The sequence below is a fragment of the Metabacillus sp. B2-18 genome (assembly GCF_021117275.1).
In the GTDB taxonomy this organism is placed as follows: Bacteria; Bacillota; Bacilli; order Bacillales; family Bacillaceae; genus Metabacillus.
The window spans coordinates 3,265,761-3,323,431 of sequence record NZ_CP088245.1; the positions used below are offsets into that span (position 1 = coordinate 3,265,761).

Consider the following 57,671-nt stretch of genomic DNA (forward strand, 5'->3'; position numbering starts at 1 on the left):
TCTTTTTCACTTCTTGCAATAGAATAGTTTATCAGGGACTTCTAATATGCTAATATAATAAAAGTATTTAGTTAGAAAAGTATTAGAAGGAGTTTGGTTTATGACAATAATTGAAAATATCATTAATGGCACAAATACATTGTTATGGTCATATGTATTAATCATTATGTTAATTGGCGCAGGAATTTACTTTACTGTCCGAACAAAATTCGTTCAATTTCGAATGATAGGTGAAATGGTTCGCTTATTAGGTGAAGGTGCAACCGCAAATAAAAAGGGTGTTTCATCTTTTCAGGCATTTTGTATTAGTACTGCCTCACGTGTTGGTACTGGTAACCTAGCTGGTGTTGCCATCGCAATTACAACAGGAGGACCAGGAGCTGTTTTTTGGATGTGGCTAATTGCCTTAATTGGCTCTGCATCTGCATTTGTTGAAAGCACACTTGCTCAAATTTATAAAATAAAAGATGGCGACACATTCCGTGGTGGTCCGGCCTATTACATGGAAAAAGCACTAAATGCTCGTTGGATGGGTGTTACCTTCGCTGTATTGATAACGCTAACTTTTGGCTTAGCTTTTAACTCTGTCCAGGCAAACACAATTACAAGTGCTTTTCACTCATCATTCGGTATTAACAAGGTTTTAATAGCTATCATTTTATCTATAATCACAGCGATTATTATCTTTGGTGGAATTAAAAGAATTGCAAAGGTATCTGAAATTATTGTACCAATTATGGCAGGAGCTTATATTCTCGTTGCACTATTTATTATGCTAACAAATATTACAGAAATCCCAAGCGTATTTATGTTAATATTCGAAAGTGCCTTTGGACTTAAAGAGGCTGCAGGTGGTGCTTTAGGTGCGGCAATGATGAATGGAATCAAACGAGGATTGTTTTCAAACGAAGCAGGGATGGGAAGCTCACCTAATGCTGCAGCTACTGCTGATGTCAGCCACCCTGTTAAACAAGGTTTAATTCAAGCACTTGGGGTGTTTGTTGATACGATTATTATTTGTAGTTCAACTGCATTTATCATCTTGTTATCAGGTCTTTATACCTCACAAGAATCTGATGGTATTATCCTAACACAACAAGCACTAGAAACATCTATAGGATCATGGGCCGGAATATTCCTTGCATTTATCGTTCTCATGTTCGCATTCAGCTCTATTGTTGGAAATTACTATTACGGAGAATCCAATATTGAATTTATTAATCAAAAAAAGGTCTATCTTATTATTTATCGTATAGCTGTTGTATTTATGGTTGCTTTTGGATCATTAGCTTCCTTAAACTTCGTGTGGAGTTTAGCCGATATGTTTATGGGTCTAATGGCAATTATTAATTTAATCGCCATTTCGATACTTGGCAAAATTGCATTCTCTGCACTTAACGACTATACAAAACAAAAAGCAAACGGAAAAGATCCAGTCTTTGATAAAACCTCCATTAAAGGTTTAAAAAATGTTGAAGCATGGGAAAAGCCTTTAGAAAAATCGTAAAGCAGTTATAAAAAAACCTTTTTACTATAGTCATTGATTTGACTTGTAAAGAGGTTTTTTAGTGGTAAAACAGTGTTCGACATGGGAACGTTTAAGCCCAGGTTATAAGGGTTGTACAATATAAAAACCAATCTAAAAAGATTGGCCTCTATTATTCTTGCCTAGCTAGCCTAAGACGTCTGAAATATTCTTCATGTTTTCTTCAATCCATTGAAGCGCTTCGTCTATCGTAGGAAATTCCTGTGCCTCAAAAGACATCTCGTCTTGCAGAAGCCAAACGTCCTTCGTGTCTTCATGAGATCCACCAATTGACCAGTGAAGAAGACTATATGGATGGTTTTCATTTAAAAAGGATACCCATGTTTTATTTAAAGCTACATTTTTTATGGAAGTTAATCGATCCTTCATCTATACTCCTCACTTTACAACTAAACTCATACGTGGATTTAATATTTGTGAGGGACTTTTTAACATGAAGCTTTTAGCTGACTCGTTATAAGAAATCGTTAGCTGATCATCTAAAAAGACCATCTTCGTTCTTTCTACTACTAAAGGCACATAATTTGTCTCTATCTTCACATCATCCTGATCTTGTTCTTCAACAAGCCACAATGCTGTTACACCGCTCATAACGCAGCCACAACCTTCAGTATCGTATTTTATCTTTAAAAACCGCTCATTATTTTCAGCTAATTTTGGTGCTAGTTGTTGTATTGCTTCATCTGTAAAAGTCACCTGCATGATAAATCTCCTTTTTAAAATCCATTTTATATAAGCTATATTTTATCACAGGCTATATATTCTTGCATAAATTTACTCCTAGAGGACCTTCGTAAAAAAAGATGAGTACTATAACTACTCATCCTCTTACTTTTGTTTCAAATCTACAATTGTTTGAATCGGCAGCTGCTGACGGTCACCTGTTTTCTCATTTATAATTCGCAAAGTATGCTGAATGGGATCAATATAATGTACATAACCTGTGCACATATGAAGAAAATGATCCTTATAATAGGTAAACACAAGTTCTGTGTGCTCTTCCATTGCCTGACAAATGGTTTCATTTAATTGTTCAAGTTGCTGTTCATCAAGTTCCGGTTTCTCCTGATAGGTATCTTCTTCCGACCAGTCTCGTAAAAGCTTAACATGTTCAGGGAGCATCATAGATGTCCATTTTATATTTCCTCTATCCCGTATTATGTCTCGTCACCACCTTCAAAACAATTTAACTAGTGAAAAGCTTTCGGATAGCCTAATTGAGCTAATGTATGAGCAATCTCTTGATATCCGAGATTATTTGGATGGATATGATCTCTAGATAAAAGATCGTCTTGTCGGTCTTTAAACACCGAGTAAATATCTGCAACTCGAATTGTTTTTCCATTATCAAAGCTGTTTAAATGACGATTAAAAAAACGAACCCATTTATCTGCAAGTGCAATTTCCGGCAATGGATTATAAAGATTAAGCAAATAAATGATAAAAGGAACACCACAATCCTTTTTTAATTCATGAATGGTTTCCATTATTTTCACCATATTGTCATGACACTCTTTTACAGATTGAGCTAGGTCTGTTGTATCACGGGATTCCACAAATTCTTTGCTTGCTTGAATTAAATCGTTTCCTCCAGCTGAGATGGTAATAATGTTGGCATGTTCGATTTTCCGATGCAACTCTGGACTCTCTACAATTTGTAAAACACCGCCTGTTTCTATACCAGATTTTGCGTAAATACCAGCACATACGTGGGTATTTAGCTTTTCCTCAGTTAATCTTACATAACGTCCAACAAATCCAGGTGCTAGAAATGATGCTCCTACTCCAACTGTCAAGGAATCTCCTAAAGCTATATATGTTAAACAGGACTGATTTGTTTCCACATGATATCCTCCTAAAAAAGCAAATAAAGTCCTTATACTTTATTCCTAATCAGAAGGATCGTAGCTTTTCCAAATTGAAATAGGCTTTTACGCTTTATGTCCACCAACAAGCGTGGCACGTTGCTTGGCTGTGCCAGCAGGCGTATAGGACACAGCCCGTAAAATGGCATCAGAACCATATTTATGACGGATCGAGTCCATCACATACCCTAAAGTGCGTTGTTTTGTACGATTTGGTCGAAATAAATCAAGCTGCATTTCACAGTCATCTTCAATATTCGAGAGGGCGATTGAAATTTTCCGTACGGTTTTATTCTCATAAAATTTTTCAAAAAGCTGAAGACATGTTTCATAAATATCCATTGTAATATTTGTTGGTTCCTCAATTGTTTTAGAGCGATAAAACCCGCCACCAAATTCATCACTGCTATACCCAATTCCAAGGCTAATTGTACGACCAACCTTTTGATGCTGACGGGCTCTTCGGGCCACTTCCTCACTTATCTCTAATATCACATGCTTGACTTCTTCCGGGTCAGGGTAATCGCGAAGCAGCATTTGGCTTTTCCCAAAACTAATTTGCCCTTGCATAATCGGCGCCCCAACTTCTGATAAATCAACACCCCATGCATGATAATAGAGCTGATTCCCCATTACCCCAAATTTCTTTTCCAAAAGCTCAAGAGGATAGTTAGCAAGCTGTCCAATATTAAAAATCCCCATTCGATTTAAGGTTTTTTGCACTCTTGACCCAATTCCCCACATGTCACTTAGCGGTTCGATTTTCCATAGTTTTTCCTTTACATCGTCATATGTCCATTCAGCAACACCTGTCTTTTTCGCTTCAGTATCTAAGCATACTTTTGCTAAAAGCATATTTGGTCCAATTCCAATGGCACTTGGGAGGGAAAATTCCCGTTCCATGTCATCACGAATTTTATGAGCAATCGTTAAAGCATCTCCCCAAATATGCTCCACCCCATCTACTTTAATAAAGCTTTCATCAACACTATAAGTGTGGATTGCATCTTTTGGTACATAACGATGAAAAAGCCTTGTCAGCTCTGTTGAAATACGGACATATGTCGCCATCTTCGGATTCACAATTGTAATCCGGGGATCCTTTGGTACTTCAAACAGTCTGGAACCTGTTTTAATTCCAAATTCCTTTTTTAGTCGGGGAGAAGCAGCCAAGACGATACTCCCTTGCCGCTCCGTATCACCTACAACAGCCAAATAACAGGTTAATGGGTCCAACCCAAGCAACACGGCGGCACAACTTGCATAAAAGCTTTTCATATCAATACAAAGAATCTTTTGTTTTGGCAGCTGATCGTAGTTTTCAATCATAGCCGTTTCCTCCAAATAGAATATATGTTCGTATAAAGTATATTCTATATATTAAGCGAATATACGTTCGATTTCAATGGTAGTTTTCACCATGAAACATGATCGACAAATACTTAAAAAGATGTATACTACCTTTAAAGAGGTGAAGTATGGAAGAAAAGATACTTTTAAAAATGCTTCGGAAAAGCTTTTTACAATACGGAAGAAATCTTAATGAAGATCCATTATCAAGTGAGGATTCAGCTTATTTACTCAAAAAGATAGCCGCAGATAAAAACGATGATACAGAATGGTATGAGGTTATAGAGGATGCTGTCTATAGCTATGTAACAAATCAAGAATAAAAGAGCCTTGTGAGTCAAGAAGACATCACAAGGCTACTATTCACAAACAAGAATTTGTCTCGTAAAACTTCCCTTTTTCGCAACACAACGATCAACAATGTTAAAGCCTGCTTTTTCTATTAAATAATCAATTGTTTCAATTGTCACAACAACAACTTTACTAGTAAAGTTACGAGCACTTCGGAGCATTTCAAGCTGCTTATCTGGATCTAGAACTGAGCAGAGATTATAAGGCATATCAATAATAGCTACATCATAACAACCGGTCACATCAAGAATGTCCCTTAAGCTAACTTCCCCTTTTAAACCAAAATAAGCAATATTTTCTCGGGCAATCGGACATACAAGTGGATTATTGTCACTCCCAACAATGTTAATCCCCATTGATAACGCTTCTACTAAAACTGTTCCGGATCCGCAACAAGGATCAATTGCTTTAATATTATCTACCTCAGGGACAGCAATATTAACAACAGCTCTGGCGACTCTAGTACTTAAAGCCGTTGAATAATTTTTAGGTTTATTTTGATGTAAAAACCAAATCGATTCACTTTTGATATATTGGCCAAATACCCAGCTATTTTGATACTTCATAATAGCAAACAATAAATCAGGGTTAACTAAATCCACTTTACCAATTATTTGTTGCCCAATTTCACGTTCGATTTTACGTCTTTCATTAAAACTTACTTTTTTATAACTAGCCAAATCAGCATGTTCAATGAAAAGAACTTTAAACGTGTCATCCTCAATACTCAATCCCTCTATTTGCTGAGCAATGTCGGTAAGAGAATCCGATCTAACCATAACATCTACTCTTTCGTTAATAAACGGACTTCGACTTGGATCAATCTTTACAGTTGTTTCTATTACACTAGAATCAGTATCAAACCCAAAAAGAGAGCGCATCTCCAGCTGGCACAATGAAAGCTCATCTTCATGACAAGTAAATGTATAAATAAATTTAGTTTGTTGTTGAGCCAAGCACGTTCCACCTTTACACAAAAATATTATTTTGAATCAGTTGGTGTTCCCCTGATGAATATACATTTGCCAATGACCTCTATTATATATCCAAATTAGGCAATAAAAAAAGACATAATGCCTTTTAACACTATGTCTAAACCTTATTTCTTAAAAAATGCTTTTCCTGCTAGTTTTTCAAAAAGTCTCGGCATCACCTGATAAAGGGTGCTTCCAGCATTCATCCAAGCTGGTAAATTAATTTCCCGTCTTGGAGTCAGCATAGAAGCCACAATGATACGAGCTACCTTATTAGGGTCGAGCATCCAACGTTCAACATTTTTCACATAGTCTCCCTGTTTATCAGCAATTGTGAAAAAATTTGTTTTAATCGGTCCAGGATTTACAGAGGTAACAAAAATCCCATGCTGTTTAACTTCCATTCGTAAACTGTTTGTAAATCCTAAAACGGCATGTTTACTAGCAGAGTACAAACTTGATTTTGGTGTTGCAATTTTCCCAGCCTGTGAAGCAATATTAATAATATGTCCCTTTCTTCTTTTCATCATAGCTGGCAGCACCATCTTTGTGCTGGCAACTAGACCGAAGACATTGACCTCAAACATACTTTTCATTTCATCTAATGAAGAATGAAGCACCTCATTAAAAATACCAAATCCAGCATTATTAACAAGAATGTCAATTGAACCCACATCACGTTCAATCGTTGAAAAAACAGTTTGAATTGATTGAAGGTCTTGAACATCCAATGAATAATAGTGACATGAAACACCATAATTCTGCTTAATACGCTCAGAAAGCTTTGCTAAAACTTCTTCTCTTCTAGCAAGCAAAACAAGATGAGCACCATTTTTCGCACATTCGATCGCAATTTTTTCACCAATTCCACTAGAAGCACCAGTAATGGCGACGTAGCACCCTTGTATACGAGAATTCAATCTTATCACCTCTATTTCTCTACAACATAAAAAAGAGCAGGAATGTTTGTTTCATCAATTTTAATTTGACCTTTGTCCTCAAGATAGTCAAGCTGTCCAACTGTCTCTGACATAGTCAGCATAAGCTGCTTATAGTATATAGTAGGAAAAAGTGCTTTACACACTTCAAATGCGGTTAAAGGCTTTTCCTGTAAGAACCCTTTAACTAGCTCTGCCCTTTCAGCTTGTTTTTTCAAACGATAGGCAATAAGTTCATGAGCATTCTCAATATTTCCCCCATGCCCTGGATAAACAACAGATAGCGACAATTCAAGCAATTTAGAAATTGAGTTGTTTAACTGCAGCTGAGGCCTTGGTCTGTTGATAACCCCTTCAATCATTGGTGGTTCTAGTAAAGGGTTTGGGGAGATGTCCTTTAATAATAAATCTCCCCCAACTAGTATACCTGTCTTTTCTTCATATAAAACGATGTGACTTTGAGCATGACCCGGCGTTTCCATAACAATCCATCCAGATAGTCCAGCAATCTCCATTCCTTCTATTAGATTATGATGTAACTCCCGATTACACGAATATTCTAAAGTATCATTCAATTTTTGTATAGAAGGTAAGAAATTTTTATCAAGTCCAAAGGTGAGAAAAAGTTGTTCAAAATACCGAGCTTGAGTTTGCAGGAATCTTTCATCTTTTTTTAACCACGGCTTGTTAAAAGGGTGTCCAAACACAGGAATGTTCTTATCCAAATAATCAAGCATACCAACATGATCAGGATGATGATGTGTTATGATGATTTGTTCAATATCATCTGGAGTGTAACCATATTCTTTTAATTGATGTTGAAAGGAAAGCCACGCTTCTTCTGTTTTAGGCCCAGCATCAACTAGTGTTAAACGCTCTCCCTTAATTAAATAAACATTTACATCCCCTACCGGAAACGGTGTGGGTAAAATAATTTTCAAAATTTGCTTTGCCTGTGTTATCTGGTTCATTCAATCATCCCCATTATTATTTTTATATAAGTTTACTTAATCCAAAAACAGGAAATAATTATAATCAAATTATGTATCTGTATTAGGTTTTCTTTATTCTAAACAAATTATCTATTTCTATTGTACCTTGCAAACACCACCTTGTCATTATATTCAAATAATTCAAATATTTAATGATATAAAGAAAACTTGACAACAGCTTGTCTAACGCTGCATAATGAATAAAAATTTATATCTTTGTATAGTTGTAGTGTCTTTAATATACATAGCGTTGATTAGGAATAGTAGATAAAAAGGCGTAAAAGAGAGTGGAGTCCATGGCTGAAAGGCTTCATTGCCAACCTTTTATTGAACCTGCCCTATGAGCTGTTAGGTAAACCTAACCGTATGTCTGCGATAAAGATTATAAGCTGGGAATGCATAGACATTCCAAAAAAGGTGGTACCGCGGAGTCATTCCGTCCTTATTATAGGGCAGAATGGCTTTTTTATTTATTGAATGCTAGGGCTCGGTTAAACTGGCGGTCATTTCTTCTCACTAGCAGGAATGGAACTTATTAAGATCACACAATAAAAAGGGAGAGAAATCATGGAGAAAATTGGATTTATTGGAGCTGGCTCAATGGCTGAGGCCATGGTTGCAGGACTTATAAAAGGCAATGTATTTCAAGCGGAGCAAATCATTGTGTCCAATCGCTCAAATTCAGATCGACTAGATGAATTATCGGTAAAGTACGGTGTAAAAACAACACATGATAAAAAACAATTAGTAAAAGATGCTTCCATAATCGTACTAGCAATGAAACCTAAAGATGTAAAAGCAGGGTTTGACGGTGTACAAAGTTTAATAAAAGATCATCTAATTGTTTCTGTCTTAGCAGGGATTTCCATTCAAACAATTACAGCTATTCTTGGAAAGAAAGCTTCTATCGTTAGAGCGATGCCAAATACATCCGCAGCTATTGGCAAATCCGCGACCGCTATTGCAGGAAGTGATTCTGTTACAATGAAGCAAATGAGAAGATGTGTGTCTCTTTTTGAAGCAATCGGGATTTGTAAAATTGTTGAAGAGAATCAGTTAGATGCTGTTACTGGGTTGTCTGGAAGTGGTCCTGCCTATATTTATTATTTAGTAGAATCAATGGAAAAGGCTGCTGTTGAAGTAGGTTTAGATCCTTTTGTTGCCAGGGATTTAATTGTTCAAACCTTATTAGGGGCATCTGAAATGATTGCTGTTTCAGAAAAACACCCATCACAGCTAAGGAAGGAAGTAACAAGTCCAAATGGCACGACAGAAGCAGGCATTTCCATTCTTAAGGAAAAACAGGTAGAGGAAGCGTTCATATCATGTATCAAACGGGCAACAGAACGTTCAGAGGAATTAAAAGCAATGTTCTCTGAAGAATTGGTCACTAATAAAAAATAAAACGAACAGGGATTTCATGTAATGTGAAATCCCTGTTTTTGATTATAAAGACAAAACCTTGACTAGAAATCTAATCTCCCTTCACCTCATCAATTTGAGTGAATTATAAATTTTTGCACAAAATAATGAAAACTAAATTTAAGAGGTGATACAGATGTCTAATTTCCTTGAAGGCACCATTGAATTTATCAAAACAAATCTAAATAATACAACTCAACGACCACTACATATCGGTGAAGCAATGACTTTGTGGACTTTCTCCATTTTACTTGATGAAGCAAATGCTTTTTGCTACATAGGAGAAAATACATCAGATGATCAAGATATACAGAAGATGTTAAAAGACAGTATTAAAAACTGTGCTGAACAATCAAACGAAGTTAAAAAGCTTATGATGAAGGAAGGCGTCCCTATCCCAAACGCAACTCCCCCAAAACCAAACTCTGACGCATTGGACGTTCCTTATGGAACAAAGATGACTGATGAAGAAATAGCAAATGGTTTAATTGCAAAAGAGCTTGCAGCAATTAATTTATGTAACGGGGCATTAACACAGGCTATCCGCAATGATGTGGGAGCTATGTTTTTAAAATTTTATAATGAAAAAGTGAATTCTTTATTTATTGTTAAAACAATAATGCTTGAAAGAGGTTGGTTAAAAGTTCCCCCATCTTTTGCAGTAGCCGGACACCCTAATTCGTCTGAAGGAAAAAAGTAATTATCCTATCATAAAAAACCTTTATCTCTTAGAAAAGCTCTATAAGGGTAAAGGTTTTTCATAATCATTCACGCATTTTTTACAAATACAGGAATCTTCAAAAGAAGTAGTAGCCAATAATTTTTGTGGAAATGATGCAGTCATGCACCAACATGTTTTTGGTTGCTGCCCTTTAGAAATTGCACATTGATTATCATTTTGACATAAGGGACACTTCTTCATATTACACCTTCCATAACGGTAACTTTCATACATGTTTCATTTTAACACTAAATCCACTTCTAGAATAATTTACTTTGCATCAAAAGTAAGTTGAAATTAATACTAATTAATGGAGGTGAGGAAGTGTTTAACCGTAATGTTATGAATTTATTACTTAAAAGTACAATACTGTCAACTTTATTTAGTTTTATTGTCATTACACTCACTGTTTATCATCATTTTCAAATAAAGAATTTACTACAGAAGCTTGAGAATAGATCAGCATAGTATTTGCTAACCAGCCACTAACAAGTTAAGTGGCTTTTTTACCTTTAAACTACATACAATGAACAGGCAGAAAACATGCCTATTTTCATTTAGATTGTTATAATCTTCCCGTAAACATAATCTACATAATGGAGGAGAAACAATGAAAACGAAGCTTTTTCAACCTTATCAAATAAAAGATGTTACGATAAAGAACCGTATTGTTATGTCACCTATGTGTATGTATTCTTCAACGGGTCAACAAGGATTTGTAGAAGACTTTCATATGACCCATTATATTAGTCGTGCAGTAGGTCAAGTAGGGTTAATTATGGTTGAAGCAACGGCTGTTACTCCACAAGGACGAATATCTTCTCAAGACCTAGGAATATGGAGTGATGATCATCTTCCTCAACTAAAGAAACTAGTATCAGGTATAAAAAATTACGGCTCTACAACTGCGATACAGCTTGCACATGCCGGTCGTAAAGCAACGGTTGATGGCGAGATATATGCTCCATCAGCTATTCCATTTGATGATCATTCTAAAACACCAACAGCTATGACAAAAGAAGATATTACATCTACCGTTCAAGCCTTTCAAGATGGAGCGAAACGTGCAAAAGAAGCTGGTTTTGACATTATCGAGATTCATGGGGCACATGGATATTTAATCAACGAGTTTCTATCACCTTTATCAAATAAACGTGAAGATGAATATGGTGGAACACCAGAAAATCGCTATCGTTTATTAAGTGAAGTGATTGAGTCTGTAAAAGAAGTTTGGGATGGTCCACTATTCGTCCGTATTTCTGCTACTGATTATCACGAGGAAGGATTAGATGTTTCAGATTACGTTGAATTTGCTAAGAAAATGAAGGAACAAGGTGTTGACTTAATCGATGTAAGCTCAGGAGCAGTTGTCACAGCCAAAATCAACGTGTTTCCAGGCTACCAAGTCCGTTTTGCTGAAAAAATTAAAGAAGAGGCAAAGATAGCAACTGGCGCTGTCGGGCTTATCACGACCGGATTGCAAGCGGAAGAAATTTTACAAAACAATCGAGCTGATCTTATCTTTATCGCGAGAGAGTTGCTAAGAGACCCTTATTTCCCAAGAACAGCAGCAGCTCAGCTTAAAGAAACAATTGATTCTCCAAAACAGTATGACCGGGGCTGGTAAGACAAAAAGGAGAGATGGTTTAAAATCCATCTCTCCTTTTTTTGGTATCAATTATTCTTTGGTATTTCAATTTGCATAAAATCTGTTGCTATTAACGATAAAGGAAAGGTATCTTTAGCCTCCTGAAGTAGTAAATCATGCTGCTCTGTCGTTTGGTAACGAGAGCTGATGTGCGTAAGTATCAGCTTTTTTGCATTAGATTTTTTTGCGATTTTAGCTGCATCAATAGTCGTTGAATGAAAATAATTATATGCAAGCTGCTGATCTTCCTTAGAAAACGTTGCTTCATGAATAAGCACATCGGATTCTTCCGCTAGTTTAATACTTTTTTCAGTGTAGCGCGTGTCACCTAAAATTGTCACAACTCTTCCCTTTTGTTTTGGTCCAACAAATTCGTCTCCATTAATAACTGAGCCATTTGGTAACCGAATGGCTCCCCCATTTTTAATTTTTTGGTAAATCGGTCCCGGGGGTAATCCAAGCTTTTTGAGCTTATCAACATGTAAAGGACCGGGTAAATCTTTTTCAATCACTCGATAACCGTATGAATCAATTCCATGATCTAATTTTTCAGTAATAACTTGAAATAATTCATCCTCAAAGATAATTCCATCTTCAATTTCTACAAATTTTATTTCATAAGTTAAATGTGTATGGCTAACAGAAAGTGAGAGTTTCACAAACTCCTCAATTCCTTTAGGTCCATATATTGTTAAAGGTGTTTCCCCACCTTGAAATGACCTTGAACTGATTAACCCTGGTAAGCCGTAAATATGATCGCCATGCATATGTGTAATAAAGATTTTTTCAATCTTTCTAGGCTTAATAGAAGTATGTAAAATTTGATGCTGCGTCGCTTCACCACAATCAAATAACCATACTGCATTTCTCTCCTCTAATAGCTGGAGGGCTATACTCGTAACATTACGAGCTTTAGCAGGAATTCCGGCTCCTGTACCGAGAAACATAATATTCAATAATGCCTCCTCCTTTACTTTATCAAGCATACATGAAAGAGAATGATTTATGAAACAATTTAAGTCTTTGACTATAATTTTTGTTAGATAAATTGGTACAATTTCGCATTGAATTTTTTCCCTTTATCGGTGTTTTTCACAACTTCATGAATAAAAATTCAATCAACCTCTTGACCAATCCATCAATTATTGTCTAAAATAGACTGAATTATACAAAGATTTCTACAAAATAGATGCATATCAGACGATAATTTTCTGCTAATCGTTTATAATAGTTTATGATGAAAGTCTTTTTAAAGCTATTATGTTTGATTTACTGTAAGATAACCTTTAAAATTAAGTATTCGTATAGGAGTATTTTACAATCAGTGTTCAAAAAATTCGATCTAGTCTTCTTTTTTTGAATGTATATGCTGATGAAATAAATAAATGTATTTAACAAAGTGAGGTACGAACGTGATTACACAAGAACATCCAAAATCAATTATTGTTATTTTCGGAGCAACAGGTGATTTAGCAAAACGAAAATTGTTCCCATCTATTTACCGCCTTGTTCAAAATGAAAAAATCGGTAAAAACTTTGCTGTTGTTGGGGTTGCAAGAAGACCTTGGACAACTGATGAATTTCGTAGTAATGTTTCAGATTCTATTCAAACTTCAATGAAAGAATCCAAAGACCTAGAAGAATTCACATCTCATTTTTATTATCACCCATTTGATGTAACGAATCCTTCATCCTATTTAGAATTGAATGGATTGCTAAACGAGCTTGATGGAAATTATCAAACAGAAGGCAATCGCATTTTCTATTTAGCAATGGCACCGGAGTTCTTTGGAACTATTGCTCAAAACCTAAAAAAGGAAGGGTTAACAGATACGAATGGCTGGAGCAGATTAGTAATTGAAAAGCCATTTGGACACGATCTTCCTTCTGCACGAAAACTGAACCAAGAAATTCGTGAAGCCTTTAATGAAAATCAGATTTATCGTATTGACCATTATTTAGGGAAAGAAATGGTTCAAAACATTGAAGTAATACGCTTTGCTAACGCCCTATTTGAGCCTTTATGGAATAATCGTTACATATCTAATATCCAAGTAACATCTAGTGAGATTTTAGGTGTGGAAGATCGAGGGCGTTATTATGAGAATTCAGGTGCACTCCGTGATATGGTTCAAAACCACATGCTGCAAATGGTTGCTTTATTAGCGATGGAGCCGCCTATTAAACTGACTACTGATGAAATCAGAAGTGAGAAAGTAAAAGTTCTAAGAGCACTAAGAGCTGTAGCCGAAGATGAAGTTAGTCAATATTTTGTTAGAGGTCAATATGGCGCAGGTCAGCTTGAAGATAAACAGCTAGTTGCTTATCGCGATGAAAATAATGTAGATGATGATTCCCAAACAGAAACGTATGTTGCAGGAAAATTATTAATTGATAACTTTAGATGGGCCGGTGTTCCTTTCTACATTAGAACCGGAAAACGTATGGCTGCAAAATCCACAAAAATCGTTGTCCAATTTAAAGATATTCCAATGAACTTATATTACAAAAAAGGTGAAACTGTTCCACCTAACCTGTTAATCATTCACATTCAACCAGAAGAAGGAATTACCCTTCAGTTAAATGCGAAAAAGGATGAAGATGAATCTGGCATCTCAAAACCAGTTAAGCTTGATTTATCAAATAATTTCCTTGATGGAATTAATACACCAGAAGCATATGAAAAATTAATTTACGACTGCATGCGTGGAGACGCCACTAACTTCACTCATTGGGACGAAGTAGCTTTATCATGGAGCTTTGTAGATCCAATTTCAGAAGCATGGACAAAAGGTAAGGCAGCTCTTGCAAGCTATCCTTCTGGATCGATGGGACCTAAAGAAGCAGATGATCTTTTGGAAGAAGATGGAAATCAATGGTGGCCTGTTAACTAAAACAGGATGAGATGATCTGGAATCGATCCCCAATTTTAATTATCTTAGCTATAGTAAAAGCCGATTAAGATAAATCTAATCGGCTTTTCTATTTACAAAACAAATTAGAAATGTAATTTATGTTACTTTCATACAACCTATGATTACAAAAATGTGCGAATGAGCTCGTCTATTTGCCTCATACGAATTAAGACTAGTTTGAATAAAATAGATTGTGTAAGAAGCAAACCTTAAATCTCCTTAATTTGAGCTGCTACTATAAGTAGCAGCTCCTTTTATAGTTAGATTCATTTTTTGGCAAATTTTGATGAGGTCGAAAATAACGATTTGATGTTTTCAGTAAACAGAATCTCCAACTGCTGTTCAGTAATTCCTAATGATCTTAGCTGTGGAACAATATTCTCAAAGATATGTGTAGGGTGCCAATTTGCGATTGAAGGTATAAACGTATCCGGAACAACCAACTCTCTCCCTAACCAAATGTTAACGGAGTCATGAGCTAAGAAGATTCTGTTTTCGTAGCCTTCCTTTAATAACTCAACAAGCACATCCAATCTTTCTTGATCTGTAGGACATCCCGCTAGCCCTTGAAGTCCAATTCGGTCAAAACCAATTCGCACACCCTTTTCTAGAGTTCGCCTATGATACTCCATGTCTGTATTTCCACACATATGTCCTATAACTACACAATCTGGATCAACACCGAGCTCTATTAAAAGATCAGCTTGTTCAGGACCCATAGTCCCTTCCTGAGTATGAGTTAAAATAATTGTTCCTGTTTCTTGATGTGCTCTAGCTGCTGCCCTAAAAAACATTTTTTCGTATTCTGTTATCATATTTTTACTTGATGCAAGTTTAATAAACCCAGGCTTAATTCCAGTATCCTCTACTCCATTTCGAAGCTCTGTTATAAACATTTCATATATTTCCTCTTCTGCAGGACCTAACGCTGCACGAGCTTTAAAATATGGAGTCGCACCTTCTCCTTCATAATAAAAACCTGTTCCACATACAATTTGAAGCCCTGTTTGAATGGATATATCTCTTAGTAAGCGAACATTTCTACCACACTCATTCGGTGTTGGATCAAGAACCGTTTTCACACCATGTTTCATGATCTTTTCTGCTACTTGTATACCAATTGTTAAAGCATGATTATAATCAAATCTACCTAACGTACTATCACCACTATAACCAGGATATCCAAAAACAAAATGCTCATGACTTAATGTTTTCCCTAGAAGCTCTAAGGCTATAGGGCCTGTTACCGTCTCAACGGTTTTTGTCATTTTTCTCCCTCCACCACTAGTTTCTTTCTCTCTTCTTCCTGCAGTTTTCTCCACAGTAACTTTCCACTACTGGTTGTAGGTAGTTTGTCTCTAAATTCTATAATTCTAGGATACTTGTAAGCTGCTAATTGTGTTTTAGACCAATCTATGATTTCTTGTTCAGAAACTTTGCCCTTATCCACATCGTTTAAAACAATAAATGCTTTAACTTGCTCACCCTTTCTTTCATCGGGAACACCAACAACACAAGCTTGTTGGACAGCAGGGTGTCTATAAAGTTTTGATTCTACTTCAGTTGGCCATACTTTAAAACCTGATGCATTAATCATTCTCTTAATACGATCTACGATAAAATAATAGCCCTCATCGTCATATTTTGCGATATCTCCCGTCCTAAAGAACGTCTTACCTTCAATGGATATAAACGCATTATCATTCTCATCTGGTCGATTATAATACCCTTTAAACACCTGAGGCCCCCGGACAACAATCTCTCCTTCTTGGTTTGGCCCTAATTCTTGTAAAGTGAGTGGATCAATGATTTTAGATTGAGTATTTGGAGATGGAATCCCGAGACATTGTAACTTTGGGCGATCTGGTGGGTTAAAATGAGTGTGTGCAATTGTCTCAGAAAGACCATAACCTTCTGCATATCTAATACCAGCGAGATTATATAACTTCTCTCCAACTGCCTCAGGTAAAGGTGCACCGCCTCCACCGATTACCTCCAATGTTTTAAGAGAATCTTTAATAAGATTTGGGTTTGCCAAAAAGTCTATTAACATAGTACTTATATTCGTCCAATGTGTAACGCCGTTTCGCTCGATTAATACCCTCGCAAGGTCTCTGTCCCATCTTGTCATAATGACGATTTCACAACCACCTGACAACGGACCATGACAACTATGAAGCATACCGGTTACATGAAATAACGGTAGTGTTAATAAATGAACAGATTCACATGTTACGCTTTGCCATACACCTACCGTAATAATATTGGCTTGCACCGTTTTATGAGTATGCATGCATCCTTTTGGAGTACCAGTTGTTCCAGACGTATAAGGCATGACAACTAAGTCTTCAGCACTTACATCAACTTCTTTAGGTGAGTATCTAGCAGCAAGTGCCTCGTGCCATGGAGTATATTCTGTTGGTAGTTCCTGACGAAGAGCACAAACCTCTTGTGGAAGATTCAAATCAGTTTCTGGATCGATGTAATCAGAGTATGTCCCTACAACAACATGCTCGATTGTGCTTTTGCCAATTAATGCTTGGACATTTTCAAAAAGCTCTTGTGAAACAATAGCTGTTTTTATTTCACAATCTTTTACATAAAAGGCTAATTCTTCACTTGTATTCATGGGGTTTATTGGAATTACGACTGCTCCTGCTCGAGCAACTGCATAAAATGAAATGATCCATTGAGGAGAGTTTTGCATATAAAGGAGAATACGATCTCCTTTTTTCACATCGTTTGCTTGAAGATATCCAGCTAAACTAAGAACCTCTGAATATAGTTCTCGATACGAAATTCTTTTTCCATAATAATTAAGAGCAGTTTTATTAGGATAACGTCTTGAAGATATTTCTAAGTTTTCTACGAGGGTTGTTTCTGGGAGTGTTAATACTTTCGGTACGCGTTTCGGATAAAATTCAAAATATTTTTCCACTTATACCATCAACTCCTATGTAAGTTTTAAATAAACGAAATTATCTTCTAAAAAGATAACTCGCTACCTGAATATACCATGGCAATTATACCATGTAAAGGCTTACATTGTTAATTTTATAGGATTTATAATAAGTAAAAAAGACAGAGCGGACTCTGTCTTTTTGTTTACACGATTATTTTTCCATCCACTCAGTATGGAAGATACCTTCTTTATCAACACGTTGATAAGTGTGAGCACCAAAGTAGTCACGTTGTGCTTGTAGAAGATTCGCTGGAAGTGTTTCCGTACGATAGCTATCATAATAAGCAAGCGCAGATGAGAAGCATGGTACCGGCACTCCGTTTTCGATTGCTACTGTTAAGATTTGACGAAGTGCACCTTGGTACCCTTCAACGATTTCTTTGAAATAGTCATCAAGTAATAGGTTTGCTAATTGTGGCTCTTTATCATATGCATCTTTAATTTTTTGTAGGAAAGCTGCACGGATAATACATCCACCACGGAAGATCATCGCAATATCACCATATTTTAAATCCCAGTTATATTCTTCAGAAGCTGCTCTCATTTGAGCAAAGCCTTGAGCATAAGAAACAATCTTACTCATATATAATGCTCTTCGAACCGCTTCAATAAGCTCTTCTTTATTACCCTCATATTTTTTAGCAGCAGGACCTGAAAGAATTTTGCTTGCTTTTTGACGTTCTTCTTTCATAGCCGAAATGAAACGAGCAAATACAGATTCAGTAATGATAGGAAGAGGTACACCTAGGTCAAGAGCACTCTTACTTGTCCATTTACCAGTTCCTTTTTGACCTGCAGTATCAAGAATAACGTCAACTAGAGGTTTTCCGGTTTCGTCATCTTTCTTTGTGAAAATATCTGCTGTAATTTCAATAAGGTAACTATCAAGCTCACCTTTGTTCCACTCAGCAAATACTTCATGAAGCTCGTCTGCTGTTAAACCTAATACATTTTTCAGTAAGAAATATGCTTCAGAAATTAACTGCATATCTCCATACTCAATTCCGTTATGGACCATTTTCACATAGTGTCCAGCTCCATCTGGACCAATATAAGTACAGCAAGGATCACCATTTACTTTTGCAGAAATAGCTTCAAGAATTGGTTGAACTAAATCAAACGCTTCTTTTTGGCCACCAGGCATGATAGAAGGTCCTTTTAATGCGCCTTCTTCTCCACCAGAAACACCTGTACCTATGAAATGGATTCCACTTTCAGCTAGTTCTTTGTTACGACGTTGTGTATCTGTATATAATGTGTTACCACCGTCGATTAAGATATCACCTTTATCAAGATGTGGTAGAAGCTGTTCAATTGTTGCATCTGTTGGTACACCAGCTTTAACCATTAAAAGAATTTTACGTGGAGTTTCTAATGATTGAACAAATTCTTCAATGCTGTATGTACCCACCACGTTTTTCCCTTTTGCTTCTGTTAAAAATTCCTCAGTTTTTTCTGCTGAACGGTTGAAAACAGATACTGAAAATCCACGACTTTCAATATTTAAAGCTAAGTTTTTACCCATTACAGCCAAACCAATAACACCAATTTGTTGTTTCGACATTCTCTTACGTCCCTTCTAATCCTTATAGTATGTAAAACTAAACATTATCCAATTACTATAATAACAAAAAAAGTTTAGTTTTCCGCCAATAAATGCTAAATTGACACATTATTCGAATTATTTCATTTAACTTCAACTTTGAAAATACCACATTTTTCAGTTACATTTCAAGTGACTCACCTTATGTAATCGTTTACTATCTCAAAAAATCTTTATTAAAGCTTATTCCTGGTGTTCCAGGCTCCTCTTGTTTTCCTTTTACACCTCGCTTTATAAGCTGACTTCCATATTTTTGATTGATCTGATCAATAACGGAAAGTATCGGCTCGTCTTTTGCATCATTTTCAAAAGAGAACAAATCCAGCTGCTTTACTGCATCTTCCCTTTCAACTAAATCCTGCCCAGTAATACCAAGTAACCGAATCGGCTCTTCATTCCAGTGAGTGAAAAAGAGATCTTTGGCTTCATGGTAAAGGTCATTCTCTTCCCCAATAGGGTTTTTCATTGTTTTACTTCTAGTAATTGTTTTTAAGTTACCGTAACGAATCGTGACAAAAATTTTGTTGGCCAAAACTTCTTTCCTCTTCATTCGAAGAGATACAGAATGAGCTAACTTTCTTAACACTTCATTGATTTGGGTTTCATTCGTCGTATTCTTAGACAGCGTAGTTGAATTACCAATGCTCTTAAAATCATAAATTGAGTTGGGATTAACTTCCCTTAAATCAACTCCGTTCGCTCGTTGGATAAGACGTTCCCCGTTAATACCAAGTAAGCTTTTTACTTCTCCTATATCAGCATGTGCTAAATCATAAATAGTATGAATTCCTATAGTTCTAAGTTTTTCGGCCGTTTTTTCACCAATACCATGCATTTCATATGCAGCTAGAGGCCATAATCTATTCGGTAAATCTCTTTTTCTTAAAATCGTAATTCCAAGTGGCTTTTTCATATTTGATGCCATTTTAGCTAGAAACTTATTTGGAGCAATTCCAATACTACAAGGTAGCAGCAATTCCTCCAACAGCCTATTTTGAATAGAACTTGCCATCTCGAGTGGCTTTGACCCAGGAAATTCACTTAAATCCATATAACCTTCATCAATTGAAACAGGTTCTACTAATTCTGTATATTCCCTTAATAGTTCAAACATTGCACGAGATGCTGTTCGATATCGATCAAAGTTTGGTTTTCTTACAATTAACTCAGGGCAAAGCTTACGAGCTTGCCAAAGAGGCATAGTAGCTTTTACACCTTTTGAACGCGCTTCGTAGCTGCATGTAACTATAATTCCTTTTCGTTCCTCAACATTCCCTGCAATTGCTAAAGGCTTTCCATTAAGAGAGGGATCAAATGCCATTTCTACTGAAGCATAAAAGCTGTTCATATCAACATGTAAAATAATTCTTCTTTGATTTACAGGTTGCTCCGCCATCTTCACACCACACATATTAAAAAATCATTATCATTAGTTTACCATTCTTATGTATGAGCATGCTCATTTGAAGTTTTCTTTTTCTCTTTTCCTTATATTAAAAAATAAAAAAGCCACCAATTATGAACTGAACCCAAAAAGTTAGACATAGAAGCTTAGGCTGCTACTTGGGCATGAATTCGGTACTGTACCGGACTCATGCCTTTTAATTTTGCCTTAATCCGTTTGTGGTTATAGTAATATATATAATTCTCTAATTCTAGTTTGAAATGCTCCATACTCTCAAATTCTTTTAAGTACAGTAATTCAGACTTTAATAAGCCAAAGAAATTCTCCATGACTGCGTTATCTAGGCAATTCCCTTTTCGGGACATACTCTGTATGATTCCTTTTTCTTTTAAGGCGTGTTGATAATGCTTCATGCGATAATGCCAGCCTTGGTCGGAATGCAAAATAGGAGTGTCTCCCTCATTTAGTCGGCTAAAAGCTTTATCCAACATCTCTGATACCAGGCGATAAACAGGACGTTTTTCTATGTTATAAGCGATGATTTCCCCGTTGTATAAATCTAAAATGGGGGATAAATATAACTTCTCTCCATGAAGGTGGAATTCTGTCACATCTGTTACCAACTTCTCATTTGGCTTTGATGCTTTAAAATCACGTTCTAAAATATTAGGAGCTACTTTCCCAATATTTCCGCGGTAAGATTGATATTTTTTCATACGCACGAGACATTTTAATCCCATTTTATTCATCAATCGTCTCACTGTCTTATGATTTATTTTTAATCCCCGATTACGTAATTCCAATGTAATGCGGCGGTATCCATATCGTCCTTGATGTTCATCAAAAATCCCCTGAATCAACTCTTTAGTTTCCTTATACTTATCTGGACGATCCATTTGTTTTACCCAATAGTAATACGTACTACGCGCAATTCCAGCGACCTTTACTAGATCAATTACTTTAAATTCATGCCTTAATTCATATATTATTTGCGCTTTGTTTTCTTCTGTAATTTTTCCTTTTCTTGAATTAAGGCTTGTAACTTTTTTAAATATGCATTTTCCATACGTAAACGCTCATTTTCAGCTCGTAACGCTTCAGACTCTTCGACTGACTTAGGTTTCTTTGTTTCTTTTTTCATGGATGGACGCCCCTTTTGTGTTGGTTTTAGGGCATCTATTCCAAGTGATTCGAAACTTTTTAGCCAATTTTGAATGGTACTATGTGTTGCGATGTTAAAAATTGCAGCCGTTTCCCTTATAGACGTCCCTGTCTCTTTTATATAATTTAGTACGTCTAGTTTAAACTCTGTTGTGTAGGATGTATAGGGTTTTTTAAAGGCACTTTCACCATGATATTCATATTGTTTAATCCAATTTAATAAGACAGTATGATCTACTCCTATGGATTTCGCAATTGTTTTTACCCCCTCGAATCCTTGTTGATAACGTATAATTGCTTCTATTTTTTCCTCTATATTAAATTTAGACATATAAAAACTGCACCTCCAATTGTTAGATGTGTGTCTAACAATTGGGGTGCAGTTCATTATGATTGGTGACTCAACATTCCTTCTTTGACTACAGCAAAGTTTTCTAGACTCGCGAAAAGAAGTGTTGGGTTAATAATCGTTATTAAGCGATCTTCCAAACTAGCCACTGCTTCAAAGTATTTTGTAGCTTGAAAGGCTCCGATGCTAATGGATTTTAACTGATCCTCTTGAATATCTAAGATTTCCTTGGCCTCTTTAACGATTAGAGCTGCAGATATTTCATCTGATTGAATAACAATTAATTTTACATCTTCATCCATTGTCATTTGTTGACGATGGAAGATTTGATGAGTATCTAAAACAGGAATCAACTCTCCTCTAACCTTTACAACACCCTTCATATAATAAGGCATATTCGGGATAACATTGATATCTTCAAGCTTTTCTATAGAAATCACGTGTTCAATTGGCATTCCGTATTCTTCATCCCTTGTTTTAAAAACAACAACTTTCGAAATATCCATCTTATAATCTCCTCCATAAATTCCCTGAGGTTTCTTACTAACTAAGACTATCATACTATGAAAACCAGGCTTTTGGAAGATGATCTTATGTAAAAGGATACAGAAGAAACTAGAAGCATCATAGCGTTCCCTCTAATCTATTACCATTTTCTCCATTCTATCATTTCTTTTTCATCTAAGTCTTTACGGAGTACAGTTTCACACATATTAAAAATCATTTCAATAGCAGGTGTACTATTTGCTAATACTCTTAATGCTAAGCCCGGAACATTAAGTAAGCTTATTCCAAATCTAGCATCTATTGAAGAAGATAAAGCTTCTCTTATTTTCTCTATTACCGTTTCACTTACATGAGGATGAATCATAAACAACGTACCTATATGAGTATATCCTTCAAGTTGCATGAATTGATGAAGATTTTGATTCGGAACTAACAATTGATGGTCAAATACCTGAAGCTTGTCATCAATAAAGATTTTCATTTTTGAAGCCACCTTTTCATATTGAAAAAGCTTTCCATCTTCAGACCACCCAGGTGTGATAATATCTGTAAAATAAAAGATTGAGTTTGAGTCCATATACACATTTGTTTGTTGTGAAAAATTAGCATCCTTATAGGGAATTAACGAATCTTGTTTCACATATAACTCACTATTATTTTTCAAAAAATAATCCATGTATTGGGTTACGCCTAATCGAGGCGACTTATAAATCTTTGTAGAAGCTTGTGTAGTTAAAGCTAGTTTTGCTCCTTCACTTACTACTACCTCTGTTTTATAGGAGTCACCGTCAACATACCCACCACCAACATGAATAAGTGTTAAAAGAGGCAGACCTTCAGGCAGATAGGTCGGACGTGTTATTTTCAACACTCCATCAAAAAAACTATTACTAATCACCGACCTATTTTGTTTTTTCTCTACCTCAAGCTGAAGGTACCCTGTATAAGTCATGCTTCAAGACCAACCAAAAATGCTTCCTTACGAATCCAATCCACCACGTCATTAACACCTGTTCCATCTTTAAGATTTGTGAAAATATAAGGACGGTCTCCTCTTGATGATAGTGTGTCTTTTCTCATAATTTCTAGATCAGCCCCAACATATGGTGCTAAATCTATTTTATTAATAATAAACAAGTCAGATTTGATCATCCCTTGACCACCTTTTCGAGGAATTTTTTCCCCTTGTGCAACATCAATAATATAGATAGAAAAATCTACTAGCTCCGGACTGAACGTTGCCGCAAGATTATCTCCACCACTTTCTACAAAAATAAGGTCAAGATTCGGGTGACGCTCATTTAATTCATCTATTGCCGCAAAATTCATTGAGGCATCTTCTCGAATGGCAGTATGAGGGCATCCACCTGTTTCAACACCAATAATTCGATCTTCTGGTAAAGCACCGTTTCTAATGAGAAACTGGGCATCTTCTTTTGTGTAGATATCATTTGTAATGACCGCAACCTCAAGCTCATCCATTAACGCCCTTGTTAATTTGTCTACTAATAAAGTTTTTCCTGCACCTACAGGTCCTCCGATACCGATTTTAATTGGTTCACTCATCTTATTTCATCCTTTCCTATCTTTGAACTATGACATAAACAAACGTACTGAAAGCTGCTCATGTAACATCTGAGCAATTTCCAAACCCGGTGCCCCTGCACCAAGCTGTTCTTCATCAAGACTCATTATTTGTTTGACAATCTGATTCAAGAACGGTTGTATTTCAACTAAAATTTTTTGTCCATCAGTTTGTCCAATGGGAATTCCTCTTACTGCGTTTTGAACGAGTGTTGTAGTTGTTGCAAAGAGATAAGTAGACAAAGTAGTCTCTACCTCTATATCTAGACCTTGACAAACAAATGCAAAAACGATCGAACTGTGGCCATGAGCTTCCTTTTCTTTTATTTTTATTTGATACGTTTTTAGCTGCTTATTTGGAAACAGCTCATTCATGACTTTGACCATTTGCCGACCAATTCGACGATTTCCTTCTCGCGTTTCTTTAGCCATGGCAAGGGCAAAAAGTTCATGATCTAGTTGCCAAATTGAATCCAATCGATTATCTTGTAAATATTCAAAGGCTAGTCGGCATGCTAAACCATCTGTAAAAACAAATTGAGTTTGAAGAAACTGTTTAAGAGCTACCAAAAATGTTTTTTTATCCACCACTTTACCCTCTTGAATATACGTTTCTAATCCAAAAGAGTGAGAAAATGCTCCAGATGGAAAATTCGAATCACAGATTTGCAGCAATTGGAACAAGTGATTAGTCATGTGAATGTCCGATATGTTTAAAGGCTTGATTCATTTTTCTATTTTCCCTAGCATATGGAACTGCTAATTCCTCTAGCAATCGCTCTACTAAATAGTCATACTGAACAATCATCTCATTACCTTCAAATTGAGCTGGTAAATGTCGATTTCCTAATTGATGGGCAATCTCGCCCATTTGTAGGATGCTAGTTGGTTTAATGACAATAACATCATCTTCAATGACACTTATAACTATTGAATTCTTCTCATCCTGAAATAAAATATCTCCATCCATTAATTCTTTTACATCTTTAAGACGGATTCCAAGTTCATTTCCATGATCTGTTTTCACACGTTGAATCTTCTTAACTAAATCATCACTCCTTAAGTAAACACGCTCAACATGATGTGGAGCTTTTTCTAAATCTTTTACATTTCCTACTACTTTTTCAATAATCATTTTCTCACCTCAAAATAAAAAATATCGTTGAGCTAAAGGTACCTTGTTATCTGGTTCACACGTAATCAGTTGACCATCAACCGTAACTTCATAGGTTTGTGGATCGACCTCAATTACAGGTGTTTCTCCATTTAATTTCATATCACTTTTCTTTAATTGACGAATATTCTTTACAATTCCAATTTTCTTTTGTAATCCTAATTTTTTATTTACTCCCTGCTCATACGCTGCCTTAGATAAAAACGTCATGCTTGTCGAATATTTCGCCTTTCCAAAGCTTGCAAACATTGGCCGATACAAGGCTGGCTGTGGAGTTGGAATTGACGCATTTGGGTCTCCCATTACACTCCACGCAATCATTCCTCCCTTTACTACCAACTCTGGCTTAGCCCCGAAGAAGGCTGGATCCCACAAAACAAAATCAGCTAGCTTCCCTACTTCAATGGATCCCACATAATCTGAGATACCATGGGTTATTGCTGGATTTATCGTGTATTTGGCAACATATCTTTTGGCTCTAGCATTATCGTTTTCTTCTCCAGTGATTAATTCACCACGTTGACGCTTCATCTTATCAGCTGTTTGCCATGTTCTTGAAATAACTTCACCGACTCTTCCCATCGCTTGTGAATCGGAACTGATCATGCTAAACACACCTAAATCATGAAGAATATCTTCTGCTGCAATTGTTTCCTTTCGAATACGAGAATCTGCAAAGGCCAAATCTTCTGGTACAGATGGATCTAAATGATGACACACCATCAGCATATCTAAATGCTCAGCAATCGTATTAACCGTGTATGGTCTCGTTGGATTCGTTGATGAAGGAAGTATATTTGGGTAAGAAGCAGCTTTGATAATATCAGGGGCGTGACCTCCACCTGCACCTTCCGTATGGTATGTATGAATAACACGCCCGTCAATCGCATTTAAGGTATCCTCCACAAAGCCACCTTCGTTTAACGTATCGCTGTGGATCGCAATCTGAATATCGTATTTATCAGCAACATCTAACGCTTTATCAATATTTGATGTTGTTGTACCCCAATCTTCATGGAGCTTTAATCCAATTGCCCCTGCTTCAATCTGCTCTGCTAAAGCTTCTTCATTAGAAGCGTTTCCTTTGCCGAGAAATCCTAAATTAACAGGAAATTCTTCAGCTGACTTGAGCATTTGATGAATATTCCATGCTCCAGGTGTACAAGTTGTAGCATTTGTTCCTGTAGCCGGACCTGTACCTCCTCCTATCATCGTTGTAACACCCGATTCAATAGCGGTGCGAACTTGCTGTGGACAAATAAAATGGATATGTGCATCTATTCCTCCAGCCGTAACAATCATCCCTTCAGCTGCAATTACCTCAGTTGAAGCCCCGATCACAATGTCCACAGAGTCCATAATTAGAGGATTACCCGCTTTTCCAATACATGTAATGATTCCTTCTTTTATACCAATGTCAGCTTTATAAATTCCTGTATAATCAAGAATTAGCGCATTTGTCACAACAAGATCTACAGCGTCTTTTCTTGTTGCCAAAGGATGCTGGCCCATGCCATCCCTAATAACTTTACCTCCACCGAATTTAACTTCATCACCATATGTGGTGTAATCTTTCTCAACTTCAATAAATAGTTCGGTATCTCCAAGCCTCACCTGATCACCAACTGTCGGACCAAACATATCTGCGTACTGATGTCTTGACATTCGAAAACTCATCGTTACACTCCTTTATCCAGTGCATCATTTGTTAAATTGTTAAGACCATATATTCTTCTTTCACCTGAAAATGGGATAAGCTCTATTACTTTTTGATCTCCTGGTTCAAAACGGACCGCTGTACCCGCTGGAATATTTAATCTTCTTCCAAAAGCTTTTTCTCTATCAAACTCAAGTGATCTATTAACCTCGTAAAAATGAAAGTGGGAGCCAATTTGTACAGGCCGATCCCCATTATTAACGACTTCAAGTTGTGTTGGCTGTTTGTTTACATTACAAATAATCGGCTCATTTTTTAACCTTAATTGTCCTGGTACCATTCTTCACCCTCTTTTCGTATCATGAAATCGGCTCATGAACCGTTACTAATTTTGTTCCATCAGGAAATGTTGCCTCTACTTGGATGTCATGAATCATCTCAGGTACTCCCTCCATAACATCTTCTCGGGATAATATGTGTTTTCCATATTGCATGAGTTCTGAAACAGACTTTCCATCTCTTGCACCTTCTAACACCTCGTAGGTTAAGATCGCAATAGCTTCAGGATAGTTCAGCTTTAGGCCTCTATTTTGTCTTCTTCTAGCTAAATCCGCTGCAACAACAATCATGAGCTTTTCCTGCTCACGAGAAGTAAGTTTCATTATCGTTTTCCTCCTAAACCTCTAAATGCTTTGTAATATCTTCAAACATTTACTTCATCAAAAACTTTAAATTCTAAAGCATTAGTGGGAGATAAGAATTAAGCAAGACCAGAGAAACAAACTCTATATTATTAGGGGGAAATATAGTACTTTTCTGGTCTTGCTTACAACTTACCTCCTCTTCTTCAGGTTCCTCTGATACATTTACTCACACTAAACATAAGAATAATAAATCACTAACAGTTACATCATAATTAATTACTATACATGTAAGAAAAGTTAACATGATTTATACTTCTCATTATACATAATTTCCATTGTTATACAATGATTTTTTCAAAAATTCAGTTATATATTTTTATAAAACATTATCTGAACTAAACAAATAAAATAAGATTTTTTTGTAACTTTTCTATTGGAAAAACGACAAATATAAAAAGCGATAAAAGGTAGGTGTAGATATTGAGAGCTATCATTAGTTTATTAATAACCATGTTAATACTATTTGGTTGTGGGAATGGTCATACAAGTGAGAATCAACAAGAAGGAGGTAATAATTCTGAAAGTGATCTGGATATTGTTGCAGGTGATATGGTATCAAGCATAATCGAAATTAGTCCACTTCAATACAAATATATAGTTAAAAATCAAACGCAGGAAACAATTACTTTGGAATTTACCAGCTCACAAAGAGTTGATTATTCTGTATCAACTAAGGAAGGTCAGGAGTTATTCCTTTATTCAAGTACAGCCTCCTTTCTTGCAGCATTAGGAGAAGAGACTATTGCACCTGGAGAAGAATTTCAATATAAAATCAACTTGACTGAGTTAAATCTTCAAAAAGGAGAATATATTTTAACTGCATGGATGACTCCTGAGGAAGGGGCATCTTTTAAAATCACTAAAGAGTTTACACTTGAATAACCAAGGAGATAAGTCAGTAGTAAAACAGACTCATCTCTTTGGTTAAAAAATAGAAATTTTATCTTCCTACAAACATTTGTGTCCAATGATGACCATTTGAATCATATCCAATCCCAATGTGCGTAAAATCTTTACTTAAAATATTCTTTCTATGTCCTTCACTATTCATCCAAGCTTGGACAACTTCTTGTGGCGTTCGTTGACCTTGTGCGATATTTTCACCAGCAGTCTTATATGTTACTCCAAAATCCCTCATCATATCAAATGGCGAACCATATGTTGGGCTAGTATGTGAGAAATAATTATTTTGTCTCATGTCTTCCGACTTCTTTTGAGCTACGCCATTCAGTTGTGTGTCTGCTTTTAAATCAGGTAACCCATTTTTACGTCGTTCTGCATTTGTTAAGTCAATAACCTGCTGAACAGCCTGATTAACACCTTGTGCTGGCTGTTGGTTTTCAGCAGGTGCTTTTGCTTGTTCTTGTTTAGCTGGTGTCTGTTGTTGCGCTGGCGCTTTTGCTTGCTCTTGTTGAGCTGGTGCCTGTTGTTGTGCTGGTTGTTGGTTTGTTGCTTGATTATTTTGTTGAGCATCTGCCTGTTGTTTTGTTTGTGCTTGTTGCTGATTTGCAGCTTGCTGCTGAGCTTGTTGCTGGTTTGCCTGTCCAGTATAACGTTGCGCTAATTGATTAGCTTTTTGCTGCGCTTGTTGCTTTTGTTGTTCAATAAACTGACGAGCTTGTTTTTCAGCATCTTCATTGGAATTCGCTTTAATAAATTTATATTTTGCTTCTTGAACAGCAATAGCCTTTGTATGTGGATATTTATCACTCGAAAGATCTGTTTTCGAACTTGATATTGTCATTCCATTCGGATCCTTATTTCCCATGAAACGATCAGTAACTAGTTCGTAATCATTATCTTTGATGTTATTATCAGGATTTGTTGTTCTAAAACGATTATTATCTACTCTGTCAAGTGTATTTATATCCCTCGTAAAAGGTCCATAACTTGTTCGTCCGTTATAATTTACATTCTCTGCAACATCCATTGTATTTGTTCTGTTATCTGTTTCGAAAGCACCTTCGTTATTGTTACATGCGACTAACCCAACAACTAAAGCACTCGTAGTAATCAATCCAAGCTTTTTCTTTATCAATGCAAACCCCTCCTTAAATATTTGATTAGGTACCTTCTTATTTTCTTTAATTTTTTGAAATCTATTGATGGTAATAATCAAGTTATTTGGAGAGAGATTCACTTTTGGGGAATAAACACCAAAAAGCGCTTGGAATAATCCAAGCGCTACGCATTACTGAGCCACTTCTTGAATAACAGCTAAAACAAGTTCAGCTGTTTTTTCAAGTTCCTCAATTGGCATTTTTTCGTTTGTTGTATGAATTTCTTCATAACCTACTGCTAAGTTGACTGTTGGAATTCCATTACCAGCGATTACGTTTGCATCACTACCACCGCCACTTGTTTGCAGTTCACTGTTACGACCGATTCTTGCTGCAGCACGTTTCGCAACTTCCACAACATGATCTCCGTCACCAAATTTAAACCCTGGATACATAACCTCAATATCAACTTCTGCACTTCCACCCATCTCTTTGGAAACACTTTCGAAAGCTTCTTTCATTTTCTTTACTTGTTCTTCCATCTTTTCCGGCACTAGAGAACGGGCTTCTGCTAGGATATGTACTAAATCACACACGATATTTGTTTGTGTACCCCCTTCAAAACGTCCTATATTGGCAGTTGTTTCATGATCAATTCTTCCTAAAGGCATTTTTGCAATTGCCTTTGCAGCAATTGTAATCGCCGAAACACCTTTTTCAGGAGCTACACCAGCATGTGCTGTTTTCCCATAAATTGTTGCCTTAACTTTAGCTTGTGTTGGAGCTGCTACAATAATTGTCCCAACTTTACCATCACTATCAAGCGCGTAACCAAACTTTGCTGTCATTAAACTCGGATCCAACGCTTTAGCTCCCACTAAACCTGATTCCTCTCCGGCTGTTATGATAAATTCTATTTTTCCATGCTGAATGTTTTGTTCTTTTAAGGTTCTAATCGCTTCAAGCATAGCTGCTAAACCTGCCTTATCATCTGCACCAAGTATAGTAGTTCCATCTGTCACCACATAACCACCTTTGATACTTGGCTTTATCCCCTTACCAGGTACTACAGTATCCATGTGGGAAGTAAAATAAATAGGATCAACATTTTCTTTAGTCGCTTCTAATGTACAAATAAGGTTTCCAGCTCCATGACCTGTTACAGCTGTTGTATCATCTTCAACAACGTATAAACCCAGATCGGAAAACTTCTTTTTTAGTACTTTTGCTATCTCTGCTTCATATTTTGTTTCTGAGTCAACTTGAACCAATTCAAGGAACTCGTCTAATAAACGTTGTTTATTAATCATAAAATTCATTTCCTCCTACGTATTAAAGGGGAATATTCCCATGTTTTTTTGCTGGTCTATTTTCTTTTTTTGTTCTTAGCATTTCCAAAGCCTGCGTAAGTTTAATCCTTGTATCCCTAGGATCAATCACATCATCCACCATGCCTTGGCTTGCGGCAACATATGGATTAGCGAACTTTTTTCGATATTCCTCAATTTTCTCGGCCCTTGTTTGCTCCGGATTAAGACTTTCCTGAATTTCTTTAGCAAAGATGATATTCGCAGCTCCTTGTGGTCCCATAACAGCAATTTCCGCATTTGGCCATGCATATACAAGATCAGCTCCAATTGATTTACTATTGAGTGCTACATAAGCACCTCCGTATGCTTTTCTTAAGATAACTGTTATTTTAGGAACAGTTGCCTCGGAATAAGCAAATAGTATTTTGGCACCATGACGAATAATTCCTCCGTGTTCTTGTTTAATTCCCGGGAAAAATCCAGTCACATCCTCAAATGTAATGAGCGGTATTTGAAAAGAATCACAAAAACGTATAAATCTTGCTGCTTTGTCAGAAGAATCGATATCTAAACCGCCGGCCATATATTTCGGTTGATTGCAAACTAAACCAACAACCTCTCCCTTAATCCTAGCTAATCCAATCACAATGTTTTTTGCAAATTCTTTCTGAACTTCTAAAAATGATTGTTCATCAACAACCTGATTAATTACCGTTCTCACATCATATGGTCTTACGGCATCAAAAGGAATACATTCTGTTAAATCAGGTCTGTAATCATCTGAATCAGGCACAGAGGTGACAGGTGGCTTTTCTTCATTATTTTGCGGTAAATAACTTAATAAGTTCCGTACTTGTAAAAGGACATCTTCTTCAGTAGAGCCTGAAAAATGAGCATTTCCGCTAATTGTATTATGTACTTTTGCACCACCTAAATCCTCTGAACTTATTTTCTCTCCTGTTACGGTTTCAATTACTTTTGGACCTGTAATAAACATTTGGCTTGTTTTTTCGACCATAAAAACAAAATCCGTGATAGCCGGTGAATAAACAGCACCTCCTGCACACGGTCCCAATATGACAGAAATTTGAGGAATAACACCGGAATAAATTGTGTTACGGTAAAAGATTTGGCCATAGCCATCTAATGATACCACACCCTCTTGAATTCTAGCACCGCCAGAGTCATTTAGTCCAACAAAAGGAGTACCATTTTTTGCAGCCAAATCCATAACAGCCGCAACCTTCATCGCATGCATTTCACCTAGAGCTCCACCAAAAACAGTAAAGTCTTGAGAAAACAGGTAAATTGGTTTTCCATTCACTTTACCATAACCTGTTACAACACCATCACCAGGACCATTTTTTTCTGATAAGCCGAAATCGTTACAACGATGTTGGATAAAAGGATTGATTTCAACAAAAGAACCAGGATCAAGTAATATATCTATTCTTTCTCGGGCGGTTAATTTTCCTTTTTCGTGTTGTTTAGCTACTTTCTCATCACCACCACCTAACTCTACCTCTCGTCTTCTTTCATATAATTCGTTAATTTTTTCATAAATATCATGATTCATTATGTTCACCCCTCTTTTTTTCACATAACTCAACCAACACGCGATTTCCTGCCGATGGGTGAATAAACGCAATATTTGAATTAGCTGCACCACTTCGCACATTTTCATCAATAAGTGGAATTCCATTTTCCTTTAATTCCTTTAAACGAGCATTTATATCATTTACCCCTAATGCAATATGGTGAATTCCCTCGCCCTTTTTCAAGAGAAATTTGGCAATTGTACATTCCTCAGACATCGGCTCTAACAATTCGATTTTTGTTTCTCCAGCTTTTAGGAAGGCTACTTTTACTTGTTGTTTCGGAACCTCCTCAACACCTATTAATCTAAGTTGCAAAACGTCTCTATAGAATGTTAATGCATCTTCTATTGAATGTACGGCAATTCCAATATGATCAACTTTGTTTATCAACACTCATCTCTCCCCACCTTATGATGAAAACGCTATCAAGATATAATATTTCTTCTCTTTTCAATAAAGGAATCCCTCTTTTTTTGACGAAATTCTTTCACATTTTAACTGTTGTCCAAATGAAACTTTCACGATAGAATATACGTACAAGGAGTGAAGAAATATGTCACGTAAAACACAAAAAGTTGTCGTTTATTTAATGATCGGCGTTATGCTTATCACAACTTTACTTGCTGGTTTATCAGCTTGGTTTTAATGCAAGAGAGTATTTGATACCTACAGGGTAATGTATCTGTTACTTTTTAAACATTACCTCGTTTCAATAATTGTAAAAGATATTTATGTTTTGATTCGATGATTCATGTTCTATGATCAAAATTGATGTTGAAAAAACAACAAAAGAGTCTGAAAGAAAGGTAAAACCTTATCTTTCAGACTCTTTTGTTATTGCACCGTGTTTTTCTGCTAGGTCCTGAAATGATTCTTCTGTATTAGTAATAAACACTTTTGTGCCTAAAGGAACTTTTTCATAAAAAGATTCAACTTCTTCGTTGCGCATTCTAACACAACCTTGAGTCACATAGTGTCCAATAGACTCTTTGTTATTTGTACCATGAATTCCAAATGTTCGTCCATCCGTATCCTCAGCATCAAAACCAATCCATCTTGTCCCAAGAGGATTTTTTGGATCTCCTCCGGGTATATCTTTTTTTCGAAAATAAGGGTCCACTGCCTTGACTGTTATTGTAAATTTACCTTCAGGTGTAAGTTCTTTCGATTTTCCTGTTGCCACATGATGAATTTCCTTTATTTCATTTTCATTGATAAAGGCCAATTCATTTGATTGTTTATTAATGATAATAAAAGGATCACCGGGTAATGGATTATCTCCTATAGGCCAGAATGGTGAATGAATAATAAATAGAAAAAGTAACAATGCTTTCAAAAAATCACCGTCCTTTTTCTTTTAATATGTTCAGGTTGCTTTTATTCCATGCAATCTTCGGTTAGGCTCCATCCCTTTAAATTGACTTTTTATAACTAAATACTGCTCCATTTCTTTAATAAAATGCAGTAAAGCTGCTCTTGCTTCAAACTCTTCCCTTGTTTTTGGCAAATCCATTTCCTCAAAAGACCTTTTCATTTCTTGTAGTTGGTTAAGAAATTTATTTGCCGTATTTCCTGGATGAATATTTAAACTTAATTCATGTAAAAAGTCGGCAATCATTCTACTTTGTTCAATAGCAATATGTATTGATGTAACAATCGGAATGACTCGCTCGATGATCTCAAATTGTTTTTCTCTCATTTTGAAATAATGATAATACGAATTCTCATGGCGTAAGAAATGATTTTCAACATCTCGAAATGCGATTGTTTTCGCCTCATCTATAAGCTTTGCTGTTTTAGTGATTTCCTTTCCATCCCATTTTTGATCTTTTTCTGTTAAATAGCATTCAATTTCTTGAAAGATAATGACCAAATTTTCTTCAATTTCAATTTGTAAATTTTTTAATTTTTTCTCTACACTAGGCATATATAAATTCATAATAAGAGCCATCCCAATTCCTATTACAACGATTGATAATTCATTTCCGATAATTTCAAGTGTTATTTGTTCTTCACTGAATAGGTGAAAAATAACAACAGTGCTTGTCACGATACCTTCAGTCGCCTTTACAACAACAGTTGTTGGAATAAAAAATAACAAAAGAACTCCTATCACTAACGGATGATATGCAATACCTTCAAAAAAGACAAAAGAAAATATCATTGCTATTAAACAGGCAAGAAAGCGTGCCCAAGAACTTTTTAAAGATTTCTTCTTTGTTACCTGTATACATAGAATTGTAATAATTCCTGCAGAGGTATAATTGTCTAAACCTAAAAATTGTGCGAGCATAATAGCAAGAGTTGTTCCAAGTGCCGTTTTAGCTGTACGATAGCCAATCTTAAACATAGATAATCTCCTTAAAACTCCATTATGAACAATAGTTTACACTATTTACTTTAAAAAAACGAAAAAAGATGATCAATTTAAGATCATCTTTTTATGATATCTATTAGAGCATCTTTTCAAGAAAATCTTGAGCACGCTTAGTTTTAGGAGCGGTAAAGAAATCGCTTGGCGCTGCATCTTCCACTAGCAGGCCTCCGTCTAAGAAAAGAACACGATCTGCAACTTCCTTCGCAAACCCCATTTCATGTGTCACAATTGCCATGGTCATACCCGTTTGAGCCAAATCTTTCATAACTTCTAATACTTCTTTGACCATTTCAGGGTCTAGAGCAGATGTAGGCTCATCAAAAAGCATAACATCTGGATTCATCGCTAGTGCCCTAGCAATGGCAACCCTTTGTTTTTGTCCACCTGATAAACGATTCGGGTATTCATTTGCCTTCTCAAGAAGACCTACTTTGTTTAACAAGGTTTTCGCTTGTTCTTCTGCCTCATTTTTCGAAAGACCTTTAACAGTAATCGGTGCATATGTTAAGTTATCAAGCACCGTCTTATGTGGAAATAAATGAAAATGCTGAAACACCATCCCAACATTTTGCCTCACCTTGGCAATGTCTGTTTTCGGATGTGTTAATTCACTATCATTTATCCATACACTACCTTCTGTCGGTTTTTCAAGTAAATTTAAACAACGTAAAAATGTTGATTTTCCTGACCCGGAAGGACCAATAATGGCAATTACTTCACCAGCTGTAATAGTAGTAGAAATACCCTTTAATACTTCTAGATTACCATATGATTTATGAAGATTTTCAATCTTAATCACTTCGTTTCATTCTCCCTTCTAGTCCTTTACCAAGAAGAGTTAAGAACATAACTAAAATATAATAAATCAATCCGGCAAAAAGTAACGGTGCAAAGTAATTATATGAATCCGCACCTACTTGGTAAGCTCGTCTCATAATATCTTGCACTCCAATAACTGTTACAATTGCCGACTCTTTCGTTAACGTGATAAATTCGTTCATTAATGCTGGTAAAATATTTTTAAATGCTTGAGGTAGAATAATATCCTTCATCATTTTTGAATAAGGAATACCTAAAGCCATTGAAGCCTCTTGCTGACCTTTATCAATCGCGTTAATTCCTGCACGAATTATTTCAGATATATAGGCACCTGAATTTAATGTAAAGGCAGCAACTGCAGCCGGATACGGATCAATCGGAAAACCTAGGATCTGCGGCAAACCAAAATAAATAATAAGCAATTGTAAGACTAGTGGTGTTCCTCTAAAGATTGATGTATATGCATCAGCAATCCACATTAAAGGTTTAATACGGCTTATCTTAAATAATGCAAGAACAATCCCCCAAGCAAAACCAAGCAATAAAGATAAAACAACAATTTTTAATGTGACTAATATTCCTTCTAATATAAAAGGTATAGATGGGACAATAGAAGCAAAAAAATCCAAGTCCATATCCATTCAACTCCTTTCAGTTAACAATGATCTACGAATGAAAAGAGGCTGACTCAAACCAAAGGAATTTCCTTCTGAGTTAGCCTCTTCTAGTAAGGTTTTCACCTTATTCTTTGCCACCGAACCACTTGATAATTAATTCATCAAGTTCACCGTTTTCTTTCATCTCATTTAGTGCCTTATTAAACTCTTCTGTATACTCGCTACCTTTTTGGAAGGCAATCGCTGAACCTGCTTCCTCACTTGAATCAAGTGTAAATCCAGCTAACTGATCATCTTTATCAAAATATCCAGCTGCAACTGTATCTTCAATAACGGCTGCGTCAATACGACCTGATTTTAATTCCTGAATTAGCTCAGAAATTTTATTGCGGTTTTCCACCTTGAGTGAAACTTGCTCCGCCATTTCCGCTGCCTTTTCTTCTTGAATTGAACCTAGTTGTACACCAACTGTTTTTCCATCTAGTTCTTCAACACTTTTTACTTCATTATCCTTTAATGAAACAATCATATGATTAGCTGTATAATAAATGTCTGTAAAATCAACGTTCTCCGCACGTTCAGGTGTAGGTGTCATTCCTGCTAAAACTAAATCAATTTGCTTTGCTTGTAGAGCTGGAATTAAACTATTAAAATCCATATCTTGAACTTCGACTTCATAACCTGTTTTTTCTGCTAAAGCATTAACCAAATCAATATCAAATCCAATAATGTCGCTACCTTTTGCTGTATCAATATATTCAAATGGCGGGTAATCAGCAGACGTTGCCATTTTTAAGACTTTTTTGCTATCTCCTTCAGATCCTGATGTTTCATTACCTTCTTCTGTTGCCGTACCGCAAGCTGCTAATAAACCAATCATTAAAATACTTATAATGAATAATGATAATTTCTTCATGATAGTTTCCTCCTATAATAAGTATCTCCTAGTTTTTATAAATATCATGTAATATTTATTCGATATTTTGTATTTTAACACAGGTTTATATTTATGCAATCATAATTTATAAAAATGTAATTATAAAATTTTTCTGTTAATTAATACTTTTCTGAAAAAATATATAAGTCGTATATTTAAGTTAAAGCAATAATATTTTTCTAACAAAAAAACTACACCTCTCGATGCTGAAATAGCATTGGTCGGTGTAGTTTTTCTCGTTATCTAATTTTATACTTCCTCACAATATTCATCAAAAGCAGATTGAAGTTTGCCAACAACACTCATTGGGTCATGTCCTTCAATTTCATGGCGTTCAACCATTGTTAATAGTTTACCATCTTTTAATAATGCAAACGAAGGTGAAGATGGGGGATAGCCTGTGAACATTTCACGCGCACGTGCTGTCGCTTCTTTATCTTGTCCAGCAAAAACAGTTACTAATTGATCTGGACGCTTGTCATAGTGAATAGCATGAGCAGCAGCAGGTCGTGCAATTCCTCCAGCACATCCACACACACTGTTTACCATAACAAGTGTTGTACCTTGTTTATTAAGAACATCTTCCACTTCTTCAGGTGTTTTTAGCTCAGTATAGCCTGCAGCAACAATCTCTTTACGTGCTTGTTGCACAATATCATTCATAAATAAATTAAAATCCATGTTCAAAGAAAATCTCTCCTTTACTCTCTATAGATGTATTTTACCAATGTTTTGATAAAATGAGCAAATGTATCGCTTAAATTTTCTTTCCCATGAATAAATTCAGTAAATCCAGGGCACTTAAAGCAACACTTTTTTCTCCGCTTATAACTGTACGTTCCGCTTTTATTAGCTGTTCCTTTATGTCAGCGTGATTGTAAAAATAACGATACAACTCCTGCTTAAGTAAGTCATGAAGCCAATTTCGCTGTTGTTCAGCTCTTCTTTCGTAGAACAAATGATTTTTCTTTGTATATTCTTGAAATGAGTGAATAATATTCCAAACTTCATTAATGCCGACTTCTTCTTTTGCCGAGGCTGTTACAGCTTTTGTTACCCAGCCTTCTGTATAGGATTTTAAGAAATGTAGAATTGTATTATATTCATGCTTAGCTTGATTAGCCTTTTCTTTATTATCTCCATCTGCTTTATTTACAACAACTAAATCTGGCAACTCCATAATGCCTTTTTTCATCGTTTGCAGCTCATCACCTGCACCTGTTAAAACAAGGAGAAGAAAGAAATCTACCATATCACGTACGACAAATTCTCCTTGTCCGACACCCATGGTTTCTACTAGAATAATGTTGTATCCTGCTGCCTCACACAAAATCATCGTCTCTCTCGTTTTTCTATTCACTCCTCCAAGATTTCCACCTGAAGGAGAAGGTCGAATATAAGCATTTGGATGCCTGGATAGACGTTCCATACGAGTCTTATCTCCCATTATACTACCTTTAGAAACTTGACTACTTGGATCTACCGCTAAAACAGCCACTCGGTTCCCTTGCTCACAAAGAAAAGTACCAAATGCATCAATAAACGTACTCTTTCCCGCTCCTGGAACTCCAGTAATTCCAATTCTTATTGATTTACTTTTCTTTTGAAGTAAAGCTTCGATAATTTGTTGAGCTTTTTCAAAATGGTGTTTCGCATTACTCTCAACTAAAGTTATAGCCTGTGCTAAGAGAACACGATCTCCATTTTTAATTCCATTTATATAACGCTCAACAGGGATATCTCGATTTTTTTTTAGAAACTTGCTCATTCTTGCAATTCCTCATATCCTAATACATCGAAAACCTTCTTAAGTACTTTTTCCGCTGCAACTGGAATAACTGTACCAGGACCAAAGATCTCTGCTGCTCCTTTTTCTTTTAGTTCCTCATAATCTTGGAATGGAATAACACCGCCAATGATGACCACAATATCCTCTCGACCAAGCTTCTTCAATTCGGATATTAATTGAGGGAGAAGCGTTTTATGTCCTGCCGCTAGAGAGCTCATGCCAACAACATGCACATCATTTTCAACTGCTTGTTTGGCTGTTTCCTCAGGGGTTTGAAAAAGCGGACCAATATCAACATCAAAGCCTAGATCAGCAAAAGCAGTTGCAATTACCTTTGCCCCGCGATCATGACCGTCCTGCCCCATCTTTGCTATTAAGATTCTTGGACGTCTTCCTTCTAGCTCGTAAAATTGATCTGTTCTTTCTCTCACTTTTTTTATTTCTTCATCATTTGAGTATTCTGAGCTATATACCCCACTAATTGACCGGATCATTGCTTGGTGGCGTTTTGATACCTTTTCGATCGCAAACGATATTTCACCTAAAGTGGCTCGCTTTCTTGCTGCTTCTACTGCCAACTCTAATAAATTCCCTTCACCACTAGCAGCAGCTTTAGTTAAAAGATGAAGAGCATGATTGACTTCGTCTTCATTTCGATTTTCTTTAAGTTGTCGAATTCTTTCAATTTGTTTTTTTCTTACTTCTGTATTATTAATTGATAATATATCAATCGGGTCTTCATGATCCAGCCTAAACTTATTAACACCAATAATAACTTCTCTTCCAGAATCTATTTTTGCTTGTCTTCTAGCAGCCGCTTCCTCTATCTTCATTTTTGGTAAACCTGTTTCTATTGCTTTTGTCATTCCACCAAGCTCCTCAATTTCATCAATATGCTTTTTAGCACGTTCAATTAATGAATGAGTAAGAGACTCAACATAATAAGATCCGCCCCACGGATCTATAACATCACAAATACCGGTTTCATTTTGAAGATAAAGTTGTGTGTTACGAGCAATTCTAGCAGAAAAATCTGTTGGTAAAGCTATTGCCTCATCTAATGCATTTGTATGAAGTGATTGTGTATGTCCCATCGCTGCAGCATGAGCTTCTATACAAGTACGTACAACATTATTAAAAGGATCTTGTTCTGTTAAACTCCATCCCGATGTTTGAGAATGTGTTCGCAAGGCCAATGACTTAGGGTTTTGTGGCTTAAAATCCTTAACAATCGATGACCATAAATAACGCGCAGCTCTCATTTTCGCAACTTCCATAAAATAATTCATGCCGATTGCCCAAAAAAAAGATAATCTAGGTGCAAATTGATCAATTGTAAGGCCCGCTTTTAAACCTGTTCTTATATATTCAAGTCCATCTGCTAACGTATACGCTAGCTCAAGATCAGCAGGTGCTCCTGCCTCCTGCATATGATAGCCTGATATACTAATGCTATTGAATTTAGGCATATTTTTTGCCGTATATTCAAAAATATCACCTATAATTTTCATCGACATTTCAGGAGGGTAGATATACGTGTTCCGAACCATATATTCTTTTAAAATATCATTTTGTATTGTTCCTGTTAGCTTTTCCTTTGAAACACCTTGCTCTTCAGCAGTTACAATGTAAAACGCCATAATTGGTAGTACAGCACCGTTCATCGTCATAGATACCGACATCTCATCCAATGGAATCTGATCAAACAGAATTTTCATATCCAAGATGGAATCAATTGCCACACCCGCTTTTCCTACATCTCCTACCACTCTTGGATGATCCGAATCATACCCACGGTGTGTTGCTAAATCAAATGCAACAGATAGTCCCTTTTGCCCCATTTGTAAATTCCTTCGATAAAATGCGTTACTTTCCTCTGCTGTTGAGAAGCCAGCATATTGACGAATTGTCCAAGGACGATTCACATACATCGTTGCATATGGACCACGTACAAATGGCTCAACTCCTGGAAAAGTTCCTAGATGTCTACAATTTTCTAAATCATCTTTACGATAAACATTTTTCACTTCAATTTGTTCATTTGTCATAAAAGGTGAAGAATTAGTGTCTTGTTGAATGTTTGTTTTTGTTTTTACTAATGGCGCATCAGAAATGGATAGTCTTTTCAATTCCCACTAACCCCCAATATGTTCTGAATGCTTTTTAAAAATTCATAAACATTCATATTTGAAGTAATCATTCCATCTAACTGTAATTCATTTACAATCTCTTCTTGTCTATTACCTGTAATAAACAGATGTAGATTTTCGTTATCAGCTTGTAACCCATTAATGAACGTTGAATTAATCACTTCGTAACTTTTGTCGTTTCCACACAGAATAACGCAACGCATTTGCTTGAACTTTGTTGTTTCTCCCATTGAAGCAATCTCTACATCTATTCCACCCGAGAAAAGGATTCCAGAAATGTAATCAAGTCTTGACTTGTAATCTTTTAATTCCCCAAACGTTACAACACCGACTTTTATGTCCTGCCCTTGTCTTTTTGCATGAAGAGCCCTAATTCGAAGCTTTTCAAAATGCTCTACTAATCTAGTAGTTTTTAAAGACTGTACTTGCAAAGAAGTTTCTATAGAGTCACTTTTTAAGCGTGGTGTTGTTTTTTCTTTACAAACAAATTGTAATGCCTCATAGAAAGAGGAGACATAATGTAATGTATGATCTTCATAGTGACAAACTTTTGGTTTAAGACTATCATCTTTTGAAACTTGATCAGCAGGATTAGCAAACGTGTTAGTTCCAATCACTAAGTTTTTGCGATAATCAAGATCACGTACTCTTTGATCAGCAATTTTATTTATGTTTTTTTGTACATTTCCCTCTATTAACTGTTGAATAAATCCACCTTTTTCTTCAATTTCTTTGAGTTCCTCCCATACCCTTTCTGACAATTCATTTGTTAACGCTTCAATATAGTAAGATCCTGCTGCAGGATCGTTTATTTTTGAAAGTAAACTTTCTTCTTGCAAAATAAAGTGAATGTTGCGAGAAATCCTTTCACCAAGCTGAGATTGCTGATCTATCACAGAATCAAAAGGTAGTATGGTTAATTCATCTACACCTCCACTTATAGCCGAAAAGCTTTCTGTCGTCGTACGTAATAAATTTACATGAACATCAAATATTGTTTTATTATATGTTGAGGTGACAGCATGCAGATAAAGTTTAGAAATTGCTGCATTTGCCACTCCTAAAGCATGCAAAAGTGATGTCCATATATGCTGAGCAGCTCGAAACTTTGCTATTTCCATAAAAAAATTTGAGCCTATTCCAAATGAAAACGTCATTCTATTTACGATTTGCTGCAAAGGTACTTGTTGATTTAATAATTCATTTATAATCTCAAGAGCATGTGAAAAAGTGTAAACAAGCTCTTGTTGAGCATTCGCTCCAGCTTCACTGTACACATTTCCTTTAATGACTATGCAGCGAGCATTACAGTCATTTCCACTCATCCATTTGATTGTATCTGCCAGGAAATCTAGCTTAGTTGAAAGTGATAAAGAATCCTCACCGTTTGTTAGTATGTCTTCATATGGATCAAAGCCAATTGTACCTTGTAAGTCTTTTAGTTGATGTAGCTCTTTTCTCAGATGTAAAAAATGTGGAATCACTCCAAGCTGATTTCTAACATCAAAAAAAATTGAATCATTCTTCCAATCAACGTGTTTAAAAGCAGTTTGCAACTCTTCTTTTTTCCTTAAATTTTGAAAATGTCGAAGAAAGAAAGAATTTTGTCCTCTCAATTTTGAATTCTTAATTTTCTCTTGTATTTCTTCTGCATACTCACAATTAACCGCTTGACTTATTTTCCAAGATCTATCAGGTTTTGCTTTTAAACTATTTTGTTTATTCTTCGTATCTTTTAAGTCCGTTTCATCATATAAAGGTTTAATTTTGATTCCCTCGTATGTAGCTTTGTTAAGAATTTCAAGCGTTTTACCCCTTAACGCTTTTTCTACTTCATGTTCCCATAATTCTCGTCTATTTTCTGCTCGTATTTGTCCGTCTCCCATCATGTGCTTCCTAAAAGGAAGCCCACCCCCTTATCGACTAACATGTTTGACTTATCCTATGTTATGCATTCTTAGGTGCCGTGAAGCACACTCCATTTTATCTACACAAAAAAGAATGCGCTTACAATTTTATTTTATTATAATTTTTTTCCAACAGCAATGATGTTCTACAAACCTTTGCTCCTTGTTATTTCAGTATGATTTAAAAAAAGATTTGTTTTTTTAAAAACTTTTTGTGAAATTGGAAAAAAATAAAAAAGAAGCAACCTTAACCATTGCTTCCTTTTTGAACAACTTAATAAATCGATGTAGTTTCTTTTGATGTAGTTTCTAGAATTTCTTTAACCCGCGATAAGAATCGACCGCAAATTAATCCATCAAGCACTCTATGATCTAAAGACATACATAAATTAACCATATCTCTTACAGCTATCATGCCATCAATAATGACAGGTCTCTTAACAATAGATTCAACTTGAACAATTGCTGCTTGTGGATAATTAATTATCCCCATTGATTGTACAGATCCGAAAGAACCAGTGTTATTTACCGTAAATGTTCCACCCTGCATATCAGCTGAGGTTAATTTTCCGCTTCGGACTTTATATGCAAGATCTGTAATCTCTCTTGCAATTCCCTTGATTGTTTTCTCATCTGCATTTTTAATAACCGGAACGTAAAGTGAATCCTCTGTTGCAACAGCTATGGAAATATTAATCTCCTTTTTCTGGATAATTTTATCTCCCGCCCACATTGAATTAATTTGAGGAAATTCTTTTAGTGCTTGAGCTACTGCTTTTACAAAAAAGGCAAAGAAAGTTAAGTTAAAGCCTTCATTTTTCTTAAATTCATCTTTTACAGAATTACGGTATTGAACTAAATTTGTAACATCCACTTCCATCATCATCCATGCATGAGGAGCTTCATGTTTGCTGCGAACCATGTTTGCAGCAATTGCTTTTCTAACTCCTGATACTGGAATTTCAATATCTCCCGGAGCACTCGGTGGTAGAGGCTGAGTTTGTTTGGATAGTGATTCTGAAATATTATTTACAGGGATTTCCTCAACCGGCTTTTTCTCTTCTAGCTGACCAGAAGGAATTGCTCCACTTTCTATTAGCTTTAATAGATCTTTTCTTGTAATTCTTCCACCCGCACCCGTTCCATTTACTAGCTCTAAGTTTATATCATGTTCTTGGGCAATTCTTAGAACTGCAGGTGAATAGCGTTTTTTATTCGATTGATCATTCATGCTAACGTTATGTTCTGAAACAGATTCCTTATTATTCTTAGTGACCTCTTTACTTTCACCTTTATGCTCTATCCCACTGACCTCTATTGTACAAATCACTTCACCAACTGCTAAAGTATCTCCTTCTTCTGCAATTAGCTCACTAATAACACCTGTAAAAGAAGATGGTACTTCTGCATTTACTTTATCTGTCATTACTTCAGCAAGGGGATCATACTTATTCACTGTATCACCAACAGCCACAAGCCACTTGCTAATGGTACCCTCTGTGACGCTTTCACCTAGTTGAGGCATTTTAATTTGTTCAATTGCCACTTATAATCCTCCTCATTAAAAAGGCTTTACTATTAAAATTCAGCAAGCTCACGTATCGCTGCCTCAACTTTATCAGGATTAATCATAAAGTATTTTTCCATCGTTGGGGCATAAGGCATTGACGGAACATCTGGTCCAGCTAATCGTTTAATTGGTGCATCTAAATCAAATAAGCAATTCTCTGCAATAATGGCCGACACTTCACCGATAATACTTCCTTCTTTATTATCCTCTGTCACAAGAAGAACTTTTCCTGTTTTTGAAGCAGCCTCAATGATTGCTTCTTTGTCTAAAGGATAAATTGTTCTTAAATCAAGAACGTGTACGGAAATACCATCATTAGCTAAACGTTCGGCAGCTTGCAAGGCGAAATGAACACATAGACCATAAGTGATAACCGTTACGTCTTCTCCTTCACGCTTTACATCAGCTTTTCCAATTGGTAACACATAATCATCTGCTGGAACTTCACCTTTGATTAAACGATAAGCACGCTTATGTTCAAAAAATAACACTGGATCTTCATCACGAATGGCAGCCTTTAACAAGCCTTTCGCATCATAAGGAGTTGATGGGATGACAATTTTCAACCCTGGCTGGTTAGCAAAAACCGCCTCCACTGATTGCGAGTGATACAATGCACCATGCACTCCTCCACCAAAGGGTGCTCTTATCGTTATAGGACAAGTCCAATCATTGTTAGAGCGATAACGAATTTTTGCTGCTTCTGAAATAATTTGATTTACTGCAGGCATAATAAAATCAGCAAACTGCATCTCAGCGATCGGTCTCATTCCATACATCGCTGCACCAATTCCTACACCAGCAATCGCTGACTCAGCCAGAGGAGTGTCAATGACTCTTTCTTCACCGAATTTTTCGTATAATCCAGCTGTTGCTTTAAAAACTCCACCTTTTAAGCCAACATCTTCTCCTAAAACAAAAACTTTTTCATCGCGCTCCATTTCTTCACGCATCGCCATTGTAATGGCATCTATATAAGAAATAATCGCCATTTTTCTTCCCCCTTACTCTGCGTATACATACTTTAACGCATGTTCTGGATCCGCATATGGAGCCGCTTCAGCGTATTCAGTTGCTTCGTTTACAAGATTCATAATGTTTTCAACGATTTGTTTTTCTTTTTCATCGGTTAAAATATTTAATTCTTTTAAGTATTGAGCAAATTTTAAGATAGGATCGTTTTTCTTCGCTTCAGCCACTTCTTCCTGCTCACGATAGCTACGATCATCATCATCACTAGAGTGTGGTGTTAAGCGATAGGAGATTGTTTCAATTAAGGTAGGACCTTCTCCGCGACGACCGCGGTCTGCAGCTTCTTTTACAGCTCGATATACTTCAAGTGGATCATTTCCATCAACCGTTTCACCAGGCATACCATACCCTATGGCTCGATCTGAAATTTTCTCACATGCAACTTGTTTGTCATAAGGAACTGAAATAGCATATTTGTTATTTTCACACATGAATATAACAGGAAGTTTATGAACAGCAGCAAAATTGGCTCCTTCATGAAAATCTCCCTGATTGGAAGAGCCTTCCCCAAATGTAACGAATGTTACAAGATTTTCCTTTTGCATTCTACCAGCTAGAGCAACCCCTACTGCATGAGGCACTTGTGTTGTAACAGGTGAAGAGCCCGTTACAATCCTGTTTTTCTTTTGACCAAAATGTCCGGGCATTTGTCGACCACCTGAATTTGGATCTTCCGCTTTAGCAAAAGCAGAAAGCATAAGTTCTTTTGCTGTCATACCAAATGCTAGAACAACACCCATATCACGGTAGTAAGGAAGTACATAGTCATTGTTACGATCTAACGCATATGCAGCACCTACTTGAGCTGCTTCCTGTCCTTGGCAAGAAATGACAAATGGTATTTTACCTGAACGGTTTAATAACCACATACGTTCATCAATTTTCCTTGCTAATAACATTGTTTCATACATATTTAATACATCTTCATCCGTAAGGTTTAATGAGAGATGACGGTTTTCTGTCATATCAATTCCTCCTATTTAAAAGGATGAGCACTGGTAGCAACGTAACTGTTATAGATTAAGACTATTTGTTCTACCAGACTCTTTATTTCAGGCAAGATAAATGTAATTTATGAATGGATCGCTTTTCCATAAACCGCAAGAGCGGCTTCACCAATTGCTTCGGATAAAGTTGGATGTGGGTGAATCGTATGTGAAATCTCCCACGGAGTTGCATCCAACACTTTTGCAAGTCCAGCTTCAGAAATCATGTCTGTGACATGAGGTCCAATCATATGAACACCCAATAAGTCATCTGACTCTGAATCAGCAATCAGCTTAACAAATCCATCTGTTTCTCCGTAGACAAGAGCTTTTCCTATCGCTTTAAAAGGAAATTTTCCTACCTTTACTTTAAAGCCTTTCTCTTTTGCCTCGTCCTCTGTATAGCCAACACTAGCAATTTCAGGAGAACTGTAGATACACTTTGAAATGAGGGTTTCATCCATTGGCATAGGCTCTTTTCCTACTATATGTTCAACCGCAATGATTCCCTCATATGAGGCAACATGAGCAAGCTGCAATCCCCCGATCACATCCCCAATTGCATAAATATGAGACTCTTTCGTTTGGTAAAAATCATTGGTATTGATATAACCCTTTTCAAGCTGAATATCTGTATTTTCTACTCCAATTCCTTCGACATTTGGTAATCGTCCAACAGATACTAGCATTTTTTCGGCTGTAAATTCTTTCATTTCCCCGTTATGATCAGCTTTCACGGAAATGCCATTTTTGTCTTTACTTACTGTTGCAGGTAAAACCTTGGCACTAGTGACAAGTGTAATACCTTTGTTTGTCATTAGCTTATTCATTTCTTTCGCTATCTCTTTATCTTCTGTCGGAAGAATTCGATCTGAATATTCCAGTACAGTTACCTCAACACCAAAATCTGAGAGCATGGATGCCCATTCTATTCCAATTACTCCACCACCAACAATGAGGATTGATTTTGGTAGTTCCGTTAATTCAAGTGCTTCATCAGAACTTAATACAATGTTCCCATCAATTTCTAAGCCTTGCAGAGTACGTGGTCTAGACCCAGTTGCGATAATAACATTTTTAGGTATTAGCATTTCATTTTCTTCTCCATTGTTCATTTCAACAGAGATGGTACCGGGCATCGGCGAAAAGATGGAAGGACCTAATATACGGCCAATCCCTTCATAAACATCTATCTTTCCTTTTTTCATTAACTGCTGGACACCAGTATATAATTGATTTACTATTGATTGCTTACGTTCTTGAACTCTTAAAAAGTTCAAATTCACTCCAGATGTTTCAACACCGTATTCTTCTGATTTTTTAGTCGTTGCATATACTTCAGCACTTCTCAATAAAGCTTTGCTAGGGATACAGCCTTTATGAAGACAGGTTCCTCCTAGCTTGCTTTTTTCAACAACCGCTGTTTTAAGACCAAGCTGAGAAGCACGAATAGCTGCTACATAGCCTCCTGTACCTCCCCCGAGAATAACCAAATCATATTCCGTCGCCATTAAAACACCCTCTCTTTATCTAGCTTCAAACATTCGCATATGACTAAAAGATCTTTGAAACCATCTTTTCATTAGGATAATGTTTTGCATCTTCTTCATTTCTCAGTACTCGTAAAGCACCTTCTGCTAAAGCCTGAAGTTCATTTTCACCTGGAAAAACTAAAACATCTGCAATCCAATCAATGTAGGAAGAAATTTCTTTCACAAATTTTTTGCCATATGCAAGTCCGCCTGTTAACACAATCGCATCGACTTTCCCTTTTAATACAGCACTTGCTGAACCTATTTCTTTCGCAATTTGATAGGCCATAGCTGAATAAATCAGGGCAGCTTTTTGATCTCCTGCCTCCACCATTTTTTCAACTTTAATTGCATCATTCGTCCCTAGATATCCAACGAGTCCACCTTGACCTACTAGTTTTTTCATCATTTCTTCACGGAAGTATTCTCCAGAATAACACATACTTACAAGGTCTCCTGCTGGAACTGTCCCTGCACGTTCAGGACTAAAAGGCCCGTCACCATGCAATCCATTGTTTACATCGATTACACGTCCGTTACGATGAACACCAACTGTAATTCCACCACCCATATGGGTAACGATTAAATTCAAATCTTCATATCGTTTATTTAAATCCGATGCCACTCTTCTTGCGACAGCTTTTTGATTTAAGGCATGAAAGATACTTCTTCGTTGAATGGATGGAACACCTGAGATTTTCGCAATCTCTTCCATTTCATCTACAACAACAGGGTCAACAATAAACGCAGGGATATTTAAGGCATCCGCAATTTCAAATGCAATAATACCGCCTAAATTAGACGCATGTTGACCAGCAAATCCTTTCCGCAAGTCCTCAATCATTTGATCATTAACTGTATAGGTGCCGCCTTCAATCGGACGAAGTAAACCTCCACGTCCACAAACGGCACTTAATTTCGAAATGTTCATTCCTTCTTCATCTAGTGTTTCTAAGATCGTTTGTTTTCGAAACTCATACTGATCGATAATATGAGGAAAGGTATTCAGCTTCTCAGAATCATGTCTTAATGTTTTTTCAAAGATCGATCTTTCGTTATCAAAAACACCAATCTTTGTTGAAGTGGATCCCGGATTAATGACAAGGATTCGATATTCTTTTAATTCCAACGTCTAAACCTCCGCTGTTTCTCAGACATCTTTTCCAAAAGATAGGATTATGTACGAGGGAGTTAGAAGCACACTCCTGACTCCCTGGATTTAATTATCTACGACTTAAAATATGATGTCCATTTTGTAGAAATTGACTACGTGAATTTCTCATTCGTTCAATTCTTTCCTCTGCTAAGCGGTCTGCTGCAAGATAAGTAGGGATTCCGTCACGTTTTGCTATTTCAATTACACGTGAAATATTGTTATAAATCGTTTCAACTTTTTTCAGCGCTCTTTCGCTGTTGTATCCATATAGTTCATCAGCCACATTAATTACGCCACCTGCGTTTATAACATAATCCGGTGCATAAACAATACCCATTTCATGAATAATGTCACCATGTTGCGTATCTTTCAGCTGATTATTTGCTGCTCCAGCAATAACCTTAGCTTTTAACTGTGGAATTGTTACATCGTTAATAGTTGCACCCAGTGCACAAGGAGCATAGATATCACAGTCTACTCCGTATATTTCATTTGGCTCTACTGCTCTTGCATTAAAATCTTCAACCGCACGACGTACTGCATCTTTGTTAATATCTGTTACGATTAGTTGTGCACCCTCTTCATGTAAATGCTTGCAAAGATTATACGCAACATTTCCAACTCCTTGAACCGCAACGACCTTACCTTCGAGTGAGTCAGTACCAAACGCCTCTTTTGCTGCTGCTTTCATGCCACGATAAACTCCATAAGCTGTAACAGGTGACGGATTGCCTGATGACCCAAAAGCAGGTGAAATTCCTGTCACATAATCTGTTTCTTCATGAATTAAGTCCATATCAGCAACCGTTGTACCAACATCCTCAGCTGTAATGTATCGACCGTTCAACCCTTGGATGTAACGACCAAATGCTCGAAACATTTCTTCATTTTTATCTTTTCGTGGATCTCCAATGATAACTGTTTTTCCTCCACCAAGATTTAATCCGGCAGCAGCATTTTTATAAGTCATTCCTCGTGCTAAACGAAGAGCATCTTCTATCGCTTCTTCTTCAGAATTATATGTCCACATGCGCGTCCCACCTAAGGCAGGTCCTAACGTTGTGTCATGGATGGCAATAATCGCCTTTAATCCTGATTGTTTATCCTGACAAAATACCAATTGCTCATAATCGTACTGCTCCATATATTTAAAAATTTCCATATTGTGTTTCCTCCTAATGATTACTTTCCGGTTGAACATAAAGCTAACGCCAATGAATAAAGTTTGCTTTCTGAAGAATCAGATCGACTCGTTAAAACAATTGGTGCTTTTGCTCCTGCAATCACTGCCCCAACCTTAGCCTTCGCAAAATAAATTAAAGACTTATAAAGTACATTTCCTACTTCAATAGTCGGGACAAGTAAGATATCAGCCTGACCGGCTACCTCACTTGTAATTCCTTTATGTTCAGCCGCCGATATAGAAATTGCATTATCAAGCGCTAACGGTCCATCAATGATACAATCTTTTATTTGTCCTCTTTTATTCATTATCGTTAGTGAAGCTGCATCTAACGTTGCTTGCATAGAAGGATTTATCCCCTCAATAGCAGCAATTGCTGCTACTTTAGGTAGTTTTATACCAATGGATTGAGCAATTTGGACAGAATTAACAATAATTTGCTCTTTCTGAAGTAAATCAGGAACAATATTCATCGCAGCATCAGTCACAATAATTGAATTGGTAAAACCCGGAACATCAAACAAAGCTACATGAGATAAAATCCTTCCCGTTCTTAACCCATATTCCTTATTTAAGACAGCCTTTAAAAGGATGGAACTTGAGATATTACCTTTCATAAGTACGGTTGCTTCATTTTGGTGAACCGCTCTAACAGCTAGTTCTGCTGCTTGTTCCTTAGTTCTAGCATGAAAAATGTGTACATGTTCTTTTGCTACATTTTTTTGATTCAGTAAATAGTCAATTTCATCTCGATTACCGAATAATAAAAATTGTGCAAGACCTCGATGAGTAGCTTGCACTACAGCTTCTATTACTTCCTCATCCTCTGCTTGAGCAACTGCAACAGTTTGCCCTTTCTTGTTCACTGCTTCATTTAGAAGGCTTTCCAAATTCATTTGCTACTCATTTCCTTCCAAGATGTTTTTCATCAGCCTCTACTATCTTTTAAGCAAGAAGCGTGCCAAAAATATTTATATTTTTTATATTGAACTTGTCCATTATTCATTTATCCGCATTTAACTTTTTTTACATATGTATAATTAGGGAGATAAATTTTTTAATACAAGAAATTTATCCTCCCTTATCATATAACGATTATGCATCATTTTGCAAACTATGAATCATGTTGCATGCTATTATTTGCAAGGTTGTATTTCTCCATCTTATAATACAAACTTCGGAGTGATATTCCTAAAGCCTTTGCTGTTTGGGTTCGATTATATTCATGTTGTTCTAAAGACTTCTTAATCACTTCCGCTTCCACTCTTTCTACAGCTTCCGCAAGTGTTTCACTATTATTATGAACAATTGAGATATTATCTTGTATCTTCGCCTCTTTGGCTGGTTGCTGAAGCAATGGTATATGTTGCCCATCAATCGCTGTCTCATGATGCTCCATAAAAATAATTGCCCTGCCTAGAACATTTTCAAGCTCCCTTACATTTCCCGGCCAATTATACTCCATCAGCTTCTTAATTGCCTGTGACGTGAGACTCTCAATATTCCTTCCATAGTCTTGGTTTAACTTACGAAGTAGTCTCTCACAAAGGGCAGGAATATCTTCTTTACGATCTCTTAATGGTGGAATGGAAATAGGATAACGATTTAATCTATAGTACAGATCTTCACGAAAAAGACCCTCAGCCATTGCTTTTTCGATATTTACATTCGTCGCTGCAATACAACGAACATTAACAGAAGTAGGCTTTGTTCCTCCGACTCTTACAATTTCATTTTCCTGTAAAACACGAAGTAATTTCGCTTGCATATTGGCGGAAAGTTCACCTATTTCATCCAAGAAAATACTTCCATTATTTGCTTCCTCAAAAAACCCTCGTTTTCCACCACGTTTTGCACCAGAAAAAGCCCCTTCTTCATAGCCAAACAATTCACTTTCAAGAAGGTTTTCAGCAATAGCCGCACAATTTACCCGAATGAATTTATTGAATTTTCGATCACTAGCATTATGTATCGCGTGGGCAAAAAGTTCTTTACCTGTACCTGATTCTCCTCTTAACAGAACGGTGGCAGGGGTTTTCGCTCCAAGCTTCGCCTGCTCAATAGCCATTTTCATCTCATCACTAACTCCAATAATATCTTCAAAAGAATATTTAGCTTCAAGTGTCCTAATGATCTGTCTTGCTCTGTTTAATTCAGTTGTGAGTGTTTTAATTTCTGACACGTCATGGATTACGCCAACACTTCCTTTGAGCTTTCCGCTCACGATAACAGGTGCAACATTTACGATAACATCTTTTTTCGCAGGGCCGACCTTCATTCTTACACCTCGAACAGCGCGCCTTGTTTGCAACACCTTCATATGCATACTTTCTCCCTCAGATATGTCAGCTGTAGCAGGCTTACCTATCACTTGTTCTTCTGTTAATCCGGTTAGTTTTGTGTAAGCCCGATTGATTAGAATTCCACGTCCTTCCTCATCAACAACTGAAATTGCCTCTTCAGAAGACTGAATGATTGCCTCAAGCATCATTTGTATATCTTTTAAATTTGTTACTTCTTCTGCTAAGTTCACCACTTCTGTGATATCTTTAAATAACGACAAGGCTCCTAATAAATTTCCTGATTCATCGATTAAAGGAATTCTTGTCGTAATAATTTTTAACCCATTTTCAAGAACCTGCTCTTGATTGGTCTCAACTTCTCGAGTTTTTAAAGTTCTTCCCAGCTTTGTCGACGGAATTACTTCCTTTATTTTTAAACCAATTGCCTTTTTTCGAGGAAATCCGGTGATTTTTTCTGCAGTTTTATTAAAAAGTATGATTCGCTCGTTGATATCAATAACGATCATGCCGTCATTTGTGGAATTAAAGATCGTTTGCTGCTTATAAGTTTCTTCCTTTAATCTGGCAATCAACACCTCTTTTTCTTCGACTAACTCAGAGATAAGTAGTGCAACAGATCCCGGTATAATGGTTGTATCAGGATGTTTCTCCTTTTGAAGCTCGTGCATTAGTTCATTTGATCCCGTTGCATCTATAATAATATTTACATTTTGATTGGTAATCTCTCTCCAATTAGTAGCTGTTTGAATTCCTTGAGCTTTTGCATATTTTAATCCAGGAGCATGCTCATTCTTATCAATAACCAACATTACGTCCATCATCTTTGTTTCAACCATTCTTTTTATTAGTGCCTTACCACCTTTACCAGCACCTATGATCACAACTTGTTGCATACAATCTATCCCCTTTATTTCACATTAAAGTCCATCCGTAACATATGTTGACATATTGCAATTTTTTGCATAGTTCTATTTTATCCTAAAAGAATACCACTTGACAAACCAGGCTTCGAAACAGACAATTATTTTGAGAATACGAAAGGACGAAGAATAATGTCGAGGATAATTGCATTAATCATTATGGTCATCCCAGGTATGTTAGCTGCCTATGGAATTAAGCTTATGAGAGATATGACATTTGGTATCCTACAACCTCCTATTCCTTTCTTGGCTCTACAATTTATCATCGGCTTAATTCTATTTTTAGGTGGACTAGCCTTTGTAGCAGGATTTATTTTTTATCGAGATCGTAAACGAAATAAAGTACAAAAACGGTTCAGTAAAAGAGAATAGGCATGATTTGAAAGGAATAAATAAAAAGAGTGAGCTGGTATAATAGCTCACTCTTCTTTGTTTATGTTTACTGCTTTCTCAGGAAAATCAGTTATAAACGCCGCACATCCATCATTAACTAAGTTTTTCATTACTTCTTCATCATTAACAGTAAATGGTCTTACATCGAGAAAGTTTAATCTTGCCTCATTAAGTATAAAAGAGTTGACTGCATAATAATGTGGATGAAGACCTTTAGCTCCGACTGTTTTTGCATAATCCCAAGGTTTATATAACCCTTCCATATAAAGAATAGCCGTTTCAATTTCAGCATCAATCTGCTTACAAGTAACTAAACTATAATGATTAAAAGAAGAGATGATCACACTCTTCTGCATATTATATTTATGTATTAATTCGATTGTTTTCTGTTCTAAATGTGGATACTGAATGATTCCATTTTTAAATTCAATATCAACTACAAAAGAATCTTGTAGCTGAGAAGCCCAATTTAACACCTCTTCAAGGGTTGGAATAGGTGTTTTTTTACTATATTGTTTGAATGTATAGCATGCATCAAGGTGAGAAAGTTGCTTTAAGGTTAAATCCTTTACGTAACCCGAACCATTTGTTGTTCGATCTACTGTTTCATCATGAATGACGACTAGCTCTCCATCTTTTGTCAATTGAACATCCAGCTCAATTCCGTTTGCCCCCGCTTGATGTGCTCCTTTAAATGAAAGCATCGTATTTTCCGGGTACGTTCCAGCTGCTCCTCTGTGACCAATAATTAATGTCATCTTGTTTACACCTTCATTTCATGTAAAATAATAGTTAACTATAAATAGGAGGGATGATTCTTATGAGACCATTACAAATCTCTGCAGACACTGCACAAAAGTTAGCCGCTTCGCTTAATGTCCCATTGGAACAAGTAATGCATATGCCACAGCATATTTTACTTGCTAAACTAGCAGAACTTAATAAAGAAGAAGAAGATCAGAATTAATTTAATACTCTCTTCTGCTATGCCCTTAAAACTTATCACAGACGATAAGTATTTAAGGGTTTTTTTCTACCCACGCTCATTGTACCATCCTCAACAGTAAAATTTATCAATTTTTTTATTCTACCTTTTTACCCACTTTCCTTTATTCTTTAATTTTTTAGTACCAAGTAATAATAATAGGTGTTATGATAAACTTATAAAATTTGATGAGGTGATATGAATGCGATCAAACGCCAGAATCACTGCTATTGGCACCTATGTCCCCACCAAAATCATGACAAATAATGATTTTGTTCAATTTATTGATACAAACGATGAATGGATTTCAAAACGAACAGGAATTAAGGAAAGACGCCTTGCTGCGGAAAATGAATTCACAAGCGACCTTTGTGTAAAAGCTGTTGAAGATTTAGTTATTCGGTATAACAAAGAAATCAGTGATGTTGACTTTATTATTGTTAGTACACTTTCACCAGATTTTTTAACACCAAGTGTTGCTTCATATGTTCAAGGTAGATTAGGTATTAGACAGGCAGGAGCTCTCGATTTAAATGCCGCATGTGCTGGTTTTACATACGCACTGCATATTGCTAACAGTTTACTATCAAGTGGGCTTCATAAAAAAATACTAGTAATTGGAGGGGAGACCTTATCAAAAATAACAGACTTTACAGATCGAACATCTTGCATTTTATTTGGTGACGGTGCAGGGGCTGTTTTGATGGAAGCCGACAGCGAAGGCCAATTTCTGGCATCAACTGTGAATTCTGAAGGAGAAAAAGGGCTCCATTTGTACGGTACACACCTCTCAACTACGATGTTCGATCAAGATCTTCAAGATAAAAAACAATTAGTACAAAACGGTAGAGAGGTTTATCGATGGGCTGTTACAACGGTCCCAAGCGGTATTAATACCTTGTTAGCTGATTCTAACTTAACTAAAGATGATATTGACTGGTTTATCCCACACAGTGCCAATTTGCGCATGATTGAATCAATATGTGAAAAAAGCGGATTCACAATTGATCAAACTTTATATAGTTTAGTTCATTACGGCAATACTTCTGCTGCCTCCATTCCATTAGCTCTCGATTTAGGCATAAAGGAAGGTAAAGTGAAAACAGGAGACACTTTATTACTTTACGGATTTGGCGGAGGATTATCACATTCCGGCCATATACTGACTTGGGGATAGACCATTTCCCTGCCCCGTTACATAAGATTTTAATCTTTAGTGAATAGTAAAATTAAATATAAACGATGCTAAAGGAGAATCACAACATGAAGCCGCGTATGATTTGCACCGTTTTATTTCTTTTTATAATGGTCTTTTCTCCTACCCATACAATTGGTAATGAATCTGTAAAATACGGAGCTCGAGAAGCTTTAGAAGACTCAAACATATCTCTGGCCGAGGCACTTTCTTATGCTCTTGAAGATAAATATTTAAAGCAAGCAAACTTTGATTATTCTATTGAAAAATACGGTAGTATCCGTCCTTTTGTTCAGATGAAAATCGAAGATCAACACCTGATTAGCACTTTACTACCGTTATTTAAAAAATATAATATTGACCTTCCAAAAGATAGAGCAAGACATTATATAAAAAAGGATACAGAAAGTCTCTATCAAGCGTTTCAAATACAAATAGTACGAGAAAAAAACGCTATAAAAATGTATAAAAAGTTCTTATCAATTCGAGAATTCCCGAAAGACATATTAGATACATTTCAAGAACAACTAATAGTTTCCCAAAAGCACTTAGAGGCCTTAGAACAAAATCTGATAAAATATAAGTGATTTTTTCTGTACACAAACATAAAAAAACTCCTTAGACACTTTGGTTTAAGGAGTTTTATCATTATATTTATTAGCTCGCTTTATGCTCCAAGCGAAGCTTATCAGCTACCATTGCAATAAATTCACTGTTTGTTGGTTTAGCTTTTGTCATGCTAACTGTATAGCCAAATAGAGATGAAATTGACTCTATGTTTCCACGGCTCCATGCCACTTCAATTGCGTGACGAATAGCACGTTCAACACGTGATGCAGTTGTGTTATATTTTTTTGCAATATCAGGATATAACACTTTTGTAATTGATCCTAATAATTCGATATCGTTATAAACCATAGAAATTGCTTCACGTAAGTATAAATAGCCTTTTATATGTGCAGGAACTCCAATTTCATGGATGATACTTGTAATGCTAGCATCTAAATTTTTACCTTTGGACTGTGGCTCAACAGCAGATCTCATTGAAGAATTAGCTCGTTTAATGATTGGTGCAGCATTTCCA

The 57,671-nt window shown here is 36.3% G+C and carries 59 protein-coding genes and 1 other annotated feature (1 of these 60 only partly in view); of the genes, 13 read left to right on the top strand and 46 right to left on the bottom strand.

The genetic code is table 11. The features are described 5' to 3' along the window. Nucleotides 1-100 precede the first annotated feature (100 nt). Entirely contained in the window at nucleotides 101-1,507 is a 1,407-nt protein-coding gene (locus LPC09_RS16615) for an alanine/glycine:cation symporter family protein (protein ID WP_231307844.1), read from the top strand. A gap of 165 nt (nucleotides 1,508-1,672) precedes the next feature. On the opposite strand, the gene LPC09_RS16620 is transcribed toward LPC09_RS16615, so the two are convergent. The 5 genes from LPC09_RS16620 to LPC09_RS16640 form a co-directional block, all read right to left on the bottom strand. Then, a complete protein-coding gene (locus LPC09_RS16620; protein ID WP_231307845.1) occupies nucleotides 1,673-1,915 on the bottom strand; it encodes a DUF2552 family protein in 243 nt (80 codons plus the stop codon). Between the two features lie 9 nt (nucleotides 1,916-1,924). Further along, on the bottom strand, nucleotides 1,925-2,248 hold the full coding sequence (locus LPC09_RS16625; RefSeq protein WP_231307846.1) for an iron-sulfur cluster biosynthesis family protein: 324 nt from the start codon (nucleotides 2,246-2,248) through the stop codon (nucleotides 1,925-1,927). Between the two features lie 126 nt (nucleotides 2,249-2,374). Further along, nucleotides 2,375-2,668, bottom strand: a complete 294-nt coding sequence (locus tag LPC09_RS16630; RefSeq protein WP_442919992.1) for a YolD-like family protein — start codon at nucleotides 2,666-2,668, stop codon at nucleotides 2,375-2,377. A gap of 68 nt (nucleotides 2,669-2,736) precedes the next feature. Then, a complete protein-coding gene (locus LPC09_RS16635) occupies nucleotides 2,737-3,390 on the bottom strand; it encodes a GDSL-type esterase/lipase family protein (RefSeq protein ID WP_231307847.1) in 654 nt (217 codons plus the stop codon). Nucleotides 3,391-3,477: 87 nt separating this feature from the next. After that, the gene (locus tag LPC09_RS16640; protein WP_176551063.1) at nucleotides 3,478-4,740 is read right to left on the bottom strand and encodes a Y-family DNA polymerase; all 1,263 of its coding nucleotides are present in this window, start codon (nucleotides 4,738-4,740) and stop codon (nucleotides 3,478-3,480) included. 149 nt (nucleotides 4,741-4,889) lie between these two features. Here LPC09_RS16640 and LPC09_RS16645 point away from each other — a divergent pair, with 149 nt between their 5' ends. Beyond that, nucleotides 4,890-5,084, top strand: coding sequence for a YqzH family protein (locus tag LPC09_RS16645; protein ID WP_098797176.1), 195 nt, complete (start codon nucleotides 4,890-4,892; stop codon nucleotides 5,082-5,084). A gap of 36 nt (nucleotides 5,085-5,120) precedes the next feature. Here LPC09_RS16645 and LPC09_RS16650 read toward each other — a convergent pair whose 3' ends face one another. The 3 genes from LPC09_RS16650 to LPC09_RS16660 all read right to left on the bottom strand — a co-directional run bounded on the left by LPC09_RS16650 (nucleotide 5,121) and on the right by LPC09_RS16660 (nucleotide 7,995). Beyond that, the gene (locus tag LPC09_RS16650) at nucleotides 5,121-6,068 is read right to left on the bottom strand and encodes a TRM11 family SAM-dependent methyltransferase (RefSeq protein ID WP_231307848.1); all 948 of its coding nucleotides are present in this window, start codon (nucleotides 6,066-6,068) and stop codon (nucleotides 5,121-5,123) included. A 143-nt stretch (nucleotides 6,069-6,211) separates the two neighbouring features. Beyond that, a complete protein-coding gene (locus tag LPC09_RS16655) occupies nucleotides 6,212-7,006 on the bottom strand; it encodes an SDR family NAD(P)-dependent oxidoreductase (protein WP_098797175.1) in 795 nt (264 codons plus the stop codon). A gap of 11 nt (nucleotides 7,007-7,017) precedes the next feature. Continuing rightward, nucleotides 7,018-7,995 carry an MBL fold metallo-hydrolase gene (locus LPC09_RS16660; protein WP_231307849.1) on the bottom strand — a complete coding sequence of 326 codons (978 nt, stop codon included), beginning with the start codon at nucleotides 7,993-7,995 and terminating at the stop codon, nucleotides 7,018-7,020. A 262-nt stretch (nucleotides 7,996-8,257) separates the two neighbouring features. Further along, nucleotides 8,258-8,463 (top strand) — a binding site (T-box leader). Between the two features lie 120 nt (nucleotides 8,464-8,583). Here LPC09_RS16660 and proC point away from each other — a divergent pair. Further along, nucleotides 8,584-9,420, top strand: a complete 837-nt coding sequence (gene proC / locus LPC09_RS16665; RefSeq protein ID WP_231307850.1) for a pyrroline-5-carboxylate reductase — start codon at nucleotides 8,584-8,586, stop codon at nucleotides 9,418-9,420. 154 nt (nucleotides 9,421-9,574) lie between these two features. Continuing rightward, nucleotides 9,575-10,138 (top strand): DUF3231 family protein, encoded by a 564-nt coding sequence (locus LPC09_RS16670; RefSeq protein ID WP_098797172.1) that lies wholly within the window; start codon nucleotides 9,575-9,577, stop codon nucleotides 10,136-10,138. Nucleotides 10,139-10,177: 39 nt separating this feature from the next. Here LPC09_RS16670 and LPC09_RS16675 read toward each other — a convergent pair whose 3' ends face one another. Then, on the bottom strand, nucleotides 10,178-10,393 hold the full coding sequence (locus LPC09_RS16675; RefSeq protein WP_098797171.1) for a cysteine-rich CWC family protein: 216 nt from the start codon (nucleotides 10,391-10,393) through the stop codon (nucleotides 10,178-10,180). A 90-nt stretch (nucleotides 10,394-10,483) separates the two neighbouring features. On the opposite strand from LPC09_RS16675, the gene LPC09_RS16680 reads away from it, so the two are divergent. Both LPC09_RS16680 and namA read left to right on the top strand, forming a co-directional pair. Next, nucleotides 10,484-10,627: a hypothetical protein gene (locus LPC09_RS16680; protein WP_176551062.1), complete on the top strand. Its 144-nt coding sequence runs from the start codon at nucleotides 10,484-10,486 to the stop codon at nucleotides 10,625-10,627. Between the two features lie 142 nt (nucleotides 10,628-10,769). After that, nucleotides 10,770-11,786 carry an NADPH dehydrogenase NamA gene (gene namA / locus LPC09_RS16685; RefSeq protein ID WP_098797170.1) on the top strand — a complete coding sequence of 339 codons (1,017 nt, stop codon included), beginning with the start codon at nucleotides 10,770-10,772 and terminating at the stop codon, nucleotides 11,784-11,786. Between the two features lie 47 nt (nucleotides 11,787-11,833). Here namA and rnz read toward each other — a convergent pair whose 3' ends face one another. Continuing rightward, nucleotides 11,834-12,763: a ribonuclease Z gene (rnz, locus tag LPC09_RS16690; protein ID WP_231307852.1), complete on the bottom strand. Its 930-nt coding sequence runs from the start codon at nucleotides 12,761-12,763 to the stop codon at nucleotides 11,834-11,836. A 456-nt stretch (nucleotides 12,764-13,219) separates the two neighbouring features. Here rnz and zwf point away from each other — a divergent pair, with 456 nt between their 5' ends. Next, entirely contained in the window at nucleotides 13,220-14,701 is a 1,482-nt protein-coding gene (zwf, locus tag LPC09_RS16695; protein WP_442919993.1) for a glucose-6-phosphate dehydrogenase, read from the top strand. Nucleotides 14,702-14,988: 287 nt separating this feature from the next. Here the strand turns inward: zwf and LPC09_RS16700 are convergent, their stop codons facing one another. The 13 genes from LPC09_RS16700 to LPC09_RS16760 all read right to left on the bottom strand — a co-directional run bounded on the left by LPC09_RS16700 (nucleotide 14,989) and on the right by LPC09_RS16760 (nucleotide 27,786). After that, entirely contained in the window at nucleotides 14,989-15,990 is a 1,002-nt protein-coding gene (locus LPC09_RS16700) for a phosphotriesterase family protein (RefSeq protein WP_231307853.1), read from the bottom strand. After that, the gene (locus tag LPC09_RS16705; protein ID WP_231307854.1) at nucleotides 15,987-17,660 is read right to left on the bottom strand and encodes a long-chain fatty acid--CoA ligase; all 1,674 of its coding nucleotides are present in this window, start codon (nucleotides 17,658-17,660) and stop codon (nucleotides 15,987-15,989) included. The genes LPC09_RS16700 and LPC09_RS16705 overlap by 4 nt, the downstream gene beginning before the upstream one ends. Nucleotides 17,661-17,835: 175 nt before the next feature. Further along, entirely contained in the window at nucleotides 17,836-19,248 is a 1,413-nt protein-coding gene (gene gndA, locus LPC09_RS16710) for an NADP-dependent phosphogluconate dehydrogenase (RefSeq protein ID WP_098797166.1), read from the bottom strand. A 196-nt stretch (nucleotides 19,249-19,444) separates the two neighbouring features. Then, on the bottom strand, nucleotides 19,445-20,683 hold the full coding sequence (locus LPC09_RS16715) for a DNA polymerase IV (RefSeq protein ID WP_231307855.1): 1,239 nt from the start codon (nucleotides 20,681-20,683) through the stop codon (nucleotides 19,445-19,447). Between the two features lie 155 nt (nucleotides 20,684-20,838). Next, nucleotides 20,839-22,184 (bottom strand): IS3 family transposase gene (locus LPC09_RS16720; RefSeq protein ID WP_098799740.1). Its coding sequence is split into 2 segments (ribosomal slippage): nucleotides 20,839-21,728 and nucleotides 21,728-22,184, totalling 1,347 coding nucleotides; the frame shifts between segments, so codons are not numbered across the junction. 56 nt (nucleotides 22,185-22,240) lie between these two features. Further along, entirely contained in the window at nucleotides 22,241-22,708 is a 468-nt protein-coding gene (locus LPC09_RS16725; RefSeq protein ID WP_231307856.1) for a chemotaxis protein CheW, read from the bottom strand. Between the two features lie 140 nt (nucleotides 22,709-22,848). Next, nucleotides 22,849-23,661, bottom strand: coding sequence for an urease accessory protein UreD (locus LPC09_RS16730; protein ID WP_231307857.1), 813 nt, complete (start codon nucleotides 23,659-23,661; stop codon nucleotides 22,849-22,851). Next, entirely contained in the window at nucleotides 23,658-24,275 is a 618-nt protein-coding gene (gene ureG, locus LPC09_RS16735; RefSeq protein WP_098796072.1) for an urease accessory protein UreG, read from the bottom strand. The genes LPC09_RS16730 and ureG overlap by 4 nt, the downstream gene beginning before the upstream one ends. A 27-nt stretch (nucleotides 24,276-24,302) precedes the next feature. Then, on the bottom strand, nucleotides 24,303-24,989 hold the full coding sequence (locus LPC09_RS16740; protein WP_098796071.1) for an urease accessory protein UreF: 687 nt from the start codon (nucleotides 24,987-24,989) through the stop codon (nucleotides 24,303-24,305). Further along, complete coding sequence (gene ureE, locus LPC09_RS16745) at nucleotides 24,982-25,428, bottom strand: urease accessory protein UreE (protein ID WP_098796070.1); 447 nt, start codon at nucleotides 25,426-25,428, stop codon at nucleotides 24,982-24,984. The genes LPC09_RS16740 and ureE overlap by 8 nt, the downstream gene beginning before the upstream one ends. Before the next feature lie 9 nt (nucleotides 25,429-25,437). Further along, nucleotides 25,438-27,144 carry an urease subunit alpha gene (ureC, locus tag LPC09_RS16750; RefSeq protein WP_098796069.1) on the bottom strand — a complete coding sequence of 569 codons (1,707 nt, stop codon included), beginning with the start codon at nucleotides 27,142-27,144 and terminating at the stop codon, nucleotides 25,438-25,440. Nucleotides 27,145-27,146: 2 nt separating this feature from the next. Next, the gene (locus LPC09_RS16755) at nucleotides 27,147-27,464 is read right to left on the bottom strand and encodes an urease subunit beta (protein ID WP_098796068.1); all 318 of its coding nucleotides are present in this window, start codon (nucleotides 27,462-27,464) and stop codon (nucleotides 27,147-27,149) included. A gap of 19 nt (nucleotides 27,465-27,483) precedes the next feature. Then, nucleotides 27,484-27,786, bottom strand: coding sequence for an urease subunit gamma (locus LPC09_RS16760; protein ID WP_121662699.1), 303 nt, complete (start codon nucleotides 27,784-27,786; stop codon nucleotides 27,484-27,486). 462 nt (nucleotides 27,787-28,248) lie between these two features. On the opposite strand from LPC09_RS16760, the gene LPC09_RS16765 reads away from it, so the two are divergent. Beyond that, on the top strand, nucleotides 28,249-28,710 hold the full coding sequence (locus tag LPC09_RS16765; RefSeq protein ID WP_098796066.1) for a BsuPI-related putative proteinase inhibitor: 462 nt from the start codon (nucleotides 28,249-28,251) through the stop codon (nucleotides 28,708-28,710). A gap of 58 nt (nucleotides 28,711-28,768) precedes the next feature. On the opposite strand, the gene LPC09_RS16770 is transcribed toward LPC09_RS16765, so the two are convergent. From LPC09_RS16770 to mce, 4 genes are all read right to left on the bottom strand, one after another. Then, complete coding sequence (locus LPC09_RS16770; protein WP_331275778.1) at nucleotides 28,769-29,866, bottom strand: CAP domain-containing protein; 1,098 nt, start codon at nucleotides 29,864-29,866, stop codon at nucleotides 28,769-28,771. 153 nt (nucleotides 29,867-30,019) lie between these two features. Continuing rightward, nucleotides 30,020-31,138 (bottom strand): M20/M25/M40 family metallo-hydrolase, encoded by a 1,119-nt coding sequence (locus LPC09_RS16775; RefSeq protein ID WP_098796065.1) that lies wholly within the window; start codon nucleotides 31,136-31,138, stop codon nucleotides 30,020-30,022. Between the two features lie 22 nt (nucleotides 31,139-31,160). Next, on the bottom strand, nucleotides 31,161-32,714 hold the full coding sequence (locus tag LPC09_RS16780) for an acyl-CoA carboxylase subunit beta (RefSeq protein ID WP_098796064.1): 1,554 nt from the start codon (nucleotides 32,712-32,714) through the stop codon (nucleotides 31,161-31,163). Further along, nucleotides 32,704-33,126: a methylmalonyl-CoA epimerase gene (gene mce, locus LPC09_RS16785; protein WP_442919994.1), complete on the bottom strand. Its 423-nt coding sequence runs from the start codon at nucleotides 33,124-33,126 to the stop codon at nucleotides 32,704-32,706. The genes LPC09_RS16780 and mce overlap by 11 nt, the downstream gene beginning before the upstream one ends. A 163-nt stretch (nucleotides 33,127-33,289) precedes the next feature. On the opposite strand from mce, the gene prli42 reads away from it, so the two are divergent. Next, nucleotides 33,290-33,382 carry a stressosome-associated protein Prli42 gene (prli42, locus tag LPC09_RS16790; protein WP_176551009.1) on the top strand — a complete coding sequence of 31 codons (93 nt, stop codon included), beginning with the start codon at nucleotides 33,290-33,292 and terminating at the stop codon, nucleotides 33,380-33,382. A 168-nt stretch (nucleotides 33,383-33,550) separates the two neighbouring features. On the opposite strand, the gene LPC09_RS16795 is transcribed toward prli42, so the two are convergent. From LPC09_RS16795 to LPC09_RS16875, 17 genes are all read right to left on the bottom strand, one after another. Then, nucleotides 33,551-34,072 (bottom strand): L,D-transpeptidase, encoded by a 522-nt coding sequence (locus LPC09_RS16795; protein ID WP_231307859.1) that lies wholly within the window; start codon nucleotides 34,070-34,072, stop codon nucleotides 33,551-33,553. A gap of 30 nt (nucleotides 34,073-34,102) precedes the next feature. Next, nucleotides 34,103-35,086, bottom strand: a complete 984-nt coding sequence (locus tag LPC09_RS16800) for an aromatic acid exporter family protein (RefSeq protein ID WP_098796061.1) — start codon at nucleotides 35,084-35,086, stop codon at nucleotides 34,103-34,105. 103 nt (nucleotides 35,087-35,189) lie between these two features. Then, nucleotides 35,190-35,912 carry an amino acid ABC transporter ATP-binding protein gene (locus LPC09_RS16805; RefSeq protein WP_098796060.1) on the bottom strand — a complete coding sequence of 241 codons (723 nt, stop codon included), beginning with the start codon at nucleotides 35,910-35,912 and terminating at the stop codon, nucleotides 35,190-35,192. After that, nucleotides 35,905-36,567 (bottom strand): amino acid ABC transporter permease, encoded by a 663-nt coding sequence (locus tag LPC09_RS16810; RefSeq protein WP_098796059.1) that lies wholly within the window; start codon nucleotides 36,565-36,567, stop codon nucleotides 35,905-35,907. The genes LPC09_RS16805 and LPC09_RS16810 overlap by 8 nt, the downstream gene beginning before the upstream one ends. 106 nt (nucleotides 36,568-36,673) lie before the next feature. Further along, a complete protein-coding gene (locus tag LPC09_RS16815) occupies nucleotides 36,674-37,465 on the bottom strand; it encodes a transporter substrate-binding domain-containing protein (protein WP_231307860.1) in 792 nt (263 codons plus the stop codon). Nucleotides 37,466-37,735: 270 nt separating this feature from the next. Next, nucleotides 37,736-38,173 (bottom strand): BrxA/BrxB family bacilliredoxin, encoded by a 438-nt coding sequence (locus LPC09_RS16820; RefSeq protein WP_098796058.1) that lies wholly within the window; start codon nucleotides 38,171-38,173, stop codon nucleotides 37,736-37,738. Nucleotides 38,174-38,243: 70 nt separating this feature from the next. After that, nucleotides 38,244-39,254, bottom strand: a complete 1,011-nt coding sequence (meaB, locus tag LPC09_RS16825) for a methylmalonyl Co-A mutase-associated GTPase MeaB (RefSeq protein ID WP_098796057.1) — start codon at nucleotides 39,252-39,254, stop codon at nucleotides 38,244-38,246. Next, nucleotides 39,251-41,404, bottom strand: coding sequence for a methylmalonyl-CoA mutase (scpA, locus tag LPC09_RS16830; RefSeq protein ID WP_098796056.1), 2,154 nt, complete (start codon nucleotides 41,402-41,404; stop codon nucleotides 39,251-39,253). Before scpA ends, meaB begins: the two co-directional genes overlap by 4 nt. Then, nucleotides 41,401-43,311, bottom strand: coding sequence for a methylmalonyl-CoA mutase family protein (locus tag LPC09_RS16835; protein WP_176551008.1), 1,911 nt, complete (start codon nucleotides 43,309-43,311; stop codon nucleotides 41,401-41,403). Before LPC09_RS16835 ends, scpA begins: the two co-directional genes overlap by 4 nt. A 295-nt stretch (nucleotides 43,312-43,606) precedes the next feature. Continuing rightward, entirely contained in the window at nucleotides 43,607-44,878 is a 1,272-nt protein-coding gene (locus LPC09_RS16840; protein WP_098796054.1) for a dihydrolipoamide acetyltransferase family protein, read from the bottom strand. A gap of 32 nt (nucleotides 44,879-44,910) precedes the next feature. Next, nucleotides 44,911-45,894 (bottom strand): alpha-ketoacid dehydrogenase subunit beta, encoded by a 984-nt coding sequence (locus tag LPC09_RS16845; protein ID WP_098796053.1) that lies wholly within the window; start codon nucleotides 45,892-45,894, stop codon nucleotides 44,911-44,913. Between the two features lie 12 nt (nucleotides 45,895-45,906). Beyond that, nucleotides 45,907-46,899, bottom strand: a complete 993-nt coding sequence (locus tag LPC09_RS16850) for a thiamine pyrophosphate-dependent dehydrogenase E1 component subunit alpha (RefSeq protein ID WP_098796052.1) — start codon at nucleotides 46,897-46,899, stop codon at nucleotides 45,907-45,909. Between the two features lie 107 nt (nucleotides 46,900-47,006). Next, a complete protein-coding gene (gene lpdA, locus LPC09_RS16855) occupies nucleotides 47,007-48,431 on the bottom strand; it encodes a dihydrolipoyl dehydrogenase (RefSeq protein ID WP_098796051.1) in 1,425 nt (474 codons plus the stop codon). A 43-nt stretch (nucleotides 48,432-48,474) separates the two neighbouring features. Then, a complete protein-coding gene (buk, locus tag LPC09_RS16860) occupies nucleotides 48,475-49,581 on the bottom strand; it encodes a butyrate kinase (RefSeq protein ID WP_098796050.1) in 1,107 nt (368 codons plus the stop codon). 94 nt (nucleotides 49,582-49,675) lie between these two features. Then, nucleotides 49,676-50,770 (bottom strand): branched-chain amino acid dehydrogenase, encoded by a 1,095-nt coding sequence (gene bcd, locus LPC09_RS16865; RefSeq protein WP_098796049.1) that lies wholly within the window; start codon nucleotides 50,768-50,770, stop codon nucleotides 49,676-49,678. Nucleotides 50,771-50,790: 20 nt separating this feature from the next. Then, the gene (gene yqiS / locus LPC09_RS16870) at nucleotides 50,791-51,687 is read right to left on the bottom strand and encodes a phosphate butyryltransferase (protein WP_098796048.1); all 897 of its coding nucleotides are present in this window, start codon (nucleotides 51,685-51,687) and stop codon (nucleotides 50,791-50,793) included. A 218-nt stretch (nucleotides 51,688-51,905) separates the two neighbouring features. Beyond that, complete coding sequence (locus LPC09_RS16875; RefSeq protein ID WP_098796047.1) at nucleotides 51,906-53,987, bottom strand: sigma-54 interaction domain-containing protein; 2,082 nt, start codon at nucleotides 53,985-53,987, stop codon at nucleotides 51,906-51,908. A 159-nt stretch (nucleotides 53,988-54,146) separates the two neighbouring features. Here LPC09_RS16875 and LPC09_RS16880 point away from each other — a divergent pair, with 159 nt between their 5' ends. Next, a complete protein-coding gene (locus LPC09_RS16880; RefSeq protein WP_098796046.1) occupies nucleotides 54,147-54,386 on the top strand; it encodes a DUF2627 domain-containing protein in 240 nt (79 codons plus the stop codon). Nucleotides 54,387-54,433: 47 nt separating this feature from the next. Here the strand turns inward: LPC09_RS16880 and LPC09_RS16885 are convergent, their stop codons facing one another. Continuing rightward, a complete protein-coding gene (locus LPC09_RS16885) occupies nucleotides 54,434-55,165 on the bottom strand; it encodes a glycerophosphodiester phosphodiesterase (RefSeq protein WP_098796045.1) in 732 nt (243 codons plus the stop codon). Between the two features lie 62 nt (nucleotides 55,166-55,227). Here LPC09_RS16885 and LPC09_RS16890 point away from each other — a divergent pair, with 62 nt between their 5' ends. From LPC09_RS16890 to LPC09_RS16900, 3 genes are all read left to right on the top strand, one after another. Beyond that, complete coding sequence (locus LPC09_RS16890; protein ID WP_098796044.1) at nucleotides 55,228-55,374, top strand: YycC family protein; 147 nt, start codon at nucleotides 55,228-55,230, stop codon at nucleotides 55,372-55,374. Between the two features lie 220 nt (nucleotides 55,375-55,594). After that, nucleotides 55,595-56,569: a ketoacyl-ACP synthase III gene (locus tag LPC09_RS16895; RefSeq protein WP_098796043.1), complete on the top strand. Its 975-nt coding sequence runs from the start codon at nucleotides 55,595-55,597 to the stop codon at nucleotides 56,567-56,569. A gap of 86 nt (nucleotides 56,570-56,655) precedes the next feature. After that, a complete protein-coding gene (locus LPC09_RS16900; protein WP_098796042.1) occupies nucleotides 56,656-57,174 on the top strand; it encodes a ferritin family protein in 519 nt (172 codons plus the stop codon). 70 nt (nucleotides 57,175-57,244) lie between these two features. Here LPC09_RS16900 and spo0A read toward each other — a convergent pair whose 3' ends face one another. Continuing rightward, nucleotides 57,245-57,671: the 3' portion of a sporulation transcription factor Spo0A gene (gene spo0A, locus LPC09_RS16905; RefSeq protein WP_098796041.1), read on the bottom strand. The gene runs 365 nt beyond the window's last position; only the last 427 of its 792 coding nucleotides appear in the window; its start codon lies off the right edge, out of view; the stop codon is at nucleotides 57,245-57,247.

What these genes read in the sequence shown, in the direction of transcription:
- LPC09_RS16615 (WP_231307844.1), top strand. Translation starts at nt 101, where the DNA reads ATGACAATAATTGAAAATATCATTAATGGCACAAATACATTGTTATGG.
- LPC09_RS16620 (WP_231307845.1), bottom strand. Translation starts at nt 1,915, where the DNA reads ATGAAGGATCGATTAACTTCCATAAAAAATGTAGCTTTAAATAAAACA.
- LPC09_RS16625 (WP_231307846.1), bottom strand. Translation starts at nt 2,248, where the DNA reads ATGCAGGTGACTTTTACAGATGAAGCAATACAACAACTAGCACCAAAA.
- LPC09_RS16630 (WP_442919992.1), bottom strand. Translation starts at nt 2,668, where the DNA reads ATGCTCCCTGAACATGTTAAGCTTTTACGAGACTGGTCGGAAGAAGAT.
- LPC09_RS16640 (WP_176551063.1), bottom strand. Translation starts at nt 4,740, where the DNA reads ATGATTGAAAACTACGATCAGCTGCCAAAACAAAAGATTCTTTGTATT.
- LPC09_RS16645 (WP_098797176.1), top strand. Translation starts at nt 4,890, where the DNA reads ATGGAAGAAAAGATACTTTTAAAAATGCTTCGGAAAAGCTTTTTACAA.
- LPC09_RS16660 (WP_231307849.1), bottom strand. Translation starts at nt 7,995, where the DNA reads ATGAACCAGATAACACAGGCAAAGCAAATTTTGAAAATTATTTTACCC.
- proC (WP_231307850.1), top strand. Translation starts at nt 8,584, where the DNA reads ATGGAGAAAATTGGATTTATTGGAGCTGGCTCAATGGCTGAGGCCATG.
- LPC09_RS16670 (WP_098797172.1), top strand. Translation starts at nt 9,575, where the DNA reads ATGTCTAATTTCCTTGAAGGCACCATTGAATTTATCAAAACAAATCTA.
- LPC09_RS16675 (WP_098797171.1), bottom strand. Translation starts at nt 10,393, where the DNA reads ATGTATGAAAGTTACCGTTATGGAAGGTGTAATATGAAGAAGTGTCCC.
- namA (WP_098797170.1), top strand. Translation starts at nt 10,770, where the DNA reads ATGAAAACGAAGCTTTTTCAACCTTATCAAATAAAAGATGTTACGATA.
- LPC09_RS16700 (WP_231307853.1), bottom strand. Translation starts at nt 15,990, where the DNA reads ATGACAAAAACCGTTGAGACGGTAACAGGCCCTATAGCCTTAGAGCTT.
- gndA (WP_098797166.1), bottom strand. Translation starts at nt 19,248, where the DNA reads ATGTCGAAACAACAAATTGGTGTTATTGGTTTGGCTGTAATGGGTAAA.
- LPC09_RS16715 (WP_231307855.1), bottom strand. Translation starts at nt 20,683, where the DNA reads ATGGCGGAGCAACCTGTAAATCAAAGAAGAATTATTTTACATGTTGAT.
- LPC09_RS16725 (WP_231307856.1), bottom strand. Translation starts at nt 22,708, where the DNA reads ATGGATATTTCGAAAGTTGTTGTTTTTAAAACAAGGGATGAAGAATAC.
- LPC09_RS16730 (WP_231307857.1), bottom strand. Translation starts at nt 23,661, where the DNA reads ATGACTTATACAGGGTACCTTCAGCTTGAGGTAGAGAAAAAACAAAAT.
- ureG (WP_098796072.1), bottom strand. Translation starts at nt 24,275, where the DNA reads ATGAGTGAACCAATTAAAATCGGTATCGGAGGACCTGTAGGTGCAGGA.
- LPC09_RS16740 (WP_098796071.1), bottom strand. Translation starts at nt 24,989, where the DNA reads ATGACTAATCACTTGTTCCAATTGCTGCAAATCTGTGATTCGAATTTT.
- ureE (WP_098796070.1), bottom strand. Translation starts at nt 25,428, where the DNA reads ATGATTATTGAAAAAGTAGTAGGAAATGTAAAAGATTTAGAAAAAGCT.
- ureC (WP_098796069.1), bottom strand. Translation starts at nt 27,144, where the DNA reads ATGAGTTTTCGAATGTCAAGACATCAGTACGCAGATATGTTTGGTCCG.
- LPC09_RS16755 (WP_098796068.1), bottom strand. Translation starts at nt 27,464, where the DNA reads ATGGTACCAGGACAATTAAGGTTAAAAAATGAGCCGATTATTTGTAAT.
- LPC09_RS16760 (WP_121662699.1), bottom strand. Translation starts at nt 27,786, where the DNA reads ATGAAACTTACTTCTCGTGAGCAGGAAAAGCTCATGATTGTTGTTGCA.
- LPC09_RS16775 (WP_098796065.1), bottom strand. Translation starts at nt 31,138, where the DNA reads ATGATTAATAAACAACGTTTATTAGACGAGTTCCTTGAATTGGTTCAA.
- LPC09_RS16780 (WP_098796064.1), bottom strand. Translation starts at nt 32,714, where the DNA reads ATGAATCATGATATTTATGAAAAAATTAACGAATTATATGAAAGAAGA.
- prli42 (WP_176551009.1), top strand. Translation starts at nt 33,290, where the DNA reads ATGTCACGTAAAACACAAAAAGTTGTCGTTTATTTAATGATCGGCGTT.
- LPC09_RS16800 (WP_098796061.1), bottom strand. Translation starts at nt 35,086, where the DNA reads ATGTTTAAGATTGGCTATCGTACAGCTAAAACGGCACTTGGAACAACT.
- LPC09_RS16810 (WP_098796059.1), bottom strand. Translation starts at nt 36,567, where the DNA reads ATGGACTTGGATTTTTTTGCTTCTATTGTCCCATCTATACCTTTTATA.
- LPC09_RS16815 (WP_231307860.1), bottom strand. Translation starts at nt 37,465, where the DNA reads ATGAAGAAATTATCATTATTCATTATAAGTATTTTAATGATTGGTTTA.
- meaB (WP_098796057.1), bottom strand. Translation starts at nt 39,254, where the DNA reads ATGAGCAAGTTTCTAAAAAAAAATCGAGATATCCCTGTTGAGCGTTAT.
- LPC09_RS16835 (WP_176551008.1), bottom strand. Translation starts at nt 43,311, where the DNA reads ATGGGAGACGGACAAATACGAGCAGAAAATAGACGAGAATTATGGGAA.
- LPC09_RS16845 (WP_098796053.1), bottom strand. Translation starts at nt 45,894, where the DNA reads ATGGCGATTATTTCTTATATAGATGCCATTACAATGGCGATGCGTGAA.
- LPC09_RS16850 (WP_098796052.1), bottom strand. Translation starts at nt 46,899, where the DNA reads ATGACAGAAAACCGTCATCTCTCATTAAACCTTACGGATGAAGATGTA.
- lpdA (WP_098796051.1), bottom strand. Translation starts at nt 48,431, where the DNA reads ATGGCGACGGAATATGATTTGGTTATTCTCGGGGGAGGTACAGGAGGC.
- bcd (WP_098796049.1), bottom strand. Translation starts at nt 50,770, where the DNA reads ATGGAAATTTTTAAATATATGGAGCAGTACGATTATGAGCAATTGGTA.
- yqiS (WP_098796048.1), bottom strand. Translation starts at nt 51,687, where the DNA reads ATGAATTTGGAAAGCCTTCTAAATGAAGCAGTGAACAAGAAAGGGCAA.
- LPC09_RS16875 (WP_098796047.1), bottom strand. Translation starts at nt 53,987, where the DNA reads ATGCAACAAGTTGTGATCATAGGTGCTGGTAAAGGTGGTAAGGCACTA.
- LPC09_RS16880 (WP_098796046.1), top strand. Translation starts at nt 54,147, where the DNA reads ATGTCGAGGATAATTGCATTAATCATTATGGTCATCCCAGGTATGTTA.
- LPC09_RS16885 (WP_098796045.1), bottom strand. Translation starts at nt 55,165, where the DNA reads ATGACATTAATTATTGGTCACAGAGGAGCAGCTGGAACGTACCCGGAA.
- LPC09_RS16890 (WP_098796044.1), top strand. Translation starts at nt 55,228, where the DNA reads ATGAGACCATTACAAATCTCTGCAGACACTGCACAAAAGTTAGCCGCT.
- LPC09_RS16895 (WP_098796043.1), top strand. Translation starts at nt 55,595, where the DNA reads ATGCGATCAAACGCCAGAATCACTGCTATTGGCACCTATGTCCCCACC.
- LPC09_RS16900 (WP_098796042.1), top strand. Translation starts at nt 56,656, where the DNA reads ATGAAGCCGCGTATGATTTGCACCGTTTTATTTCTTTTTATAATGGTC.